The organism is Thermoplasmata archaeon (assembly GCA_035622275.1).
GTDB lineage: Archaea > Thermoplasmatota > Thermoplasmata > Lutacidiplasmatales > UBA184 > Lutacidiplasma.
In genome coordinates this window covers 1-43,141 of record DASPVQ010000023.1, presented here as the reverse complement: position 1 = coordinate 43,141, position 43,141 = coordinate 1, and the positions used below count along the sequence as shown (strand labels likewise).

General features: G+C 72.0%; 47 protein-coding genes. 25 read left to right on the top strand and 22 right to left on the bottom strand.

Annotation, left to right across the window (positions count from 1 at the left end; genetic code table 11):
* The 5 genes from VEL82_07135 to VEL82_07115 all read left to right on the top strand — a co-directional run.
* Positions 1 to 420 (top strand): 50S ribosomal protein L10 (locus VEL82_07135; GenBank protein ID HXW67629.1); only part of this gene is annotated, 420 nt, incomplete at its 5' end.
* A 37-nt stretch (positions 421 to 457) separates the two neighbouring features.
* The gene (gene rpl12p / locus VEL82_07130; protein ID HXW67628.1) at positions 458 to 772 is read left to right on the top strand and encodes a 50S ribosomal protein P1; all 315 of its coding nucleotides are present in this window, start codon (positions 458 to 460) and stop codon (positions 770 to 772) included.
* Between the two features lie 84 nt (positions 773 to 856).
* Entirely contained in the window at positions 857 to 2,263 is a 1,407-nt protein-coding gene (purF, locus tag VEL82_07125; GenBank protein ID HXW67627.1) for an amidophosphoribosyltransferase, read from the top strand.
* Complete coding sequence (locus VEL82_07120) at positions 2,263 to 3,171, top strand: hypothetical protein (GenBank protein HXW67626.1); 909 nt, start codon at positions 2,263 to 2,265, stop codon at positions 3,169 to 3,171. The genes purF and VEL82_07120 overlap by 1 nt, the downstream gene beginning before the upstream one ends.
* Complete coding sequence (locus tag VEL82_07115) at positions 3,168 to 3,938, top strand: fibrillarin-like rRNA/tRNA 2'-O-methyltransferase (protein ID HXW67625.1); 771 nt, start codon at positions 3,168 to 3,170, stop codon at positions 3,936 to 3,938. The genes VEL82_07120 and VEL82_07115 overlap by 4 nt, the downstream gene beginning before the upstream one ends.
* On the opposite strand, the gene VEL82_07110 is transcribed toward VEL82_07115, so the two are convergent.
* Complete coding sequence (locus tag VEL82_07110) at positions 3,889 to 5,016, bottom strand: GTP-binding protein (protein ID HXW67624.1); 1,128 nt, start codon at positions 5,014 to 5,016, stop codon at positions 3,889 to 3,891. The two genes, VEL82_07115 and VEL82_07110, sit on opposite strands and share 50 nt — an antisense overlap.
* Before the next feature lie 124 nt (positions 5,017 to 5,140).
* On the opposite strand from VEL82_07110, the gene VEL82_07105 reads away from it, so the two are divergent.
* The 6 genes from VEL82_07105 to VEL82_07080 all read left to right on the top strand — a co-directional run bounded on the left by VEL82_07105 (position 5,141) and on the right by VEL82_07080 (position 11,645).
* Positions 5,141 to 7,489, top strand: coding sequence for a DUF87 domain-containing protein (locus tag VEL82_07105; protein ID HXW67623.1), 2,349 nt, complete (start codon positions 5,141 to 5,143; stop codon positions 7,487 to 7,489).
* A 23-nt stretch (positions 7,490 to 7,512) separates the two neighbouring features.
* Positions 7,513 to 8,319, top strand: a complete 807-nt coding sequence (locus VEL82_07100) for an ATPase domain-containing protein (protein ID HXW67622.1) — start codon at positions 7,513 to 7,515, stop codon at positions 8,317 to 8,319.
* A gap of 4 nt (positions 8,320 to 8,323) precedes the next feature.
* On the top strand, positions 8,324 to 8,905 hold the full coding sequence (locus VEL82_07095; GenBank protein HXW67621.1) for a hypothetical protein: 582 nt from the start codon (positions 8,324 to 8,326) through the stop codon (positions 8,903 to 8,905).
* A gap of 2 nt (positions 8,906 to 8,907) precedes the next feature.
* The gene (locus tag VEL82_07090; GenBank protein ID HXW67620.1) at positions 8,908 to 9,675 is read left to right on the top strand and encodes an RAD55 family ATPase; all 768 of its coding nucleotides are present in this window, start codon (positions 8,908 to 8,910) and stop codon (positions 9,673 to 9,675) included.
* 63 nt (positions 9,676 to 9,738) lie between these two features.
* Positions 9,739 to 10,521 carry a proteasome assembly chaperone family protein gene (locus VEL82_07085; protein ID HXW67619.1) on the top strand — a complete coding sequence of 261 codons (783 nt, stop codon included), beginning with the start codon at positions 9,739 to 9,741 and terminating at the stop codon, positions 10,519 to 10,521.
* Between the two features lie 20 nt (positions 10,522 to 10,541).
* Positions 10,542 to 11,645 carry an SAM-dependent methyltransferase gene (locus tag VEL82_07080; protein ID HXW67618.1) on the top strand — a complete coding sequence of 368 codons (1,104 nt, stop codon included), beginning with the start codon at positions 10,542 to 10,544 and terminating at the stop codon, positions 11,643 to 11,645.
* Here VEL82_07080 and VEL82_07075 read toward each other — a convergent pair.
* Entirely contained in the window at positions 11,638 to 12,291 is a 654-nt protein-coding gene (locus VEL82_07075) for a hypothetical protein (protein HXW67617.1), read from the bottom strand. The two genes, VEL82_07080 and VEL82_07075, sit on opposite strands and share 8 nt — an antisense overlap.
* Before the next feature lie 103 nt (positions 12,292 to 12,394).
* Here VEL82_07075 and VEL82_07070 point away from each other — a divergent pair, with 103 nt between their 5' ends.
* Positions 12,395 to 12,862 (top strand): toprim domain-containing protein, encoded by a 468-nt coding sequence (locus tag VEL82_07070; GenBank protein HXW67616.1) that lies wholly within the window; start codon positions 12,395 to 12,397, stop codon positions 12,860 to 12,862.
* Here VEL82_07070 and VEL82_07065 read toward each other — a convergent pair.
* The 6 genes from VEL82_07065 to VEL82_07040 all read right to left on the bottom strand — a co-directional run bounded on the left by VEL82_07065 (position 12,852) and on the right by VEL82_07040 (position 17,687).
* Positions 12,852 to 13,466 (bottom strand): 50S ribosomal protein L15e, encoded by a 615-nt coding sequence (locus VEL82_07065; protein HXW67615.1) that lies wholly within the window; start codon positions 13,464 to 13,466, stop codon positions 12,852 to 12,854. The genes VEL82_07070 and VEL82_07065 overlap by 11 nt on opposite strands.
* Positions 13,467 to 13,556: 90 nt before the next feature.
* Positions 13,557 to 13,991, bottom strand: coding sequence for a hypothetical protein (locus VEL82_07060; GenBank protein HXW67614.1), 435 nt, complete (start codon positions 13,989 to 13,991; stop codon positions 13,557 to 13,559).
* 187 nt (positions 13,992 to 14,178) lie between these two features.
* Positions 14,179 to 14,940 carry a TrmH family RNA methyltransferase gene (locus tag VEL82_07055; GenBank protein ID HXW67613.1) on the bottom strand — a complete coding sequence of 254 codons (762 nt, stop codon included), beginning with the start codon at positions 14,938 to 14,940 and terminating at the stop codon, positions 14,179 to 14,181.
* Positions 14,937 to 16,097, bottom strand: a complete 1,161-nt coding sequence (gene ftsY, locus VEL82_07050; GenBank protein ID HXW67612.1) for a signal recognition particle-docking protein FtsY — start codon at positions 16,095 to 16,097, stop codon at positions 14,937 to 14,939. The genes VEL82_07055 and ftsY overlap by 4 nt, the downstream gene beginning before the upstream one ends.
* Positions 16,081 to 16,548: a prefoldin subunit alpha gene (pfdA, locus tag VEL82_07045; GenBank protein ID HXW67611.1), complete on the bottom strand. Its 468-nt coding sequence runs from the start codon at positions 16,546 to 16,548 to the stop codon at positions 16,081 to 16,083. Before pfdA ends, ftsY begins: the two co-directional genes overlap by 17 nt.
* 59 nt (positions 16,549 to 16,607) lie before the next feature.
* Entirely contained in the window at positions 16,608 to 17,687 is a 1,080-nt protein-coding gene (locus VEL82_07040; protein ID HXW67610.1) for an FUSC family protein, read from the bottom strand.
* 203 nt (positions 17,688 to 17,890) lie between these two features.
* Between VEL82_07040 and VEL82_07035 the strand changes: the two genes are divergently transcribed.
* Entirely contained in the window at positions 17,891 to 18,373 is a 483-nt protein-coding gene (locus tag VEL82_07035) for a DNA starvation/stationary phase protection protein (GenBank protein HXW67609.1), read from the top strand.
* A 12-nt stretch (positions 18,374 to 18,385) separates the two neighbouring features.
* Here VEL82_07035 and VEL82_07030 read toward each other — a convergent pair whose 3' ends face one another.
* Entirely contained in the window at positions 18,386 to 19,642 is a 1,257-nt protein-coding gene (locus tag VEL82_07030) for a hypothetical protein (protein HXW67608.1), read from the bottom strand.
* Between the two features lie 159 nt (positions 19,643 to 19,801).
* On the opposite strand from VEL82_07030, the gene VEL82_07025 reads away from it, so the two are divergent.
* Entirely contained in the window at positions 19,802 to 20,281 is a 480-nt protein-coding gene (locus tag VEL82_07025) for a hypothetical protein (protein ID HXW67607.1), read from the top strand.
* A gap of 21 nt (positions 20,282 to 20,302) precedes the next feature.
* Here the strand turns inward: VEL82_07025 and VEL82_07020 are convergent, their stop codons facing one another.
* Positions 20,303 to 20,743, bottom strand: coding sequence for a VOC family protein (locus VEL82_07020; GenBank protein HXW67606.1), 441 nt, complete (start codon positions 20,741 to 20,743; stop codon positions 20,303 to 20,305).
* Between the two features lie 106 nt (positions 20,744 to 20,849).
* Between VEL82_07020 and VEL82_07015 the strand changes: the two genes are divergently transcribed.
* Complete coding sequence (locus tag VEL82_07015; protein HXW67605.1) at positions 20,850 to 21,335, top strand: VOC family protein; 486 nt, start codon at positions 20,850 to 20,852, stop codon at positions 21,333 to 21,335.
* 27 nt (positions 21,336 to 21,362) lie between these two features.
* On the opposite strand, the gene VEL82_07010 is transcribed toward VEL82_07015, so the two are convergent.
* Complete coding sequence (locus tag VEL82_07010; GenBank protein HXW67604.1) at positions 21,363 to 21,965, bottom strand: hypothetical protein; 603 nt, start codon at positions 21,963 to 21,965, stop codon at positions 21,363 to 21,365.
* A gap of 179 nt (positions 21,966 to 22,144) precedes the next feature.
* Between VEL82_07010 and VEL82_07005 the strand changes: the two genes are divergently transcribed.
* Positions 22,145 to 22,411 (top strand): hypothetical protein, encoded by a 267-nt coding sequence (locus VEL82_07005; protein ID HXW67603.1) that lies wholly within the window; start codon positions 22,145 to 22,147, stop codon positions 22,409 to 22,411.
* 57 nt (positions 22,412 to 22,468) lie between these two features.
* On the opposite strand, the gene VEL82_07000 is transcribed toward VEL82_07005, so the two are convergent.
* From VEL82_07000 to VEL82_06985, 4 genes are all read right to left on the bottom strand, one after another.
* Positions 22,469 to 22,897: a hypothetical protein gene (locus tag VEL82_07000; protein HXW67602.1), complete on the bottom strand. Its 429-nt coding sequence runs from the start codon at positions 22,895 to 22,897 to the stop codon at positions 22,469 to 22,471.
* Complete coding sequence (locus VEL82_06995) at positions 22,894 to 23,214, bottom strand: winged helix-turn-helix domain-containing protein (protein ID HXW67601.1); 321 nt, start codon at positions 23,212 to 23,214, stop codon at positions 22,894 to 22,896. The genes VEL82_07000 and VEL82_06995 overlap by 4 nt, the downstream gene beginning before the upstream one ends.
* Before the next feature lie 247 nt (positions 23,215 to 23,461).
* On the bottom strand, positions 23,462 to 23,857 hold the full coding sequence (locus VEL82_06990) for a DUF6114 domain-containing protein (protein ID HXW67600.1): 396 nt from the start codon (positions 23,855 to 23,857) through the stop codon (positions 23,462 to 23,464).
* Between the two features lie 108 nt (positions 23,858 to 23,965).
* On the bottom strand, positions 23,966 to 25,954 hold the full coding sequence (locus VEL82_06985; protein ID HXW67599.1) for an adenylate/guanylate cyclase domain-containing protein: 1,989 nt from the start codon (positions 25,952 to 25,954) through the stop codon (positions 23,966 to 23,968).
* 91 nt (positions 25,955 to 26,045) lie between these two features.
* Here VEL82_06985 and VEL82_06980 point away from each other — a divergent pair, with 91 nt between their 5' ends.
* Together VEL82_06980 and VEL82_06975 are read left to right on the top strand one after the other, a co-directional pair.
* On the top strand, positions 26,046 to 26,435 hold the full coding sequence (locus VEL82_06980) for a VOC family protein (protein ID HXW67598.1): 390 nt from the start codon (positions 26,046 to 26,048) through the stop codon (positions 26,433 to 26,435).
* Between the two features lie 101 nt (positions 26,436 to 26,536).
* Positions 26,537 to 27,286, top strand: coding sequence for an aldolase/citrate lyase family protein (locus VEL82_06975; protein ID HXW67597.1), 750 nt, complete (start codon positions 26,537 to 26,539; stop codon positions 27,284 to 27,286).
* Between the two features lie 96 nt (positions 27,287 to 27,382).
* Here the strand turns inward: VEL82_06975 and VEL82_06970 are convergent, their stop codons facing one another.
* Positions 27,383 to 30,403 carry a thermopsin family protease gene (locus VEL82_06970; protein HXW67596.1) on the bottom strand — a complete coding sequence of 1,007 codons (3,021 nt, stop codon included), beginning with the start codon at positions 30,401 to 30,403 and terminating at the stop codon, positions 27,383 to 27,385.
* A 222-nt stretch (positions 30,404 to 30,625) separates the two neighbouring features.
* Between VEL82_06970 and VEL82_06965 the strand changes: the two genes are divergently transcribed.
* Positions 30,626 to 31,177 carry a VOC family protein gene (locus VEL82_06965; protein ID HXW67595.1) on the top strand — a complete coding sequence of 184 codons (552 nt, stop codon included), beginning with the start codon at positions 30,626 to 30,628 and terminating at the stop codon, positions 31,175 to 31,177.
* Positions 31,178 to 31,207: 30 nt separating this feature from the next.
* Positions 31,208 to 31,747, top strand: a complete 540-nt coding sequence (locus VEL82_06960) for a hypothetical protein (GenBank protein HXW67594.1) — start codon at positions 31,208 to 31,210, stop codon at positions 31,745 to 31,747.
* 14 nt (positions 31,748 to 31,761) lie between these two features.
* Here the strand turns inward: VEL82_06960 and VEL82_06955 are convergent, their stop codons facing one another.
* From VEL82_06955 to VEL82_06940, 4 genes are all read right to left on the bottom strand, one after another.
* Positions 31,762 to 32,196 (bottom strand): hypothetical protein, encoded by a 435-nt coding sequence (locus VEL82_06955; protein ID HXW67593.1) that lies wholly within the window; start codon positions 32,194 to 32,196, stop codon positions 31,762 to 31,764.
* Positions 32,197 to 32,400: 204 nt separating this feature from the next.
* On the bottom strand, positions 32,401 to 32,979 hold the full coding sequence (locus VEL82_06950) for a hypothetical protein (protein HXW67592.1): 579 nt from the start codon (positions 32,977 to 32,979) through the stop codon (positions 32,401 to 32,403).
* On the bottom strand, positions 32,976 to 33,542 hold the full coding sequence (locus VEL82_06945) for a hypothetical protein (GenBank protein ID HXW67591.1): 567 nt from the start codon (positions 33,540 to 33,542) through the stop codon (positions 32,976 to 32,978). The genes VEL82_06950 and VEL82_06945 overlap by 4 nt, the downstream gene beginning before the upstream one ends.
* Positions 33,543 to 33,603: 61 nt before the next feature.
* Positions 33,604 to 34,650 (bottom strand): glycosyltransferase family A protein, encoded by a 1,047-nt coding sequence (locus VEL82_06940; protein ID HXW67590.1) that lies wholly within the window; start codon positions 34,648 to 34,650, stop codon positions 33,604 to 33,606.
* 301 nt (positions 34,651 to 34,951) lie between these two features.
* Here VEL82_06940 and VEL82_06935 point away from each other — a divergent pair, with 301 nt between their 5' ends.
* The 5 genes from VEL82_06935 to VEL82_06915 all read left to right on the top strand — a co-directional run bounded on the left by VEL82_06935 (position 34,952) and on the right by VEL82_06915 (position 41,731).
* A complete protein-coding gene (locus VEL82_06935; GenBank protein HXW67589.1) occupies positions 34,952 to 36,181 on the top strand; it encodes a glycosyltransferase in 1,230 nt (409 codons plus the stop codon).
* Positions 36,182 to 36,369: 188 nt separating this feature from the next.
* On the top strand, positions 36,370 to 38,811 hold the full coding sequence (locus VEL82_06930; protein ID HXW67588.1) for a DUF2079 domain-containing protein: 2,442 nt from the start codon (positions 36,370 to 36,372) through the stop codon (positions 38,809 to 38,811).
* 88 nt (positions 38,812 to 38,899) lie between these two features.
* Complete coding sequence (locus tag VEL82_06925) at positions 38,900 to 40,018, top strand: glycosyltransferase (protein HXW67587.1); 1,119 nt, start codon at positions 38,900 to 38,902, stop codon at positions 40,016 to 40,018.
* A 92-nt stretch (positions 40,019 to 40,110) separates the two neighbouring features.
* The gene (locus tag VEL82_06920) at positions 40,111 to 40,392 is read left to right on the top strand and encodes a hypothetical protein (GenBank protein ID HXW67586.1); all 282 of its coding nucleotides are present in this window, start codon (positions 40,111 to 40,113) and stop codon (positions 40,390 to 40,392) included.
* Between the two features lie 244 nt (positions 40,393 to 40,636).
* A complete protein-coding gene (locus VEL82_06915; GenBank protein HXW67585.1) occupies positions 40,637 to 41,731 on the top strand; it encodes a hypothetical protein in 1,095 nt (364 codons plus the stop codon).
* Positions 41,732 to 41,758: 27 nt separating this feature from the next.
* Here VEL82_06915 and VEL82_06910 read toward each other — a convergent pair whose 3' ends face one another.
* Positions 41,759 to 42,190 carry a hypothetical protein gene (locus tag VEL82_06910; GenBank protein HXW67584.1) on the bottom strand — a complete coding sequence of 144 codons (432 nt, stop codon included), beginning with the start codon at positions 42,188 to 42,190 and terminating at the stop codon, positions 41,759 to 41,761.
* 223 nt (positions 42,191 to 42,413) lie between these two features.
* The coding region (locus tag VEL82_06905; protein HXW67583.1) for a hypothetical protein at positions 42,414 to 43,141 on the bottom strand (728 nt) is incomplete at its 5' end.

Sequence of the window (43,141 nt, the reverse complement as noted above, 5' to 3'; positions counted from 1 at the left end):
GCGGCGATCGAGAAGGGCAAGGTCGTGCTGAAGAAGGACACGACGATCGTCCACGCCGGCGAGACGATCTCGCGCGAGGTCGCCGGTCTCCTGACCCGGATGGACATCCGGCCTCTCGAGGTCGGCCTCGCGGTCAAGGGCCTGGTCGATGGGACGACGTACTACCCTCCCGAGGTCCTCGCCGTCGACCTGGACGTCCAGCGGGCCGAGCTCGGCCGGGCGGCCTGGCGCGCCGTGGCGGTCGCCGTCGAGCTCGCCTACCTCACCCCGGTCACGCTCCCGCTCCTCGTCCAGCGCGCGCACCGCCGGGCCCTCGGGCTCGCGGTCGCGGCCGGCTATCCGACGAAGGAGACGATCGAGCCGCTGTTCGTGCAGGCGATGAAGGAGGCGGCCGCGGTCGGCCGCGCCGTCTCGGGCTGAGCTCGCGGTTCGCCGAACACAGAAGGAGGAAATGACGATGGAGTATGTCTACGGAGCGCTGCTGCTGAACGCGGCCCAGAAGCCGATCGACGAGAAGGGGCTCGGGGGCGTCCTGAGCGCCGCCGGGGTCCAGCCAGACCCGGCGCGCCTCAAGGCGCTGCTCGCGTCGCTCGAGGGGGTCAACCTCGCCGAGCTGATCGCGAAGGCCGAGACGTTCGCGGCGCCGTCCGCGGCGGCCGCGCCGGCCGACAAGAAGGAAGGCAAGGCCGAGAAGAAGGAAGAGGAGAAGAAGGAGGAGAAGGGCGTCACCGAGGAGGAGGCCGCGGAGGGCCTCTCGGCGCTCTTCGGGTGACCTGCTTCCCCGCTCGCTAGGCCACCGTTAAGTTCCGGCCTCCGCTCCCTCCGGCGTGAGGCCGGCCTAGGCCCTCCTCCACGCATGCCGGCTCGGGAGCACTGCGGCGTCGTCGGGGTGTCGCTGCAGGGCAAGGGCGCGGCCCCGTACCTGTTCCGGGGCCTCCGAGCGCTGCAGCACCGCGGCCAGGAGTCCGCGGGCATCGCGACCGCGAGCCACGGGACGCTCTACCACCGCAAGGGGATGGGGCTCGTCCACGAGATCTTCGGCCAGGAACTGCTCGACACGCTCCGGGGACCGATCGGGATCGGCCACGTGCGCTACTCGACGACCGGCTCGAGCGACCTGGAGAACGCGCAGCCGATCGTCGTGAAGATCCGCGACCAGGACGGGGCGATCGCACACAACGGCGACATCGTCAACTTCGAGCGGGTGCGCCGCCGCCTGAAGGCGCAGGGCGTCGAGCTGCTGGGGAACGCCGACACCGAGACGAAGGCCCAGCTGATTGCGCTGGAGTACGGGCGCACGCGCGAGCTGGAGGGCGCGATCCGCCACGCGGCGAAGGAGATCGTGGGCGGCTACGCGGTCGTCCTCCTCGTCGGCTCCCGCGTCTACGCGTTCCGGGACCCGCTGGGGATCCGCCCGCTCGTCCTCGGGACCGTGGACGGCGGGGCGGCGGTCGCGAGCGAGTCGGTCGCGCTCGAGCTGATGGGCGGCCGCGCGGTCCGCGACCTCGAGCCGGGGGAGATCGTCGTCCTGGAGAAGGGCCAGGCGGTGCGGACGTCCTCCATGGCCGCGAACGGGGCCCGGGCCCACTGCATGTTCGAGTGGGTCTACTTCTCCCGGCCCGATTCGATCGCCGAGGGCCGGCCCGTCTACGACGTCCGCTACCGGGTCGGCGAGGCGCTCGCGAAGGAGGCGCCGACCGAGGCGGACCTGGTCGTGCCGGTGCCGGACTCGGCGCGACCCCAGGCGCTCGGCTTCTCGCGGGCCTCGGGGATCCCCTACGCGGAGGGCCTGATCAAGAACCGGTTCGTCGAGCGGACGTTCATCCTGCCCGACCAGCGTCGTCGCGAGTTCGAGGTCCGGGTGAAGCTGCATCCGGTCCCGGGCCTGCTGAAGGGCAAGCGCGTCGTGCTCATCGACGACTCGATCGTCCGCGGCACGACGCTGCGCGAGATCGTCCAGATGGTCCGCGGCGCCGGGGCGACGCGCATCGACGTGCGGGTCGGCTGCCCACCCATCCGTGCTCCCTGCTACTTCGGCGTCGACATGAAGGACCGCCGGGACCTCGTGGCGCACGGACGCGAGGAGCCGGACGTGGCGCAGGCCGTCGGTGCCGAGAGCGTCCACTATCTGTCGATCGAAGGCCTCGTCGAGGCGATCACGATCCCGGCGGACAATCTGTGCCTCGGCTGCCTGACCGGGAAGTACCCGGTCGACGTGCCGCAGGAGCACCACCGCTTCCAGCGCTCGCTCGAGGAGTTCTAGTGGTCCGCGCGGTCGTCGTCGGGCGACTCACGCAGCTCGTGCTTATCGGGCCGGGCGACGACCGCTCGCTCGCCTTCCCTCGAACGCTACCCTTCGGTCCGGACACCGAGGGCGGACCGGAGCCCCTGCCGGCCGCGCTCGAACGGTCGGTGGCCGAGCTGCCGCCCGACACCGAGCTGCGCGCGGACACCGACGCCTGGGCGGAGGCGCTCGGGGCCGCGCGCGGGGCACCGGTGCCGATCGCCTCGCTCGGCGAGCTCCGACGGGCGCGCGCGTCGGTCCCGCCGGTCGACCCGGCGCTCGAGCGGCGCGCGCTGCTCACCCTCGCGCGCGCCCGGCTCGAAGGCGTCCTCCGCTCGCCGGGGGAGGTGCTCGTCAGCCTGGCGCGCGAGGAGGAGCGCCTCGAGCGCGCGTCGGGCCGTGAGGCGCGTGCGGCCGAAGCGTTCCTCGCCCCGAGCGGCACCCCGCTGGCCGAGTACGCCGAGGCCTGGGCGGCCGTGCGGGTCGCGCTCGAGCGGCACCACGCCGCCCTGCTCGAGCGTCTGAGCGCGCAGGCGCGCGCCGTGGTCCCGAACCTCTCGGCGGTGGTCGGTGCGCGGACGGCCGCCCGGCTCGTCGCCGCGGCCGGGGGCGTCGAGGCGGCGGGCCGGCTGCGGGCGCCCCGCCTCCAGCTCCTCGGGACCCGTCGGCGTCCGTCGGCCGAGCACGGACCGCGCTACGGGATCGTCTACCGGGCCGACCGGATGGCGGACGTTCCGCCCGACCGGCGCGGGGCCTACGCGCGCAGCCTCAGCGCGCTCGCAGCGATCGCGGCCCGGGCCGACGCGACGACGCACGCCGATCTCGCGGCCGCGCTCGTGGCCCGCCGCGACCGGCGGGTCGAGCAGCTGCGGAGGCGACGGGCGTGAGGGCCGCCCGACGCTTCGATACCGATCGCACGTACCCGCGGCTCGCCCGCTCGAACGTGGCGGACCGGGTCCAGCTGTTCACGGAGGCGGTCGCGCGGCCGCCGCCGGTCTACGGAGAGCGGTGGGTCGAGCTCGGGGCCCGTGCGTTCCGCGCCTTCGAGCCGGGGCGCTCGAAGCTCGCGGCGGCGATTCTCCACCGATGGACCGGTCCCGTGCCGACCGTGGAGGAGACGTGGCTCTACCTCGGGGCGGCGAGCGGGACGACCGCGAGCCACGTCGCCGACCTCGTCGGCCCGGCGGGCCGCGTCTACGCGCTCGAACGCAGCCCGAGGTCGTTCGCCCGACTGCTGTCGCTCGCCGAGCGGTGGCCGAACCTCCTTCCGATCCTCGCGGACGCGCGCGCGCCCCGCGCGTTCGCCCACCTCGTCCCGCCGGTCCGCGGGATCTACGCGGACATCGCCCAGCCCGACCAGGTCGCGATCGCGCGCGAGAACGCCGCGCTGTTCCTCGATCGGCCCGGCGCCGCGTTCGTGATGGCCCTCAAGACCCCCAGCATGGGGCGCGACGCCGAAGCGTCCGGGCACCTCGCCGACGCGGAACGGGCCCTGCGAGGGGGCTTCGATCTCGCGCCGTCCGTCGAGCTCGAGCCGTTCCACCGCGGCCACTACCTCGTGGGCGGGCGCGCGCGGGCCGAGCTGTTCGGCGAGCGGCCGCGCCTCACCCTTGCGCGACCGCGCGCGCCGCGCCCCGGGCGACGAGCACGGTGACGATATCCTCGTCGGCGAGCACGTGATCGCGCCCGACCGTCTGACCGGGGAACCGCGCGCTCCGCCCCCAGACCTGAGCCGAGCGGAACGTCCGGTCGAGCTCTCCGGGCAGGCGGGCGAGCAGGGCCTGGACGCCGTCGCCCTCGCGCAGGATCACCGGCTCCTCGGTGTCCGCGGGCCGGCCGGGAGGCTTCACGTAGATCCGGATGAAGCGCAGCGCGTGTCCGATACGGTCGACGAGCGCGTCGAGACCCAGCCGGTCGCGGGCGGAGACGAAGATGGGGTCGAACGGTCGCTGCTCGAGCACGAGGCGCGCGCGCTCGGCCGGGGTCAGCAGGTCGCTCTTGTTGACGGCGAGCAACGCGGTGACGTAGACCCGGTTCCCCGCGAGCGCGTCGATCAGCTGGTCCGCGGTCGCGTCCTCGCGGAAGACGATCGAGCCGTTGTGCAGCCCGAACTCGCGCGCGATCTGGCCCGCGAGCCCACCGGCCAGATGGGATAGGCGCACCGTGCTCGAGATCGTCAGTCCGCCGCGGTCGGTGCGGGCGATCACGATCTTGGGCGGCCGTCCGTTGATCCGGACCCCGGCGCCCTCGAGCTCGGCGATCAACGCCCGCAGGTTCGTGTGCTCCGGATCGATCATGAACAGGATCAGGTCGACGGACCGGACCACGGAGAGCACCTCCCGTCCGCGTCCCTTCCCGCGGGCCGCGCCCGGCACGAGACCGGGCATATCGAGGATCTGGATCGACGCTCCGCCCCAGCGGAGCATGCCCGGGATGATCGAGACCGTCGTGAAGTCGTAGGCGCCCGTCTCGCTCTCGGCGGCGGTCAGCCGGTTGAGCAGCGTCGACTTGCCGACCGACGGGTAGCCGACCAGTCCCACCGTCGCATGGCCGCTCTTGCGGACCGCGTAGCCGGTTCCGCCGCCCCGGCCCTTGGCCCGTGTCTCGCGCTCGAGGCGCAGCACCGCGAGCTTCGCCTTGAGCCGCCCGATGTGCGAGCTCGTCGCCTTGTTGTACGGGGTGTCACGGATCTCCTCCTCGACCGCCGTGATCTGCTCCTCGAGCGACGACATCGGCACCGACCGGCGCCTCCGGACGCCGCCGACCACTTGAGCGTGGCGACCGCGCACCGTTCACGCACCGTCGGGGAAGGCAGCGTGACGACCTCGGACGGCCCGTGGTCTCGGGGCGGCCGGCGTGTCACTCACGGGCGAAGCGACCGTCGTCTCCCGCTGGCGGTACCAGTCCCGGGCCGCACCGGTCCCCCGGCCGGGCGACACGATCGCGTTCGCCGCGCGGCTGGCCGCGGCGCTGCGCGCGGCGCACGCGACGGGGCTCGCCTTCCGTCTGTCGATCGGCTCCGGGCATCCTCCGCTGGTCACGCTCGAGGCACCGACGCCGGCGAGTGCGCGGTGGATGAGCCGGACGCTGGTGCCGGCGTACGAGGACGATCGCTGGAGCGCGCGGCGCGACGGTGCCCCGGTCGCCCTAGCAGGCGTCCCGTGGGACGGCGTGCCGGTCCGTGCCTGGCCGGTCCGGCTCTGCGCGCGCCAGGAGACGGTCGGGCTCTTCGACGCGACGGCCACGGCGCTCGCGTCCCTTCCATCCGGGGCTTGGGCGACATGGTGGCTTCGACCGGCCCCGCTGGTTCGGGCGCGAGCACCGAGGGCGGACCCCGCACCCCGACCCCCCGTTGCGGGCCGGGGGCTTCCGCTCCCGGTCCCCTCGGCCCACCGAGCGGCGGACGATACGGCGACACCCGGTCCCCTGTGGTCCGCCTCGTGCACGGTCCGGGCGGAATCCGACGTTCCCGGACCGGTCGAGCGGGCGGCGCATGCTCTGGAGGTGGCCAGTGCCGGCGCGGAAGCGAGCGGCCTGCGGTTCCGTCCCCGCCGGTGGTGGTCCGCGAGCGGTCCGCCGTCGTTCCCGGCGACCGAGGCCGACCTGATGTCGATCCTTCCCTCGCCCACGTCCGGAACGCTGGGCGTCGGCGTGCCGCCCCCCTCGACCGCGTGGATCCTCCCCCTTGGTCGGGCGAGCTCGGGACGCGTCGTCGGACCCGCGATCGAGGTCGGGCAAGGGCGACACCTGGCGATCCTAGGCGAGACCGGGATGGGCAAGAGCTCCCTGCTGCTCGCGCTCTCCCGACGCGCGGTCGACGCGGGAGGCGTCATCCTCCTGGACCCGATCGGTGACACCGCTCGGACGCTCCGCGCCGAGCTGCCGCCCGAGGCCCGACGGCGACTTACCTGGATCGACACGGCGTCGGCCCCGGGGATCAACGCGCTCGCGTCGATGGGCACGGACTCCGCCGCGAGCCCGGCGGTGCGCGAGCGCGCCCTCAACGATCTCGTTCACGCGTTGAGGCGCGTGCGATCGGGTCGCTACGCGGACGCGGGCTTCTGGGGGCCCCGGCTCGAGGAGATGCTGACGCGGGCGCTTCGCGCGGCGGCCGCGCTGCCCGGGGGCACGCTGGTCGAGGCGCATCGCCTCTTGGAGGCGCAGGCCCGGGGCTTCCGCCTCGTACCCGTGGAGGCGATGGAGGCCGTCCGTTCGCTCGCCGACCGGATCCGGGAACGACCGGAGGACGCCGATGGCGCCCGTCGGCTGATCTACGAGGTCGTGCGCAGCCCGGTGCTCGCCCGGATGCTGTGCGCGCATCCCCCGACGCTGTCCGCCACGGACCTCGTGGCGCCGGGACGCGTGGTGCTCGTGAGCGGGGACGCCGCGATCGTCGGCGAGTCGACCGCCCGCTACCTGCTCTCGGTCTACCTGGCGCTCGTCTGGGCGGAGCTGCTCGCCCGTAGCCCGCCGGCGAAGACGTTCGTCCTGCTCGACGAGGCCCAGTGGTTCGGGCATGAGAGCCTCGCCGAGATGCTGCGCCTCGGACGGCGACGCGACGTGCACGTGGTGCTCGCCACGCAGGCCGTCGCGTCGCTGCCGGAACCGGTCGCGGAGTCGCTCTGGACGAACGTCGCCGACCTCGTCGTCTTCCGGGGCTCACCGGCCGAGGCGCGCGAGGTCGCACGCTCGGTGAACGGCGTCTCCGCCGAGGCGATTCTCGCGCTCCCGCGCGGCCGCGCGATCGCCCTCCTCGGCAAGGGAGTCACCGTGGAATGGATCCGCGCCGCCCGAATCCCGCGGGCGCACCGTCCGCTCGAAGCACCGGCCGACGACCCGGGCGCCCCTCCGCCACCGAAGGACGACCGACCGCCGGCGGCGGAGCCGGGGCCGGGCGAACTTACCCGGACCATGGCCACGGCCGTCGAGGCGATCCTCGACTCGATCCGGCAGCAGATCGGCGCGCCGGCGGACGGCCGCCCCACGACGGTATCGCTGGCGGGGCTGCGCCGCGCCGGCGACCCCGGCGGTCGGGGCCTGCGGGCGGTGGGGAGCCAGCTCGGACGCGCGGGGGCGATCCTGGCGATCGGTCGGGGACCCAACGGCCCGTGCTGGACGATCGATCCTCGCCGGATGCCGTGGCCGGTCCCGACGAGCCCGCCTCCGCTACCGAGAAACGATGCCCGCCCAGCACAACCCTCTTAGGGGCGGATTCGCTCGTTCTACCGATGGAGGTTCCTCCGGAGGCGACGCCGGCGGCGCCGTCCGCGCCGCGCGCGCTGCTGGCCCCGGCGGCCGTGTTGGAGCGCTGCGCCACCGGTATCGAGGGACTCGACAACATCCTCGCGGGCGGGATCCCCCGGGGCAACATGATCCTCGTCGCCGGCAGCGTCGGCACCGGCAAGACGACGCTCAGCCTCGAGTTCCTGGTCCGTGGGGCGGAGCGCGGCGAGCGATCGTTGTTCCTGTCGGTCACCGAGGCGTCGCAGAAGCTGATCCAGAACCTCTCGACCTTCGAGTTCTTCCGGACCGACCTCGTGCGCGACGGCTCGCTCGTGTTCGCCGACCTCCCCGCGATCTACGACCGTCTCGGGCTCGAGCACGAGGAGCTGACCCCGGACGAGATCGACATCCTGATCCGCACGATCCACGAGCTCGTCGAGTCGCTGGGGGTCAAGCGCCTCGTGCTCGACAGCCTGACCTCCGTCTGCTACCGGATCCGGCGCGACGAGCGGATCCGCGACTTCATGCTGCGGCTCGGCCAGACCCTGAGCCAGCTCGGCTGCACGTCGATCCTCGTCTCGGAGATCGGGCCGCAAGCGGGGCGCTACTCGTTGCACGGGGTCGAGGAGGCGATCGTGGACGGAGTGGTCCTGCTGTGGAACACCCGTCGCCAGGGCGACATCCTGCGCGTCCTCCAGGTCGTGAAGATGCGCGGCACCGCGCATTCGCGCGCGCAGTACGTGATCGATCTCACGCCGATCGGGCTGCTGATGGCGCCCCACCTCAAGGGCCAGAACCCGGAGGAGACGTAGGCCCGTGCCGCCGGCGGACATCGGCGACCGGCTCCGGGCGCTCCCCGGCGGCAGCGCGGTCGCGCTGAAGCTGGACCCGCGCGAGTACGCCGACCACTACTTCGCGGTGCTGAACGCGACGCTGCGCGACGTCGGGTCGGAGACGAACGCCCACACGATCTACGTGACGGTGACGAACCCCGCCGCGTTCGTCTGGTCGCTCGCCCAGGCGCTCGACGTGCCCGCCGACCGGATCTCGTTCGTCGACGCGATCAGCCATATCATGATGAACTACTCCGATCCCCTGCCGAACTCGACGTACGTCGAGACCCCGCGGGCGCTCGAGGAGATCATGCTGCGGGTCGACTACCTGCTGCGCAAGTACCCGCATGCGCGCTCGATCGTCGTCATCGACAGCGTGAACTCGCTCGCGATCCACAACCCAACGCATCTGCTCAACGAGTTCTTCCACATCTTCCTCACGAACCTGAAGAGCCGCAACGTGCTCGCGGTGATCCTCGAGACCTCGGACGAGGACCCGCACGGGCTCGAGCAGATGCTCAACCTCCTCGTCGACGAGACGATCGACGTGGGCCGGGGACGCTAGGCGTGGGCGACGACACGCGGGTCCTGGGCATCCCGGAGATCGACGACGCGCTCTGGCCGGCGCTCCCGCCGGGTTGGCTCGCGCTGCTCGCCGGCCACTCCGGCTCCGGGGCGCCGCTGCTCGCCAAGCAGTTCGCGCACGCGGGTGTCGGCAGCGTTCCGGTCCTGTTCTACACGACGTTCGAGCGGACCGAGGACGTCACGAGGGCCTTCGAGGACTTCGGCTGGGACCCGGCCGAGATCAAGGTCGTCAACCTCGCCGACGAATACTACGAGCGCGTGCTGGTCCACGGGCTCGACATCGCCCGCGCCCGCGAGAAGGGGCTCAGCGTCGAGCAGCTGATCGCGAGCCGCAGCGGAGCCGCGGAGAGCCCGAAGCCGTTCAGCCTCACGAGCCGGATGCTCAGCGACCTCGCCGAGTTCGACCACCCGTTCCGGCTCGTCCTCGACTCGGTCGACTTCTTCCTCGAGGTCCTCGAGCCGCACGACGTGACGACCGTGGCCCGCCAGATCCGCCACCGCTGCCGCACCGTCGGCGGCCAGGCGCTCCTCACCGCCCACTCCCTCGCCCACGACCGGGCGGTCTACGGATTGCTCCACGATCTCTCCGACCTCGTCTTCGAGCTCAAGAGCGAGCCGCGCGCGGAGCGCTTCGGCCATTCGATCGTGGTCGAGAAGGTCGGGAACCGGCCCGATCTGACGCGGATCGCGCCGGTGCACGTGAGCCCGACCGGCTGGGCGGTCGGGCCGGCGGAGCGCGCGGCGGGATAGCGGCCTACATCGCCGTAAGCGAGGCTTTATCCTCGCCCTCCCGCTGCCACGCGCGGAGGGACCGTGGAGGACGTCGTCATCCGCTCGCTCGAGAAGGTCGCGCTGCACGACCCGATCCTGATCGAGGGCCTGCCCGGCGTCGGCAACGTCGGGAAGCTCGCGGCGGATTACCTGCGCGACCAATTGCCCGCCAAGCCCCTCGCGACGATCTACGCCAAGTTCTTCCCGCCACAGGTGTACGTCAGCGAGACCGGCCTCATCCGCCTCGTCTCCAACGACCTCGCCTACTGGAAGGCGCCGGCGAGCGCCGAGCACGACCTCCTGGTCCTCGGCGGCGACTACCAGGGGATCAGCCCCGAGGGCCAGTACGAGATCACGCACCGCGTCCTCGACTACTGCAGCGGCCTCGGGGTCCGCGAGGTCTTCACGCTCGCGGGTTTCGCGCAGGGGCGCATCGTCGACCAGCCCCGGGTGCTCGGGGCGGCGACCAGTCCGGCCCAGGTCGAGGCGATGAAGAAGTTCAACGTCGTCTTCTCGCGCAACGACCCCGGCGGCGGACTCATCGGCGCGAGCGGACTGTTCCTCGGGCTCGGCCGGCTCTTCGGCATGGAGGGGGTCTGCCTGATGGGGGAGACGAGCGGCTACTTCGTCGATCCCCGGGCCGCCGAGGCGGTGCTCAAGGTGCTCGCCAAGGTCGTGAAGATCGACCTCGATCTCGCGGCGCTCCAGGCCAAGGCCCAGGAGATCGACCGGATCGCCCAGAAGATCCACGACGCCGAGCAGCACCCCGAGGCGTCCGCGCCGGGCGCGCCCGCCCCGCGCGAGGACCTCGGCTACATCGGCTGAGCGGCCCGCGCTCCGAGGCGATGGCCGCGGGGGAACGGGTCGCCGAGCGGCGCGAAGGGCTGCGAACGCGCCTTCGGGAGGCCGCCGAGGCCGACGGTTTCCTCCCCTTCGACCGGTTCATGGAGATCGCGCTCTACGACCCGGACGTCGGCTACTACGCCGCGGCGTCGTCCCCCTTCGGGCGCGGCGGCGACTTCTACACCGCCGCCAGCGTGAGCCCGCTCTTCGGAGCTACCCTCGCCGATCGTATCCGCGCGCTGCGGGCGCAGGCGCCCCCGGATCGGCCGTTCCAGCTCGTCGAGCTCGGGCCCGGGGATGGAGCGCTCGCCGCCGATCTCCTCGCGTCGCTGCGGGACGAGCGCTTCGGGCTGGAGTACCGGTTCGTCGAGCGTTCGGACGCTCGAGCCGCCGAGGTGGAGTCCCGGGCCCGAGAGGCCGCCCCAGGGATCCCCGTGCGACGCTCGGAGAGCATCGGGTCGGAGGGGCCGTTCGTGGGCGCGCTCGTTGCGAACGAGTTCCTGGACGCACAGCCCGCCCGCCGGCTGCGCTGGAGCGGGACGGAGTGGCGCGAGCTCGGCCTCCGCCTCGCGGGCGAGCGGTGCGTGGCCGCCGAGCAGGCGCTCGGGCGAGCGGTGCCTCCGCCCGAGCTGCCCCGCCCCGACGAGCCCGGCACGGTGATCGAGATCGCCCCCGCGGCCGAGGCAACGGTGCGGGAGATCGCCGACCACCTGGTGGCGGGGGCCGCGATCGTGATCGACTATGGCATGGAGGAGTCGGAGCTCCTGCGCGGGCACCCCTCGGGGACGCTGGCGGCCGTGCGCGGCCATCGGGTCATCGCGGACCCGCTCGAAGCGCCGGGCGAGACCGATCTGTCCACGTTCGTCAACTTCACCCGGCTGAGGGCGGCCGCGCGGGCCGTCGGTCTAGAGGAGGTCGCGTTCCGCACGCAGGCCGAGGCCCTGGGAGCCTGGGGCTTCGAGGCGCGGCAGGCGGCCGCGCTCGGCCAGGCGAAGACGCCGGCGGACGAGGTCCGCGTGCGGCTCGCCGCCAAGAACCTGCTGTTCGGCTTCGAGCGCTTCCGTGTGCTCGAGCTGGCCCCGCCGGGGGCGGCCCGGGCTAGGTGACCGGGAGCTCGGGTCCCGCGTCGATACGCTCGGCGACCTTCGTCTCGACGAGCAGCCGGGCCTGCTCGGCGGGCAGCGACAGCACGTCGTCGGTCCGCAGCTCGAGGTTCTCCGCGCCCAGGGCGACCTGCCGCCCGCCTTCGAGGATCCGCACGTACGTGAGGGGCCCCGGCGCGCGCGCCGCCCGGGCCGCTGGCGGCGCCTCGGAGGCGTGCACCGGCTCGGGCGGGCGTGTCGCGGGCGCCGGCGGGACCCGGGCCGAGTCGGCCTCCAGGTACGGCGCGGAGTCGCGCCGGTGCTGCGTCAGCGCCGCGAGGACGCTGTCGAAGACCACGCGCTCCTCGGCGAGGGCGTTCGGCAGATCGCGCGTGCCGCCGATCGACGCCTGGAACGCGGCGGTCAGCACCTTCTGCGACCGGGCTTCGATGATGTCGCGCGCGATCTGGCTCGCCCGTTGGTACGTCTGGCGGGACATCTCGCCCTTGCGCCCGGACGGATTCTCTCGGAGCTCGCCCTCGTAGGCGGCGCGCACCTCGGCGAGGTAGGCGCTCGTCGTCCGGTAGAAGTCGTGCGGGAGCTTGGCGAGACCGCGCACCGCCGCCTCGGTGCGGCGCCACTCGAGCAGCTGGGTGTAGTGGTCGGGCATGGAGGGCGCGGTGGGAATCGGGGAAGACGCGAAGGACTATAGGAGCCCTGCGGTCTTGGACCGCGGCGCTCGTTCCCGGTGGGCCGTTCGAGCGACCGGGACGATGCGGAACGAGCGCGATCCGGCCGCGATGCTCGAGGCGTTCGTCGCGCTCTGGCAGGAGCTGAGGACGGAGAGCGCGCGCGCGGGGACCGTGCTGGTCGTCGAAGGCGACCGGGATCGGAGCTCGCTGCGGCGGCTCGGGATCCCGGGGACGATCGTGAAGGTCCACCGTGGTCGCCCGCTCGCCGGCACCGCCCACGATCTCGTGGGGGCGGCCCGCCGGGTGATCGTGCTCACCGACTGGGACACCGAGGGCGGGCACCTCGCCCAGCGCCTGCGCGAGTTCCTCGAGGCGGATGCCGCGGCGCTCGATCTCGAGTACCGGCGCCGGCTCGCGCGGATCGTCCGGGGCGAGCTCGTCCACGTAGAGGGGCTCCACGGTTGGGCCCGGCGGCTCGCGGAGCGCTCCGGCCTCTCGCTCGACGAGCTGTTGGGCCCGGTCGGGCCGAGCGGACCGCCTACGGGATGACCTTGGTCTGCGTGCGGCGGGTGTCGCGCCGGTTGCGCGCGTAGGAGGGGCGGAAGCGCTCGGTGCCCTTGCCCTTCCAGCGCAGCCCGCGACCCTCCTTCCCGGCACTCGTCAGGCCCCGGTGCACCCGGCCTCTCTGGCTCGGTGCGGCGATCCAGGCGACGGTCGGGTCGCTGCGCACCTGGGGGTGGGATGGATCGAGGAGCAGCACCTCGTAGAACTTCTGCTTCCCGTCCTCGCCGACCCAGTAGGAGTTGAGGACCTCGAGGTTCGGGAAGTGCTTCTGCGCGCGCTCCTCGGCGATGCGGCGCAGGCTCTTCTTCAGCGTCATCCGCAGAACGCCCTTGTGCTTCGGGCGTCGGCCCGCGATGATCGCGCGCTTGCGCTGGCCACCGCGTCGGACGCGGACGCGCACGACGATCCAGCCGCCCTTCGCCTTGAAGCCGAGCGCCCGCGCGCGGTCGAGGCGCGTCGGGTGCTCGAGCCGGGTGACCGTGTGCTGGTTCCGCCAGGTGAGCAGCCGCTCGTGCCGCAGCCCGGCCCCTTCCTCGCCGAGCGTCTGGCGGAAGGAACGGCCCATGTAGCGATAGGCGGACGACCCCATGGAACGCGGGGCCCCGACCCAGGTCCGGATTATAACGCTGAGGGTACGCGCGGTCGCCCACACGCGGCCGGCGCTCGCCCGGCGGCCGCGCTAGGCCGACGGGCGCTCGGGCGTCGCGCTGCCATTGCCCTGCCAGGGGAGGCGCGAGTCCGCGGGGGCGCTCACCTTCGCGGTCGCGTGGCTCTCGGTGGCGACCGTTCGCACGAGATGGCTGGAGATCTCCGCGACCAGCCGGTCCATTCGCGCCCGCTGCTCGCCCGGGATCTCCGTCGGGGTCTCCCAGACGAGCGCCGCGCCGCCGCTCGTCGGGTAGAGGCGAAAGGCCAGCTCGGACGCGACCGGCGGCACGGCCGGATTCATCCGTTCGAGCCGTCCTTTGACCCGGCTCAGGGACGGCTCGGTCGTGTCGCTGCGCTCGACGCTGTAGCCGATGGTGCCGAGGTAGTCGGCGAGAACGCCCGCCAGACGCTCGCGGCCGATCCCCCGGGCCCGCAGCCAGTCTCCGTTGCCGTTACCGTTGCCCATTGAGTCCCCCGATCGTGTGGGACCCCCCGGGCCCCACGATCTCACGGCGCACCGTCCTCGAGGGCGATCGCCGACAGAGGAACCCACGAAACACGAGGATTAAAGACCGTCGTTCCTCCCGCCGGCCATCCGGGCAGGGTCCCCAGCGCGCCCTGCCCGTACCCCGGGCGCCACGGAGGCCGGCCGCTCACGATCGGCGGCGTCGCGCGGACGGGGACGCCGGCCATCGCGCCATCGTGCGGTCGAGATGGTGGAACAGTCCCAGCATCATCCGGTACTCGGCCTCCGTGGGAGTGGAGCGGCCGAGGACCCGTCGGAAGAGCAGGATCAGTCCCTTGCGCTTGTGCGCGGGGTAGCCGATGCGCGCGAGGAGCTCCCCGACCCGGGCGAGGAACAGCTCCTTTTCCCGCCCATCGAGACCGAGGAGGAGCGGCGCGGGCGTGGTCTCGGGGTCGGCGGTCCCCTTCGCGCGATGGATCGCGTACAGGACGATCGCGGCGGCGTGCGATACGTTCAGGGTCGGGAACTCCCGCCGGGCCGGCACGTGCACGAGCACGTCGCACCGCCCGAGCTCCTCCCGGGAGAGACCGTTGTCCTCGGGTCCGAGGAGGAGGGCGACCCGACCCTCCACGGGCACGAGCATCTCTCCGAGCCGCTCGGGGCTCACCGAGCGCCGCAGGTAGGCGGTCGAGCGACCCGTCGACAGGTCGGTCGTGCCGACCACGAGGTCGATCCCGTCCAGCGCCTCGGCGACGGTCCGGAACCGACGCGCCGCCCGCAGCAACGGCAGGCCCGCCATCGAACGCCTCCTCGCCTCGGCCCCGAGCGGGGCACGCGGCGCCACCAGCGCGAGCCGCTCGGCGCCGAAGTTCTTGGCGACGCGCGCCGTCGCCCCGACGTTCCCGTCCTCTTTGGTCCGGACGAGGACGAGCTCGATCCGCGCCGTCACCCGGCGCTCCCCTCCGCGAAGAGGCGCCCGACCATCCAGTCCGGATCGAACGGCCGCAGATCGCCGTAGCCCTGTCCGACGCCGACGAAGAGGATCGGCTTCTTCGTCACGTACGTCGCGCTCAGGGCGGCCCCACCCTTGGTGTCGGCATCGAGCTTCGTGAGCACGAGGCCGTCGATCGACAGGGCCTTGTCGAACAGGCGGGCCTGCTCGAGCACGTCGTTACCGCTCAGCGCGTCCCCGACGAACAGCGTGAGGGACGGCGAGACGACGCGGCGGATCTTTCGCGCCTCGTCGATCAGGTTCTCGTTCGTGTGCTGGCGACCCGCGGTGTCGACCAGCACGACGTCGACCTTCTTCGCCCGGGCGTGCTCCACCGCGTCGAAGGCGACCGCGGCGGGGTCGCTCCCCTCCTGCTGGCGGACCACCCGGATGCCGAGGCGCTCGCCGTGGACGAGGAGCTGCTCGATGGCGCCCGCGCGGAACGTGTCGCCCGCGGCGATCACGCTCGAGAGCCCGTGCGCCCGGAGCCAACCGGCGAACTTGGCGACCGTGGTCGTCTTGCCGGTGCCGTTGACCCCGACGAACAGGATCACGTACGGCTTCGGAGAATGGGACCGGATGATCGCCGGGAGATCGAGGGGTGGGCGCGCCAGCATCGCCCGCGTCGAGCGCTCGAGGCAGCGACGGATCGCCTCCTCGGCCTCGACGCCCATACGGAGCTTTCGACCGGCGAGCTCCTTGCGGAGATCCCGCCGCAGGCGCTCGACGACGGGCAGCGCCACATCGGATTCGAGCAGCGCGACCTCGAGGTCGTCGAGGACCTCGTCGATCGTGGCCTCCGTCAGGCGCCGGCCGAGGAAACCCTCCGTGAACAGGGAGGCATCCGCGGCGGCGTCCCGGACGGCCTCGCGCGTCGTGGCCGCCTTCGCGGGCCCCGCGCTCGGCGCGGGGGCCGACACGACGGGGCTCGGGGAACGCGGGGAGGTCGAGCGGGCGGGCACGGGTCCGGTCGTCCCCGTGGACTTCGCGGGAGGCGGCCCCGAAGCGTCCGTCGGAGTGGTGGACTTGGCGGTCGCGGTCGTCGCGGAGCCGACGGCCGGAGTCTCCTCGTCGGCCTCCCGGCGGCGCAGCCGCGACTTAATTGCGGCCCACATGCGAGCCCGCCGCGTCCGCTCGGGCGATCTGGTCGAGCCGGCGCGACAGGGCCTGGATCCGGTCGTCGAGCGCCGCCATCTGGCCTTCCGTCTCGCGGATCGCCTGGTCGATGCGGACCAGGCGCTGCGCGAGCAGCTCGGAGGCCTTCGGCCGCTCCATCTCGACCACGATCCCCGAGCCGATCCCGATGAGCACCGCCGCCTCGCGATCGACCGAGCCCCGGACGTACGTCTCGCCGCCGAGGGGAAGGAGCATCTCGGCCCCGCCCGACGTCCGCTCGACCCCTTCGAGGCTCTCGCGGGCCCGAAGGTGTTCGGTGCGCGACGCGCTCAGGATCTGGAACTGCTGGAGCATCGAGTTGAGCTGGTTGCGGTACGCATCGAGCCGCATCAGGTCCTCCTGGACCTCGCTCTCGAGCTGGGCGTCGCCAGCGGCGGGAGGGGTTGCCATGGGCCTCGGGCGAGACGGGGCGGGGCACTTAACGCTACGCGCAGCCGGGACCGTCCGCGCTAGCGGGTCGCTTCCCCGGCACCGGATCGGGCGCCCGCGCGTCGGCCGAGACGCAGGTACGTCCAGAGCAGCAGGGAGGCGAGCAGCGCGAGACCGCCACCGATCACGGTGTCGACCACCCGGGTCACCGCGAGCGCGGGCCCCCCGGAATAGACGAGGTTCAGCAGGACGATCACGACCGGAGTGATCCAGAAAGCGAAGAACGTGTAGTTCACGCTCCGACCTCCGTAGGCGAAGACGGTCGCGACCGCGAGAACGCCCAGCAACGCCGCCGGGTCGACGATCGTCTCCGTGACGACGAACGCGAGACCCGCGCCCGCGATCGTGCCCGCGATGCGGGCAACGGCGTAGGCAAGGGTGGAGCGCAGGTCGAGCCGCAGGGCGACGATCACGGTCAGCATGATCCACGGGTCCCGTTCCAAATGGAGGCCCAACCCGATCACGAGGCCCGCGGCGACGGTCGCGCCCACCAGCAGCGCGTGCCGGACGACCTCCCGCCACAGAAGCGGTGCGGTCGTCGCGGGCCGGGGGAATCGCGCCCAGCGGGCGGCCTCGTATCGCCGGCCGAGCGGTGCCAGCAGGACGAGGCCCGCGACGCCCCACAGCCCGCCGGCGAGCAAGAATCCGCCGCGGTACGGGACCACGGCGAGACCGCTGACCGGAAGACCGATGGCGACCACGAACATCACCGCGGCCGTCAGTCCGACGAGGTCCCAGCGGGGATCCCGCAGCAGGAGGAGCGCGACCAGCACCCCGGCCCCGGCGAGCGGCACTTGGAGGACGGTCGGCAGGAGCACGAGGGCGGCGCCAGCCCCGAAGGCGAGCGCGTTCGTGACTGCGGCGACGGCCAGACGGTGGATCGGCGTCGCCGCGGGGGGTGGGGACATCACGAGGACGACGTTCAGCGTCCCGAGGGTGGCGACGACGCCGGCCAATCCCCAGCCGAAAGCGATCCCGATCGCGAAGGGGACCAGCACGAGCACGGCCGTGCGCAGCCCTCCGAGCAGGTCGAATCGGCCGAGCTCGACCCGGGCCAGCTGCCGGAGGAAACCGGCTGACTCCGCAGCGAGCTCGCTCACGTCCGTCCGGCCCGGCCAAGCTCCGGGGGGATTTCCCGAGGCAGGTGCGCCCGATGCGCGGCACCGCGAGCCGGCAGCGGCGTCGGTCGATCGGAGCCGGCCGAACCTCAGGGGTTATCGCGCCGTTAGCCTTGCCGCGAGAGGAGCAACACCCCATGGCGAAGACCGCATCTCCGACGCTGAGAGAGGGCCACGCCGCCGCGATGGCGGTCCCGACTGACCTCGACCGGGCCGGGGTGGAGGAGATCGCACGGTCTCTCCGCGCGCTGCTCGCGGACGTCTTCGCGCTCTACGTGAAGACGAAGAACTTCCACTGGCACCTCACCGGACGTCACTTCCGCGACTACCATCTGCTGCTGGACGAGCAGGGCGACCAGATCTTCGCGATGGCCGACCCGATCGCGGAGCGGGCCCGCAAGATCGGAACTCCGACGATCCACTCGATCGGCGAGATCGCCCGCCACCAGCGCCTCAAGGACGACGATCGCGAGGCCGTGCCGCCGGCCGCGATGATCGCGGCGCTGTGCGACGACAATCGGGCGTTCACGCGTTCGCTGCGATCCACCCACGAGATCTGCGAGCGCGTGGGCGACGTGGCGACGGCGAGCCTGATCGAGGCCTGGATCGACGAGACCGAGCGGCGGACCTGGTTCCTGAGCGAGATCGCCCGCGACCCGGCCGCCTAGGCGGGCGCACCCTCAGCCGGCCGCCGGCGTGGGCCCGGGCCGGCACGTCGAGCAGAGGCCGTCGTACCCCGAGAGCAGCGAGATCGACAGGCAGAGCCGGCACACCGGACGATAGCACTTCGCGCACTCTGCCCAGGACCGGAAGTCCGAGAGGCCGCGATCGCACACGGCGCAGGAGCGCAGCGTGTCGGGGCTCCGAAACGGCGGCGCGGGACGCTCGCCCGGGGATCGTCGCTCGCTTTCGCGGCGGTGCGGCGGGATCGGATTGATCGCCTCGAGGTAGATGGCGTGCCGCACGGGGGCCGCGGCAGCCGAGGCCTCGGCCGTCGCGGAGGGGCGTGTCGACCCGGGTCGTGGGCCGGGGATCGACGGCGGGCCTCCGGGCGATCGTGCGGGAGCGGGCGAAAGGCGTCTTGGCCCCGCGGCCCCGATCATCGGTGGGGTCCGAAGCGCGAGGGCACACGAGGGCCCGGGCCCCGTCATCGAGGGGATCGCCGGTGCGATCGCGCCCGCTGCTCCGCCCTCCGGTCGCGGCGGCCCCGGTGGGAAAAGCTCATCGAGCTCTCGGTCCGAGAATGGCTCGGTCCGGCCCCCACGGGCGCTGCGGGCTCGACCGCCGCTGTGACCGCGCACGGCGCCGGAGCGGTGGGGATCGGATGGGAACCGGTCCAGGGCCCAGGGGCTTGCGACCGGGAGCGGGCGAAGCACGGCCCCCGGAACGTAGACGATGTCCTGCTCCGTGGAGGGGAACGGGACGAACGCGCCGGGCGCATGGGGCACGTATGCCGTCTCGGGCACCGGCCCGATGAGGGGGGAGCCGAGCGTCTTGGACCACGGTGTCGGGGCGTCCCACTGCTGCCAGATCCGGGGGCCGCCTTCCGCGGCCCCCTGGACGGTCGCCTGCCCGATCCCGCTCTGGGGCGTCGTGGGATCCGGACGGCCGACGGTCCCGGCCGCGGCGACGGCGGGAGGCGACGTCCGCGCGCCGGCGGCGAAGATCCGGGGCGGCTCCTGCGGGGCGTCAGCGGCCCGGGCCCTCGAGGCCCAGGCATGGTAGCCCACCCCGGCCGCCAGCGCGGCGACCCCCGCACCGAGCGAGAGCTCGAGATAGTAGCGGTCCTGGGTCCAGAGACCGATGGCAAGCAGGTACGACATCACCACGGCCGCCGCCCCGCTGGCGCTGACGGCGAGACGATGCCCCCGGCGCGCCCGCGGATCGACCGCGTCGGCGGGCGCGATCGCAGGAGTCAGGGACACGTCGGCAGCCACAGAAACGGTGTGAGCGTCGCGGGGACCGGGGGATTAACCTATCGAGCGACGCGAAGCGAACGCGCGGCACGCGCGACCGCGCCTCCGCGGAAGGCCGCCCCATTGTCCGCAGAAGCTTTTCTGGGAGGTCGCCCTCCGGGCATGCCGAGGTCGACGGCGATGGCAACGATTCCCGTGCGCTACGAGTTCCGACAGTCGTTCCGGGTGCCGGCGAGAACGGCGTACGCGTGGCTCACGGACTACCGGCCGTCCGACGGGAAGCTGTTCGGCCAGCGGATGCGACGTGCCATCCGACCGCTGGCCCCCGGCACGCTCCTGCTCTCCGACACGACCTGGGCGAACGGCCGTCCCCTCACGATCCGACGGTTGGTCCAGCTCGACCCGGATCGGCTGGCCTGGACCAATACGCACGTGAACGGGCCGTACCGGTACTCGCAACACCTCTACCGGATCGTCCCCGACGGCCCGCGGCGGTGCCATCTCGAGTTCCGCGCGTTCCGGCTGGAGCGGATCCGGGGCCGGGCGTCCCCGCGCACGATTGCCGAGCGCGTCCGGGCGAATCGGACGGCCGACGCGAGCGTCTGGCGCACGCGCTTCGCCCCGGCGCTCGAGAGCTCCGTCCGCCGGCGGCGCGCGTAAGGCCTGCGTCCCGGCCTTCGGTCACGCCGCGGCGTCTGCGATCGCGCGGCGCTCCGCGCGAGTGGGGCGCCGCCCGATCGTGATCCAGATCCCGTCGGGGTCGCGGACGCTCGCCATCCAGCCACTCGTCGTCGTCGTCGTGAAGCGCGTCGGTCGGCCACCGTGTCGCAGCAGCCTCCGCACGATCCGGTCGATCTCCGCGCGAGGCCGCACCCCGACCGTGAAGTCGATGTGGTCGAGGGCCTCCCCGGTCGTGTACCGGGAGTAGAACATCGAGGTGGGCGGATACCAGTTGAGCTCGAGGTAGCGGCCCGAGCGAGGGTCTCGCAGCAGCACCCAGAGGCCGCCTCCCCACCCTCGCGTGTCCCCCCGCCGGACCACGCGCAGACCGAGCCCCTTCGTGTAGAAGCGCAGCGAGCGCCCGAGATGGGTCACGCGAAGGCCGGGCTGTTGGAGGCGCATGCGCACCGAACCCGATCGGCGTACTTAGGTGCCATCGCCCGCGCGGCACCGAGCCACGACCCGTAGCGGTTTATGCGCCGTGCCCTGTCCCCGGGACGATGTGACCATGCCGTCCCGAACGATCGTGCATTTCGAGATTCCGGCGACCGACACCGAGCGACTCAGCCGATTCTACACCGAGGTCTTCGGCTGGAAGTTCACGAAGGCCCCGGTGCCCGAGATGGACTACTGGCTGATCTCGACCGGCCCCCAGGGCGAGAGCGTCGGGGGCGGCATGTACCGGAAGATGGGGGCGGACGACCGGCCGCGGAACTTCGTCGCCGTCGAGAAGATCGATGACGCGATCCGGACCTTCCAGGTCGCTGGCGGACGCCAGGTCGTTCCGAAGATGCAGGTCCCCGGCATGGGCTGGAGCTTCATCGGCGCGGACCCCGAGGGGAACCTGATCGCGCTCTGGGAGCCCCTCACCCCGATGCCGGAGCGCCGCCCGGCAACGCGGCGCACGGGCCCGGCGCGCCGCGCGCGTCCGCGCCGTGCCACCGGCTCCCGCCCAGGGCCCAAGGCGGCGAACGCCCGCCGTCGGCGACGGTAGCGCGCCGGCGACGGCCCGCCGTCCGGGTCAGCGGAAGACGAGGTTGAGGTAGCCGGACCAGGCCGAGCCGGGCAGGCTGATGCTCGCGTACAGCGTACCGTTTCCTCCACCGGGAAGCGTGAGCGGGACGCCGACGTTCGACAGTCCGAAGCCGGAGGTATTCGTCGTGACGCCCGTGATCGTGCAGTTCGTGGCGTTGAAGTTCGGCAGCGGGAACGCAAAGGAGTCGGTCACGCCCGGCGAGTCGTTGAACCCGTAGTAGCCGATCGAGTTCGCGTTGTAGCCGCAGACGTTGTCGGGCGCCCAGACGTTGATCCCCGTGACGGAGACGACCGGGGCCAGGCTCTCGTAGATCACGAACCCGACGATCGCCACCACGATCACGACCACCACCACTACCACGATCCAGCGACGCGAGCGGCGGGAGGCGCGGGGGGGTCTCCCGTAGGGAGCGTACGGGGGTGGGGCGGCCGGCGGAGGCGGCGACGCGAGCGCGCTGGGCAGCGGGGCCGAATTGGCGGCCGTCGGCACGGCCTTGCCGCAGAACGCGCAGAAGGCGGCATCGGCGGGGAGCGGCGCGCCGCACCCCGTGCAGGTCGCAGCGGACAGGCCCGACCGAAACCCCAGCACCTTTTGGACGTTGCGGCCGAGGGCGGGACGGCCCGCTCTCGGAGCGCTCCCGTGTGCGACCGAGCCGCTGTCCCGACACGGGATACTGTCGATCCCGGGGGCTTTCGGGAGAGATTCCGGCGCGTTCTCGGAAAACGGGCTTGGGTCCCCCCCCCTCTCCGGGATACCGGAGGTGAACCATGCGCGCACGCAAGGCCCTCGCGCTCGGGGTGGTCGGAGCGACCGCTGCCGTCGTGATCGCGGTCGTCCTCGTCGGCCTGCTCGGCTCGCCCGCGGCCGCGGCGACGACGTCCGACGTGCGGGACGCAACGTCCCACACGTCGAACAACACGACCGGGCTACCCCCGCCGGGTAACGGTCCGATCGGCCCCCCGTTCGGCCCGCCACCCGGCGGCTCCGGCAACTGCACGAACATGACGGCGCCGTCGAACGAGTCCTCGGCCTGAGCGTCCGAGGCCGGTTCGCGCTGGGCCCCGGCTAACCCCTTCCCTTCGCCCCCGAGGTCACTCGAGGCTCAGCCCGAGGAACACCGTGAGGGCGATGGCCTCGAAGAGCGAGCTCAGCAGGAGCCAGTTGACCAGCCCGCCGGGACCGAGGCCGAAGGCCCCGAAGACGGCCGGCGAGCTCGCGAGGATCTGCACCAGCAGCGTCACCAGCACGAGCACGAGGCCGAAGGCGAAGCGCGCGCGCGTTTCGAGGAACGTGCGAAGGTAGACGAAGATCAGCGCGGCGAGCAGTGCGAGATCGAGCCCCGACAGCACGATCGCGGCCAAGGCGGCGGGATCGGCGATCGGTCGCGGCCCCGGCCCGCCCGGCCCGTGGGGCGCCGGTGTGGCCAGCGCGAGGAGCAGGCCCAGTCCGAGCCCGATCGCGACGACCCCGACCACCCACAGGACGCTCGAGCGGCGCGGGGTGAGCCGGGGCCCGCTCATCGGACCCCGCGGCGGCCGGGACGATGGCGCGCGACGATCGCCTCGAACTCGGTCCACCGCGCCTCCAGCTCGGGCGCGATCGAGTAGACCTGGCCGTAGTGGTCGCCGGTCGAGTCGATCAGGTGGTTCTGCCGGAGCACGCGCAGGTGGTGTCGGACGGTGGTGTAGTCGACGCCCAGCTCGTTCGCGAGCTGCTGCGCGTTCTTCGGCTCCCGACGGATCGCCATCAACACCCTCGCCCGCGTCGTGGCGCCCGCGCTGCTCGCGAGCAACCACCACAGCACGCGCGCGTAGCTGTCCACGTCGGACGTGGCCATCGACCCCCGCGCTTTAGGCTTCGCCGACGCGCGGAGGGCGCCGGAGCGTTCGGGGGTCGCGCGCACCATGGTCTCGGCGGGCCGGCGGCCGGAACTCGCACCGATCGCCGACCCCCGCGCCGTCGGAGGCGCGCGGTGCCTCATAGGCGTCTTCCGAGATTCTTCCCAGATCGGCCCCGTCGGACCCCTCGGTCCGACCCAGTCCGGCGGGCGGAGTCGAAGCCCCGCCCCGGCGGTGCGAAACGCGTCAGCCGGTAGGAGGCGGTGGCATCGGCGCGGGCGGCTGCGCCTGGCCCATGTAGACCGGCGGCGCCATCGGGGGCTTCCAGACGATGGCCAGGATGCCGCCGACGAGCGCCAGGATGAAGCCGATGAAGAAGCCGCCGAGCGCGAAGGGGATGCTCACGATCGCGAACACGATCGCGAGCACGCCCCAGATCACGTGGCCCCCAGGGTTGACGAGCATCATGATGCCCAGGATCAGCGTGATGAGGCCGACGATGAGCCCGACGAAGAGCAGGCTGGCGAAGACGCCGATGAACGACAGGAAGAACGCACCGATCGCGGCGAGGGCCGCTCCGGCGATGAGGATGAAGATTGCTCCGACGATTGTCAGGACTCCGGCTGCAACGGGACGCGCCACGGATGCAGGGTAGACACCGGGGGAGAAAAAGCCGATTGTCGGCGCGCCCCCGGCCCTCGGACCGCCGCGCGGCTTCGGCGCGCGTTCCGGCCTCCGGAGCCGGTCGCGTCAGTGGCTACGCCCGCTCGAGGTGACTTGGGACGCCGCCCGCTCCTGGAGGAACTTGATCATGCGCGGGTGGCGGCGCACGTCCTTGAACAGCGGTGAGTGCATCAGCTCGACCACGGGCTCGGTCCCTTCCCGCCGACTCCATTCCATCGCGTCGAGGAAGCCGTCGATGTCCCCGAGGGCGTACCGGACGAATCCGGCGGCCCAGACCGTGACCTCCCGGACGTCGGGCCGCTCCTCGAGGGCCCGGATCGCGCGCTGGGCCTGCGCCGCATCGCCCCGCTTCGCCGCGAGGATGCCGCCCCACATCACGTTCCAGATGCTCGAGGGCCGCAGGCGCTCCATCTCGTGCAGCGTCCGTTCCGCCCGGTCGAGCTGGTCGTGCACGACGTAGTACTCGGTGCGGTGGGCGTTGATCCGGAACGGGACCAGCGGCTCGAACCGGTCCCAGTGCGCGACCGCCTCGCGCTCGCGGCCCGAATAGAAGTACAGCCGCCCGAGGAACACGATCACGTTGACGTCAAGCGGGTCGATCTCGAGCGCCGTCTCCAAGAGGCGGACCGCCTCGTCGAGCTCGCCGCGACCCGCCGCGATCTGGGCGAGCCAGCGGTACGGCTCCGAGAGGCTCGGATTCAGGGTCATGGCGCGGCGGGCCTCGCGCTCGGATCCGGCGAAATCCTCGGTCGTCAGGAGGATCGACGACATCACCGAGTGGGCTTCCGCGATCTGGTCGTCGAGCTCGAGCGCCCGGGTGGTCTCGCGCTGCGCCGTCGCGATCGCCTCGCTCCACGCCTCCGCGCCCTCGCCGCCGAGGTAGAGCGCCGCCTCGCCGATGCCCACGTGCGCGCGGGCGAAATGGGGGTCCCGGGCGACCGCCTGTTCGAAGTAGGCCCGGCTCTGGCGGATCGACTCTTCGGATCGCCGCTCGGTCATGAGCTTCCGGCCGTGCAAGAACAGCGCGTAGGCCTCCATGTCGCGGGTGTCGGGAGCGCCCCGGCGGAACTCGATCTTCGGCGCCCCGACCCGCTGCGCCACGTGCCGCGAGACGGAGGCGGCGACCTGGCCCGCGATGTCGTCCTGGATCGCGAAGATGTCGCCGAGCGGTCGATCGTAGCGCGACGACCAGAGCTGGTCCTCCGAACGCGGATCGACCAGGGTCACCGTGATGCGCAGGCGGTCGCCGGATTTGCGGACGCTGCCCTCGAGAGCGAGGCGCACGCCGAGGTCCTGCGCCACCTCCCGCAGCGACTTCGTCGATCCCTTGTAGCGCAGCACGCTCGTCCGCGGGATGACGCGCACGCTCGGGATCTTGGCCGTCTGCGTGATCAGCTCGTCCGTAAGGCCGTCCGCGAGGTACCCGTCGCGCTCGTCCGGGCTCATGCTCGCGAACGGCAGCACGACGAGCCGGACGTTCTCCGCCACCTCGGGGTCCGTCGCGCGGCGCGCCGCCGTCCCGACCGAGAGCACCACGCGGTAGACGTCGACCGGCTGGTCGACGTGTCGCAGGGGTTGGGGGCCGAGCTTCTCGAGCGGCAGGGGGACCTTGTTGCGGACCTGGTCGACGACCGGGCCGGTGACGCAGATCCCGCCCGGCTCGGCCAGGGGCTCGATGCGCGAGGCGATGTTCACGGCGTCCCCGAGGATATCGTCGCCCTCGCCGATCACATCGCCGAGATGGATGCCGACCCGCATCTCGAGCGGGGGATCCCCGGTCGTCTCTGCGTTGCGGTGCGCGAGCGCCCCCTGGAGCGCGACCGCGCAGCGGACCGACTCCACCGCGCTGGGGAACTCCACCAGGAGCCCGTCGCCCATCGACTTCACCTCACGGCCGCCGTGGGCGGCGATGATCGGGTGGACGAGCGCCTGATGCTCGGCGCGCAGGCGCAGTGCGAGCTCCTCGTCGTGCTGCGCGAGACGGGTGAACCCGACGAGGTCCGTGAACATGATCGCGGCGAGGCGCCGCGGGCCCGCGGACACGTCGTAGGTCACGGGCGTGCGCTCAGTTAAGGGCTGCGCGGGCCGAGATCCTTCCGGCGGTCGGCCGCCGCAATCTTAACGCGCCGGCGCCCGGTGCCCCGCCATGGACGCGGTGATCTCCGGCCTCCACGCGGTGACCGTACACATTCGAGACCCCGAGCGGGCGCGGCCGTTCTACCGGGACGTGCTGGGGCTCCCGGAGATGCTCGTCGATGCGAAGGCCGGCCGCCTCGTGTTCGGCATTCCGGGGACGACCACGCTACTCACGATGCACGTCCAGGGCCCGAGCGAGGGCGGTCGGGAGCCGGGCACCGTCTCGGGCGTCGTGTTCCGCTCGCCGGATCCCGCGGCCACCTGCCGGGAGATCGCCCGGCGGGGTGGAACCGTCACGATGGAGCCGCAATCGTTCGACTCGGTGGTCGGCAGCTTCGTGCGAGCGGCGTTCGCCGACCCGGACGGCAACGAGTTCCTCATCTCGAACCGGACCGACTGAACGGGCGTCACCCGGACCGCGAGCGCTCGCGCCGCCGCCCAGGCACTAGGTTAGAAGCCACGCAGGGCATCGCCGGAGCCCGACGGCGGTGGGCTCGAGCGATGCCGAACTCCTGGAAGGAGCGTCTCGCCGCGTCGGGCCACCCGTCGTTCGGCACCTGGATCTCGTCCTCCTCGGTCGTGGTCGTCGATGCGCTGCGCGGGCTCGGCTTCGATTGGTTCGTGATCGACACCGAGCACGCCCAACTGAACCCCGAGACGCTCGCCGCGATGGTCGCGCTCCTGCGGGAACCGGGCCCGAGCCCGCTCGTGCGGGTCGGCAATCTGGACCCGTACTGGATCAAGCAGGCACTGGACGCGGGGGCGCGCGGGATCCTCGTGCCGCTCGTAGGTACGGTCGAGCAGGCCCGCCGCGCCGTCGAGTACGCGAAGTACCCACCGGACGGCTCCCGAGGTGCCGCCGCGGCCGCTGCCTCCCGCTACGGGCAGGAGCTGGGCGCCTACCTGCGCCGCGCGAACGCCGAGACGCTCGTCGGCGTCCAGATCGAGACGCGCGAGGGGCTCGAGAATGTCGAGGAGATCGCGCGCGTCCCGGGCCTCGACCTCCTCTTCGTCGGACCTCAGGACCTGACCCTCAGTCTCGGGCTGCTCGACGAGCGAACCCACCCCCGGGTGCGAGAAGCGATGGCCCGGGTGGTGGCGGCCTGCCGCAGCGCGGGCAAGGTTCCCGGCACGCTCGTGGTCTCCTCCGAGGAGCGTCGGGCGGCGATCGAGCTCGGCTTCCGCTTCATCTCGCTGGCGGCCGACCTCCGTTTCCTCCTCCAGGGCGCCAGCGAGTTCCTTCGCGGCTGACCTCGCCCTGGGCCGTCGCGGCGCGGGCGTGGCCGCCGCACCCACCGGGGCGGCCTCGCGAACTCGCGCGGCGGCGGCCGCGCGCCGCTCGCCCCGCTAGCGCCGCTCGTCCCCGCGCCGCGCCAGCATCGGGTACGAGGTGGTGCTCGGCACGGGCGGGAACGGCCCGGTGCCCCCGGATCGCTCGAACGACAGCGAGATCACCGACGCGCCGCTCGCGAACGCGGTGCCGAAGAACGGCATCGCGTGCCAGCCGTAGGCCATCGCGAACCACCCGTAGAGCCCGTACGGCTCGGGGACGGCGAGCGTGCTCTGGGTCGAGGCGTAGCGCGTACCGTTGATCGTGACGAACCATTCGGTCCCGAGCGACAGTCCGGTCTCCCGGAAGATCAGCGTGGGCCCGTACGGCGCGTCGTCGCCCCCCGCCGTGATGCCGTTCTCGTAGGCGCCGACGATCGGCGGCGGCGTTCCGCACGGCGCGCCGGGCGCCTCGATGGAGCCGCAACCGAGCGGGAAGATCTCCGACCACATGCTGTAGTAGAACCGCGACACGTACGGGCGGGTCGAATAGTTGTTCGGGCTCGTCCCGTAGTTCCAGTAGTAGTTGCCGCCCTGCGTCGTCACCGCGGGACCCAGGACGTTGCCCGCGAGCCGATAGCCGTCGACCGTGTGGACCGCGACCGACGACGACTGCAGCGGGACGTTCCACGTGCTCCCGACGACGTTCGCGGCCACGTTGAAGTACCAGCCGTTGTCGTTCGCGTTGTCGGTGCAGGCGCCGAGCGACTGCGGCAGGCAATCGGCGACGTTCGGCCAGTTGTACGGAAGGTAGACGACCGGGTTGTCCACGCTGAAGTTGTTGTTGTAGATCAGGTCGCCCGACTCGCCCAGTCCGATCCCGGCGAACCCCCCCGCCGTGCTGGGAGTGGTGCCCGGGGCGTCCGTGAACGTGTTGCCCCACACGACGTTGTCCGATCCTCCGTACAGCACGAGCCCATCCGGCGGCGTGCCGAAGGAGTTCGTGCCCACGAAGTCGTTCCCGTCGATCAGATCGCTCGAGGAGTTCCACACGAACACCTCCGCCTGGGGCGCGGGGTTCTGCGAGGCCGGCACGTCGTAGTAGAACGCGATCTCGCTCCAGGCGGGCCAGCCCTCGAGGTTGGGGTCGTTCAGGAGGGTGACGTGGGACGTGTCGAAGAACTCGAGACCGAGGTAGAAGTCGAAGCCGTCCGAGGACCCGACGCAGAAGGAGGGCATCGAGTCTAGCGTGCCATAGGCGCTGGTGGCGTCCAGGAGCACGCCCGGGAACGATGGGTAGAGGTAGTCGTTGGCGCTGAAGAAGAACGCGCTCAGGTTGTCGGTGGCGATCCCGTCGGCGCCGGTCGTCGGATTGTTGAACAGCTGGAACTGGTCGTGGAGCGAACCGGTCCCCGAGAACGAGATGCCGGAGAGCTGGCCGTTGCCGAACGCCCAGAGCGGAGTGTACACACCGAGAGCCGGATCGTACGGCAATGTCGCCGACAGGGTCGTCGGCGTCGTGCCCACGTGCAGCGTCCCGGTCCGGATCGCGTAGTCCGCGAGCATGACCTCGTAGCGGTAGGTGCCGGGGGCCAGGAACCAGGCACTCGTGTCCGGCGCCCACTGGTAGCCCTGGTACGCGTCGGCGTGGTTTTCGAGGAACACGAAGACGTACGGTTGGCTGGCGAGCGGACCCTCGGGATCGCCCGAGACCTGGACCGCGTTCGTCACCTTGGTGTTCCCCGGGACGACGCCGGGAGCCCCGGTGAAGTTCCACAGTCCGTGCAGGATCAGCGGCCCAGCCGACAGGTAAGCCGTCGTGCCGACGTAGTTGACGGCGACCCCGATCGCCTCCTCGCCGGTCTGGCTCCCGTAGTTGACCGCCGCCGGCACGTTGGCGTAGGCGAAGTGCGTCGGAGAGCAATCCGGCTTCGCGACGCAGTACTCGAGCTTCATCGTCGCATTGGCCGCGAAGATCAGCTGGTTCGCCCCGTCGTCCGCGCCGATGAGCGCGTCGAACTCGTACCCATCGTTGACGACGTGGTAGCTGACCGCGCTCGCTTCGAAGTCCGGTGGCCGGAGCGTGAGGTGCGGACCGCCGGCCGGCTGGGAATCGAACACGAGGTAGTCGTAGTTGCCGTTCCCGATGAACGCGCTCGGGGTCCGCACGCTGTAGTTGTACCAGAGAACCTGGTCGTCCGCCGCGTCCACGGAGGTGTTGGTGTAGACGGTCACCGTGAACGGCGTCGGGACGTGGTAGGTCTGGGAGAAGGCGACCCAGGTGCCGGTGTAGTTGCCGCCGTTGGGCGACCAGTCCACCAGAGAGGAGTTGAGCATCTCGGACGTGTAGCTCGTGAAGTTCCAGGTGTCGTCGACGAACGAGAGCGACTGGCTGTTCGAATCGTAGGAGACGACGTTCTGCACCCAGAAGGCGTAGTTCCCGCTGCCGTTCGCGGCGCAGGGCTCGCTGGGGCATTGTTGACCGAGGAGGGTCACGTTCGGTAGCACGACGTTCTCCTGGGCCCCCCAGACCGTCGGGGTCCCGCTACCCGGATAGAAGTTGGAAGTCGGGGAGTTGACCGTGAGTACGCCGGCCACGCTGTTCGATTCGAGCGTCACGTCCCGGACGCCCGAGGTGTCGGTCTGCCCGTCGTACGCCACGCCGGTCGGCGCGGTCTGCGAGGTCGTGGGCTGCCCGCGCTCGCACTCCTGGGTCAGCTCGCTCCCAGGTGTCACCACGCCGTTCACGTCCTGGTCCGCGAACGCTCCGGCGTAGGGAAGGGGCAGATCGGCGGCCGGGACCCCGGCGGCGCGCGCCCCCAGCGCGGGCGAGTGGACGCGGTGCACGAACGCCGCGTAGCCGGGATCGTTGTCGATGCTCGTCAGCGAAGCGCAGAAGGACGGCGGATCACCCGCGGGGCTTGTCTCGCCAGGGCTCCGGCTCGCGGGCGCCCCGCCGGAGGCGGGCACCGCCTCGCCGCCTGCGGGAGGGGATGCCGTGTGGCTCGAGGTCCCGACCGCCACGACCCCGACCACCGTCAAGGTGCTGATCAGGAACAGTGCCGTCACCACGAACGCCGACAGCGCGCGTCGCCGCATGCTCGGCTCGGACCCCCGAGCCCTACTTCACGCTGGCGAATTCAGGGGGACCGCCCCGGGCTCCTCCCCTCGAGACGGCGCCTCAGAACGCGTGCGGCGCGCGGTATCCGGACGAGTTCCACCGTCCCCGGGCACCGGCGCCGGGGCGGACGGAGGCTCGTCCGAGGCGCCCGCCCCGCGGCGGCTTATGTACGCGCGCTCGATGCTCGCCCGGCAGCTTCCATGACGCCCACCTCCCGTTCGCGCGCGCGCCGACGCACTCCGAAGCCCGCGAAGACGCGGATCCCCCGCGGATTCCACACGGTCACTCCGTCGCTTGCCGTCGTGAACGGCATCGCCGCGCTCGAGTTCTACCGCCGAGCGTTCGGCGCCAAGGAGCTGTTCCGGCAGACGACCCCGGGCGGCAAGCTGATCCACGGGCGCCTGCGGATCGGCGATTCGATCGTGATGCTCTCGGACGTCTTCGAGGGTTCGGAGCGGGCGGCCCCGTCGACGGTCGGAACCACGACCGTGATCCTGCACATCTACTCGACGAACGTGGAGGCCCTCTGGAACCGGGCCGTGGCGGCCGGCGCGAAGGTCACGATGCCGCTCGAGGACCAGTACTGGGGCGAGCGCTACGGGCACCTGGTCGACCCGTTCGGCCACCGCTGGTCGCTCTCGATGCCGGTGCGGATCCGGCCGTCGGTCCGAGACGCCAAGCGACGCGAAGCGCTCGCCGCTTTCTCGGCGGGCGAGCACCCGTCTCGCGTACCGCCGGACACCGACATCTAGGTCGCCGGACCGGCGGGGGACTCGGAGCCGATGCCGGCGCCCGTCCGCCGCGGGATCTCCCGTTTCATCGTCATGGCGATCCTCCAGGCCGCCCGCGCCGAGCGGCTCGGTCTTCCCCGTGACTCGGCCTACTCCTGGGGCCTCAACCGGGCGATCTTCTACGCGGCCGCCAAGCAGGGCTTCCGGCACGGCGGCGCGAGCGCGCCGGGAGAACCGAGCGTCGGGGGCGCCGAGCGCGAGCACCCGGAACGCGCGCCGTACTCGCTCGGCGACGACCTCGCCTTTCGCGACACGCGGACGGCCAAGCTGTACTTCACGATCGGAGAGGAGACCCAGACTGAGAAGGAGTTCGAGCGCCAGATCATCGCCCGGTTCGGCGAACGATCGCATTTCACCCGGGCCTGGTCGGAGGCGCGGTCGATCATCGGTCAGTCCGACGAGTCGACGCTGCGCTCGGGACCGGGGTTCTACGAGCGCGTCTACAAGCCGCGGCGCGACGCGCTGCGCGAGGCCTGGACCGGGATGAGCGGCACCGGACCCGTCGCGCCGGCACGCCGGGCCGGTCGGTAGCCCCCGGAGGCGCCCTACCCCACGCTGAGCGTGATCGCGAGCGGCCCGGAGAACGCGCTCGCGGGAGCGCGGACGGTCACGTTCACGTACTGGATCGGCTGCTCGGTGATCGAGGAGCTGACGAGAGAGAACGGGGCGCTCACCGAGACGCCGTCGAACCGGTAGCAGATCAGATCGCAGGACAGGCTCAGGGCGACCGCCGAGGAGCCGTGGGTCGAGAACCCCGGCTCGGTCGTCAGGAGCTCGGTGTCGGCGTACCAGCTCACCGAGCTGACCTCGACGCTGGCCGTGCGTCCGTCGATCGCGCCCACGTCCGCCGCGATCAACACGACCAGCACGACCACCGCCACGCCCACGGCGAGCGCGACGCGGGGCACGCGGAGGCGGGGCAGTCGCCCCAGCCCCAGCTGGTCGTAGCCGCCGTAGAACGTCGCAACGGAATCGTGCATCGGGACCCGCTACTCGTAGTTCCCGGCGGCGCCGTCGGCTCGCCTACCCGCTGGCGCTCGCCCCCGAGTGCGGGGGAACTGGCTGGCCGGACGCATCCCGCCTATGTACGATAGGGTGCGCTCGGCTACTTGAGGCCGCTCTCCGTAACTCCGCCCCGTACTTCGTAGTCGCCACTGGTCCGTCGCCGGCGCAACGTCGCCGCGCTATCCGCGCCGGACCAGGGCGGCCACGTCGGGACGGGCGAGTTCCTCCCGCACGTGGGCGACCCGCTCCGCGAGGAGGGCGTCGGTGCCGAAGCGACGGGCGATCCGCTCCACCGCGTCGAGCCGATCGGGGGGCACGCCGTCGATCACGTTCGTCACAATCTTCTCCGCGTACGACCGCCAGCGCTTGGTCAAGAGTCGGGTATACCAGACGACCTCGGGCGTGCCGTAGGCGATCCCATCGGCCGGCGCGGACCCGTCGTGCTGCAGGTAGTCGAAGAACTCGGCCGGGGCCCGGCGGCCGGCGAAGATCGCCGAGTTGATCACATCCAGCGGAACGCCGCCGAGGTCGAGGAGGCGAAAGCGGCAGAGGTTGCCGTCGTCCCAGTCGAACGCGAGGCGGGACTCGGCGCGCAGCCGTCCGACCGTCGTCGCGTAGTCGCGCGTCGCGACCATCACGTCGACGTCGCGCGTGACCGTGGCCGCACGACGTGCGATCGCCTGACCCCCCACCACGACGTACGGGATGCCCAGGCGTCGGAGGATCGTGTCGACCGCGGCCACCTCCGGGTCGGTCACGCGGCCTCGCCCAGGCTCGGATTGTTCCGCTCGAGCCAGCGCAGCTCTTCCCGCGGCAGCGGGCGGCCCACCGTCGGCAGGCCGGGGGCGAACTCCTGCAGCCGGACCTTCGTCGCCGCCCGCTCGAGCCCTTCGTTGCGGACGCGGCGGTAGAGCTCGTGGGGATCGATCGTCCGACGGTTCTTCCGGGCGACGACCCGCGCGGCGAGCGGGTCGAACCGCAGGAGGAGGGCGATGAGCTCGACGAGGCCCGGCTCGCGCAGCCCATCGCCGTCCTTGACCGGCAACACGCGAAAGTCGGAGGAGACCTTGTCCGCGATCGCTTCGGGGAGGGCCAGCCAGGGCCGAAAGCGCACCGGGTAGCCGCTCTCGCTCACCCATTCCGGCGTCACCAGGAGTGCCGGAACCCGATGGCGCCGTAGGACGTCGACGTCGGCGGCGGAGCGCACGCGCGCTCGGTACTCGGCCCTCGGGCGGCCCCGCCCCCGGCGTACCGGGACCCGCATCGAAGCGGGCAGGGGGCGCTCGCCGGTCTCGCGGAGCAGGCTCGCCTCGACCTTCATGCCCGCCCATCTAGCTTGTTAATATATATATTAAATTTCGCTCCGGGGCCGTGGGGTCGGCTCACCGGACCGCGCTTTGCCGCTCGTAGGCCGAGCGGGCCAGTCGGGGTGTCAGCACGAAGAGCGCGGCGCCGGCCATGCTGGGAACGTTCTCGCGGACGGCGAACGTGTCGCGGAGCTCGATCCCGTTCAGCAGCGAGCGGAGCGCTTCGACCCGGCCGCCGGACCGGTCGCGGAAGAGTATGGACAGCCGGTCGATCAGGCTGCGGGCCTCGATCTCCCGCAGGAGCGCGGAGCGTCCCGAGCGCGCCACCATCTCTAGGGTCACGCGGTTGACCCGGTCCTGACGGAGGGCGGCCTCCAGCAGGCGGCGGCGTCGGGCGTCGGGATCCGGGCCCGAAGCAAGCGACGCGTTGTCCTCGTGGAGGCGGTAGCGCGCCAGAGGGCGTTCGTCGAGCAGCAGCGAACAGGGAGCGATCAGCGCGGCGAAGAAGAAGAACGTGTCCACGCCCCCGTCCACCCGCGCCAGGTAGGGCGCCGCCCCGAGCGCGATGTCCCGTCGGATCGCGAGCGAGCTGCAGTTGAAGTCGGGGTAGCTGTAGGCGAGCCGCGCAAGACCGAGGGATTTGTCGCGCTCGGCGAGCAGGATCCGGCGGGCACGCCCCGGCCGACGGCCTAGGAACCGGCCGCCGCTCCCGGGGAGTGGCCGGTTGTCGGGGCCGATGTAGCGCACCTGGTGATGGACGAACCCCAGGCGAGGGTCGGCCGCGAACTCCTCTAGGACGACGCGGAGCTTGTCGGGTTCGAAGCGGTCGTCGTCGTCGAGGAGGAAAACGACCCGGCCACGGCTCACCCGCAATCCCTCCAGCACCTTGCGGCTCACGGGGGCCTCGGCGCAGCGGAGTCGGCGCGCGCCCGCCCCATCGAGCCGCGCGTCGACCTCGGGATCGTCGAAGTTCTTCACGACGACCAGCTCGAAGCGCGAGCGATCGATGTCCTGGGCGAGCACGCTGTCGATGGCCTCGCGCAGGTAGGCGCGCCGGTCGTGGGCCGTGACGATCACGGTCGCCGGAAGCGGCGGCCCGCTGGACGTTGTGCTGGACGGCATGGGCTCGCGCCGGGCCGGGCGTCACGCGGCCCGCTCGCCTCTCCGCCCGCTAGTGGGCGCGCCCGTGCCTTAGACCCTTCGACGCCCATCGCGCCCGAGCCGTATTTGAGGTCCACCCGGTCGGACCGGCACGGGCGCCGTCGATAGGTTTTAGGGCCTTGCCCCGCCTTGTTTTGGCGCATGCCGAACGGGGCGCTTCCGTAGCACGAGTCCGAACGGGTCCCCGGGAGATCCGCTCGTCCGCTGTGAGGACGAGTCCCCGGGGGAGATCGCAGGCACTCGGAGGAGGCGAAAGGCCCGCATGGAGTCGGTCACGTTTGTCACGGAACCGCTGGCGCACCCGGACTTCGTCCAGTACCAGGTCGTCGCGCCGCTGCTCGCCCGACTGCGCGGTCGCTGGGACACCGCGCTGGCGGCCCCCTGGATCTCCGACGAGGTCGCGTCCGCCCTTGAACAGAAGGGGATCCGCGCGATCCGGGGGTCGGCGCGATTCCCGCGCTGGCTTCGCCGCACGGGCGGGGAGGTCCCGACGTACATCTGGTCGTGGACCCGCGACTCGGTCTTCGGATGGAACCAGAAGTCGCTCGAGCGGGCGATCGGGCCCGGCGACTCGATCCGCATCAACTTCTCGATGACCTCGGCCTTCGCCTCCGACTGCTGGTTCGTGCAGTCCCGTCCGCTCGGGCCGGGGCTCGAGGCGATGCGCTCCGGCGGGCTCGACGTGCCGATGTGGCTTGCGCTGAACGCGGTCGGGCCGGTCGTCGACCGCATGGACTGGCGGCACCTGGTCAAGATGAGCGCGCTCTCCGACCGGCTCTACACGAGCACCGGCCACGTCGCGCGCTGGTTCGGCCAGCGTGGCGTGCGGGTCGATGGGGTGTTCCCGATCTACTACGCTCCGGAGTTCCAGCCCTCGACCCGCTCGCCCAGCCGCGACTACATCCTCGGCTACCTCGGCAAGGAGACGGACGCGACCGCGATGCGGATGCTGCTCGACACGGGTCTCCCCGTCCGCCTCTTCGGGTCGAAGAGCGCCGGCTGGGTCAGCAGCCTCACGCGCGGCCGCTCCGCGGAGAACGTCCGGGTGATGGGCCATGTCTCCCGGGAGGAGTTGCGCGACCTCTACTCCAACGCCCTCGTAACGGCGTTCCCGTTCACCGAGGAGTCGTTCGGGCTCGTGCCGGTCGAGTCGATGGCCTGCGGCACGCCGGTGCTCACCTACGGCGCGCAGGGACCGGGCGAGTCGGTGCTGCACGAGAAGACGGGCTGGACCGTCGACTCGGCGGCCGAGCTCGTGGATCGTGCGGCCCAGCTATACCGCGACGGCTATCCGCTGAGCGTCTCGCGCGCCTGCCTGGCGCGCGCTCGGGACTTCAGCCTCGACCGTGCCTGGTCGAACTGGGAGAAGTTGCTCACGTCGATCGCGACGAACCGATCGCCGCCGGAGCCGGGCGAAGAGCCGAAGGACGGAACAGCGCCGGCCGAACGGGCTCCCCGCCGCCGCGTCCGGTTCCGGCGGAGGCGCGACTAGGTGACGGCCATCACGCGGCGCGACCGGGGCGAGCGGCTTCTCGATCGCCTTCGAACGGACGGGGCCGACCGGCGCTCGCCTCGACGGTCCGCCGGGAGCCTGAGGTGAGCCCGGTGACCGCCTCGAACGCCGCGTCGGAACGCCCCCCATGGTCGGAGGACGGCCTCGGAACGCCTCGGGCACGGAAGGTGGATCCTTCTCCCGACCGTTCCCCGTCCGCGGACACCGCTGCGGCCCCCGCGAGCCCGGGAACGGCCTCCCGTCGCTCGGGTCGCTGGGCCGCGGTCGGACTCACGGCCGTCGTCGTCGCGGCCGCGGTCGGATACTTCGTCGCCAGCTGGTGGCGGTTCCAGGGTTTCTACGGCACCAACTGGGACCTCGGCATCGGCATGCAGTCGCTCTGGTCGACCTCCCACGGCTACCTGCTCTACGAGGCCGGGGACTTCGAAACGTCGGGCCTCAAATCGTTCCTCTCGCTTCACTCGACGTACGTGGCGATCCCGCTCGCGTACGTCTACGCCCTGGCGCCGGGCCCCGACTTTCTGTTCGCGCTGCAGGCGGGCGCGGTCGCCGTCTCCGCCGTCCCGCTGTACCTGATCGGTCGGCGCGCGGGACTGCCGGGCGGCTGGCTGGTCCCGGCGCTCGCCGTCTACCTGGTCACCTTCACCGTCGCCTCCGCGGTCCTCTACGACTTTCACTGGGAGTCGCTGCTGCCTGCGGAGTTCGCGTGGACCTACTATCTCTGGAGCGAACGGCGATACCTCGCCGCGCTCGTCCCGGCAACACTCGGCGTGCTGACGCTCGAGGTGTTCCCGTTCCTGCTCGTCGGACTGGTCCTCGCCTTCGCCTACGAGCCGTTCCGCCGGTTCGTCGCGGAGCCCGGAGCGTCCCTCCGTGCCGTCGCGTCGCGGTTCCGTGCGTACCTGCGCCGAGCGGCACCCCTCCTTGGCCTCCTTCTCTTCGCGATCGCGAGCTACGTCGCGCTGCGGGTCCTCCAGCACGACCTCATCCCCGGCGTCGTCGGCACCTCGTCCAGCAGCCTCGGGGCCCAGGTCTCGCTCGGGATCCGGCAGCTCTTCGGCATCACCGCGACCTCCGCCACGATCCTCCCGTCGCTGACCTACTGGTTCCTGGTGTTCGCGGCCTTCGGTTTCCTCCCGCTCCTCGCCCGGCAGCGCGCCCTCCTGTTGAGCGTGCCGTGGTTCTACGCGAGCGTCTTCGTCGATCCGAGGTACTCCTCGGCGTTCGGTAACCAGTACGCGTTCGTCGCGCTCGCGTGCGTGTCGATCGCGTTCGTGGAAGCGCTCGCCGCGGTGCACCGCGGCGCGAGCTCCACCGAGGCGACCGCGGTACGGCCGCTCGAGTGGCTCGTGGCGGCGCTCCCGTTCCTCGTCCTTGCCGTGTTCTTCTCGACCGACCTGTTGCGACCGACCCCGACCGGCGAGGATCTCCTCCTGATCGCGGCGGCGGTGCTGGTCGCGGTGCTCCTGCTCGTCGCGATGTCGCGGGATCGCCCCGCCGGATGGTCGCGTGCCGTCTGGCGCCGCAGCTACTCCTTCCGCCTCCCGGAGGAGCACGTTGCCTACCACGAAGCGAGCCGCTTCGAGACGCGCGTGGCGAGCGCGGCGCGGCCCGCGAGGATCCGGGGGCTCACCGGCGCTCGGGCGCGCTCCGGCTCGGTCGTCGCCGCCGTGCTGCTGGTCGTGGTCGTCGCGAACCTCGCCATGTCGCCGTTCAGCCCGGTGAACTTCAACGCGACCGTGTACCCCGGCTACCGCTTTTCCTTCGACAGCAACCCCGCGTACGCGTACATGGACGACGTGCTGTCCGCCCTGCCGCCCAACGCCATCGTGCTCGCCTCCGACAACCTGTTCCCGTTCGTCGCGAACGACGTCAACGCCTACTCGCTGCTCCCCGGTAGTCCGCACGGGCTGCCCTATCTGCCGTTCAGCGCGTCGCACCTGCCGCCGTACGTTCTCCTGAGCACGAGCGAGTGGACCCCGGTCCCGACCTGGCTGAAGAACGTCGCGTTCAACGGCTCGGTCTACGGGATCCGGGCGATGGTCTACGCCCCGGCGTATCCGGACACCGTCTACCTCCTCGAGACCGGCTACGCCGGTCCGGCGCAGGTCTACCAGGCGGTCCCCTTCCCCACGACCCAGATGCTCTGCCCGTCGGCGTTCGCACTCGGCGCCTCGGGCCGGCTGGTCGCGGCGAGCGGGACCGCCTGCGGTTCCGAGATCGAGAGCGACCCCGCGTCGAACCTCTCGGGCAACGGCCACTCGGTGTGGTTCGGGCCGTACGTCTCGCTGCTGCCGGGCCGCTACAACGTGACGATGTCGCTCAGGGGGGGGGTCGCGACCGACAAGTCGGCGAGGGCCGCGATCGTGCTGCTGAACGGCGGCTACTACGGCGACACCGGACCCTGGTACTCGTTCAACCTGAACGCCACCACGCTGTCAACGAGCGCGTGGACCCTCGTGTCGGTGACGATCGACGTGCCGGTGCCGGTCTCGGGCGCCGAGTTCCGGGGGTACATCGAGTACAGCGGCGGCAATACGGCGGCGGACGTGAACGGCTTCGTGGACCTCAACTACGTCGAGCTTGCCTACTCGCCCGCCGCCTCCTAGCCCGGGATTCCCCCACCGTTCGGTAAGGATCGCGCTCGCTCGAGCGCCGACGAGACTTTAGGAGGGGATGCCGAGAGTATCGGCGAGCATGCCGTCGCTCGCGATCGTGAATGCCTCGGACCGTACCGACGGGATCACGCAGTCGGTCGAGCCGTTCGCCGACGCGCTCGCCCACCGCGGGTTCGCGGTCCGCTGGTACCAGTGCCTGGACCACGGGGCCGAGCCGCGCGTGCCGCCGGGGGGCGTGCGGGTGGCCGGCCTCGGCGTCCCGTGGCGGACGCTCGACATGGGCGTCAACCGGCTCTGGACGTTCCCCCGGGCGCTGGCGGACCTGCGGGCGGACTACGTGCTCCTCGCCGACCCGACGCTGACCCGGATCGCTCCGGCCGGCGCGCGCGTCGCCGTTTACGTCCACGACCTGCGGCCCCTCAGCCCGTTCTCCGACCGCTACGCGACCCGGCTCATGTACCGTCACGCGGTGGCCCGGCTGCACGGCGCCTGGCGGCTGCTGGTCTCGACGAGGGTGGTCGCCGAGCAGCTCGCGCGACTCGGGCTCGATCCCGAACGCGTGCGGGTCGTGCCCGAGACCCACGGGTTGGGCCTGCATCCCGAACATCCCGGACGTTCGGCCGCTCGGATCGCGGAGGAAGAGGAGATCCGCGTCCTGTACGTCGGCACCGATCGGCCGTACAAGAACCTCGGCCTCGTGCTCGAGCTCGCGGCCCGGCTCGCCCGCGCCACCCGTCCGCGCTTCTCGTTCACGCTGCTCTCCCGACTGCGGCCCGCGAGCCTTCGACGCATCGCCGCGCAGCGGCTGACCGGTGTTCGCGTGATCTCGGAAGTGGAGTCGGTCGGAGCCGTATACGACGCGCACGACGTCGTTGTCTTTCCTAGTCGCTACGAGGGCTTCGGCCGGCCGCTGATCGAGGCGATGGCCTACGGCCTGCCGATCCTCGCGAGCCGGATCTCCACCACGGAGGAGGTCGCCGGCGATGCTGCCATCCTCCTCGATCCCGACCGGCCCGACGAGTGGCAGCGGGCCCTCCTCGCTCTGGGCGAGCCCGCCTCGCTCGCCACCGCGGCGCAGCGCTCGCTCGCCCGGGGCCCGGCCTATCTGCCGGAGCCGTTCGACCGGGCCGTGGAGCGGGCCTTCGCGGAAACACCGGTCCCCGCCGATGGACCCGGTTCCGCCGCGCCGTTTCGCTAGAGTTTATCGGCCCTTCGAGGCCCGTCGCGAACAGTCCGTATCAACGCTTCGGGGCCTCCTTCCTTCGCCGTCCTAACGGAGGCGTCGAGAACATGAGCGAACAGTCAGAGTCGGGGGAGATTCATCGACCGACGGAACTACCGCGACGGCGAGCAGGATCGATCTGGGGCATCGTCGTCCTGCTCGCGGTCATCGTGGTCGCCGTCGTAGCGTGCTTCGTGGTGCTCAACGCGCTGAGCACCAACACCTACCAGAGCTCGAGCAGCAGCGCCCACAGCTGCCAGCCGCCGGATTCGCCGATGTGTCCCAGCCAGGCGGTTCCGGCCGCCGTCGGCCCCGCGCGAGCGGCGGCCGGCGGTCTGGCCGGCCGTTGAGTCTCTTGGACCTTCTCCCGGACCAGACCGCTCGCCCGGATCGGGCCCGCCCCGCCCCGGTTCGGACGAGCGCCAACCCCTTCCGCCGCCGGCCCCGCCGTGCCCGGAGCGCGGAGGCTCGAGCCGCGATGCAAGCGCGTCACCGCCGCGCTGAGGCCGCCGGCCCGGCCCGCCTCGCGCTGCCCGCGGCGTTGGCCATACTCTTAACCCCCATGCCTTCCTCACCGGCCTCGGGAGGCCGCCGGTGGCGGAGGACTGGGCCGCGCGGGTCGCGCGGCGGATCGCGCCCCTAGCGCTGCGACGCTCGCTCGGACTCCGACGCGGCTCCAGCGTGGTCATCGAGGCCTGGTCGACCGGCCTCCCCATCGCCGAGGCGATCTGGCTCGCCGCCCGCCGGCTCGGCATCCGGCCCACCCTGATCGTCGAGCCGGAGGAGAGTTCGTTCTCGGCCCACCGGCTCACGAGCGCCGGCAACGCGACCGCGATCGGACGGGCCGACTTCGCCGCCGTCTCGGCCGGCGATGCCTATGTCTCGGTGCTGGGACCGAGCGACTTCCGCCGACTCGACGCGCTGCCGCGGGCGGCCCGCCGCGCGCTGGACGAGCGGAGCCGGGAGTGGCTGCGGCGCCTGCACGGCCTGCGGATCCCCAAGCTCGTCTTCTTCGCGCCGAGCGCTCTCGGCGCGGACCGGCGCCCGGCGGCCGTCGAGCTCGGGGTCTGGCGCCGGGAGTGGGAGCGGGCCTCGCGCGTCCCGCCCGCTGTGCTCCGCCGGGCGGCCCGCCCGTGGATCCGGGCGCTCCGCAACGCGCGCCGGCTCTCGATCCGGCATCGCAACGGCACGCGGCTCGACCTCGGGCTCGACGGCGCGACCCCGGTCCTCCAGGACGGCGTCGTCGACGCTCGGGACCTCGCGGGCGGATGGATGTGGACCGCGCTTCCCTCCGGTCTCCTCACGGTCGCGGTCGACGGTCGTAGAGGGGACGGGACGTTCGTCTCCAACCGCCCCGCGCGGCTCCGGGCCGGTTCGGTGGAGGCGATCCGCTGGACGTTCCGGTCGGGCCGCCTGGTGCGGCACCGGGCCGGCCGTGGCGCCGCCCTCTTCGAGGAGCGCTTCCGGCGGGCGGGGCGGGAGCGCACCCGGCCGGCCCTGATCTCGATCGGACTCAACCCGGCGATCCACGATCTACCGCTGATGGAAGACCAGGAGCGGGACGTCCTGACCCTTTACCTCGGCCACAACGACGATTTCGGGGGGCGCACGCGGGGGACGTTCCGGATGCACGCTTCCCTGCTCGGGGCCCAGATCGAGGTCGACGGGACGCCCCTCGTCCGGGCCTGAGACCCCACCTCGCTCGCTGTCCTCCGTTCAGTGCACCGCGCGTGCGATCCGCTGCGGATCCGCGCCCTGCGCCGCCACGGCGTAGACATCGTGGCACTCGTCGGCGATGCGGTTCCAGAGCGAGGCGAGCTCGTCCGGGCGCGGCGCTTCGCCGCGCATCTGGCAGGCCCGCAGATACCCCTGGAGACGCCGCAGCGCTCGGCCGAGCGAGTGCCGGCGCACGATTGCCCGCTGGTGGAGCGTCCAGTCGGCGGCGTCCGGCCACGGCGCGGTCCTCGCCGGGGGCGCGGCCGTCAGCGCGCCCGGCGCGGACGCCGGGACGAGCTCTCGCTCCCGCGGAGCGAGCGCAGCGCTCGGCGCGGTGGCCGCATCGGTGCCGGCGATGCCGGGGTCCGTGCCCGGGAGGCGGCTCGGCCCGCTCGAGCTCGACCCGTCGGTGGCCACTCGTCCCGTGAACACCCGGGGTCGCCCCGACCCGGCGGCGGTTGCGTGGTCGCCGCGCGACGGATCGCCGGTCCCCGTCCGGGACACGGGGACCTCGGCGCGGCGACCACGGGGGACGACGGGGCGTCCCCGCCGCGCGGACGGGGGCGAAGCCCCTCGCGCGGCCGGTGCGTGGAGCGACGTGGACTCGCCTCTCGTGGCCGTCACGATGCCCTCCTGCGCGGGACCGAGCGTGCCACTAGGTCGGCAGGATGCCGTTGCCCTGGATCAGGTAGAAGACCTGGTCGAGGCCGGCCGAGGCCGACACCTGCTGCGTGCCGAGGCTCGAGATGTCGATCCACGGTGCGGTGACCCAACCGCCGACCTCCTCGTACTGGTAGGTGTACAGCCCGAGGGCGCGACCGATCTGCGAGATCTCGGCGTAGAGGACCGCGAGCTGCGCGCCGTTGCTGGTGTGCAACGCGACGTTGTAGGCGTCGTTGAGCGCGAGGTACGCGGTCCCCTGGCAGTCCTGCGGGATCCCCGGGTTGTTCTGCGAGTAGTTCGCCCACAGCCAGTACTGCGACGCGAGGTAGGACGGGCAGCCGTTGGCGCCGCTCTGCGTGTAGAGGATCGCCTGCTCCTCGACCGCGTCCGCGAACGTGTAGGTGGAATTGGGCTTCCACAGGGGGTTGATGTAGTCCGACGGCGCGGGGTAGTCGGGCGACCAGCCGAGCGTGTAGACGGGTAGCGGGCTCTCGCCCGGGGCGCTGTACAGCGACCCGAGCACGAGCGTCAGGAACGTCACGTCCACGAGCACCGGGTTGATCGCCCCATCGGTGACCCTCAGGATCGAGGCGACCCACAGCCCGTTCTGGATGTCGCCCTGCGGGAAGCCGGTCTCGCCGAACAGCGGGATCGTGCACGGGTGGCTGGTCGTGCAGTCGCTGGCGATCTCCGCGTCGTAGTACGGGCTCCCGGGGGTCG

Excerpts from the sequence above, each read along its gene's own strand:
- purF (HXW67627.1), top strand. The coding sequence starts at position 857 with ATGCCGGCTCGGGAGCACTGCGGCGTCGTCGGGGTGTCGCTGCAGGGC.
- VEL82_07080 (HXW67618.1), top strand. The coding sequence starts at position 10,542 with ATGGCCGCGGGGGAACGGGTCGCCGAGCGGCGCGAAGGGCTGCGAACG.
- VEL82_06960 (HXW67594.1), top strand. The coding sequence starts at position 31,208 with ATGCCGGCGCCCGTCCGCCGCGGGATCTCCCGTTTCATCGTCATGGCG.
- pfdA (HXW67611.1), bottom strand. The coding sequence starts at position 16,548 with ATGGCAACCCCTCCCGCCGCTGGCGACGCCCAGCTCGAGAGCGAGGTC.
- VEL82_06945 (HXW67591.1), bottom strand. The coding sequence starts at position 33,542 with ATGAAGGTCGAGGCGAGCCTGCTCCGCGAGACCGGCGAGCGCCCCCTG.
- VEL82_07070 (HXW67616.1), top strand. The coding sequence starts at position 12,395 with ATGCGGAACGAGCGCGATCCGGCCGCGATGCTCGAGGCGTTCGTCGCG.
- VEL82_07025 (HXW67607.1), top strand. The coding sequence starts at position 19,802 with ATGGCAACGATTCCCGTGCGCTACGAGTTCCGACAGTCGTTCCGGGTG.
- VEL82_07015 (HXW67605.1), top strand. The coding sequence starts at position 20,850 with ATGCCGTCCCGAACGATCGTGCATTTCGAGATTCCGGCGACCGACACC.
- VEL82_06975 (HXW67597.1), top strand. The coding sequence starts at position 26,537 with ATGCCGAACTCCTGGAAGGAGCGTCTCGCCGCGTCGGGCCACCCGTCG.
- VEL82_07005 (HXW67603.1), top strand. The coding sequence starts at position 22,145 with ATGCGCGCACGCAAGGCCCTCGCGCTCGGGGTGGTCGGAGCGACCGCT.
- VEL82_07035 (HXW67609.1), top strand. The coding sequence starts at position 17,891 with ATGGCGGTCCCGACTGACCTCGACCGGGCCGGGGTGGAGGAGATCGCA.
- VEL82_06955 (HXW67593.1), bottom strand. The coding sequence starts at position 32,196 with ATGCACGATTCCGTTGCGACGTTCTACGGCGGCTACGACCAGCTGGGG.
- VEL82_06965 (HXW67595.1), top strand. The coding sequence starts at position 30,626 with ATGACGCCCACCTCCCGTTCGCGCGCGCGCCGACGCACTCCGAAGCCC.
- VEL82_07110 (HXW67624.1), bottom strand. The coding sequence starts at position 5,016 with ATGTCGTCGCTCGAGGAGCAGATCACGGCGGTCGAGGAGGAGATCCGT.
- VEL82_06995 (HXW67601.1), bottom strand. The coding sequence starts at position 23,214 with ATGGCCACGTCCGACGTGGACAGCTACGCGCGCGTGCTGTGGTGGTTG.
- VEL82_07075 (HXW67617.1), bottom strand. The coding sequence starts at position 12,291 with ATGCCCGACCACTACACCCAGCTGCTCGAGTGGCGCCGCACCGAGGCG.
- VEL82_06970 (HXW67596.1), bottom strand. The coding sequence starts at position 30,403 with ATGCGGCGACGCGCGCTGTCGGCGTTCGTGGTGACGGCACTGTTCCTG.
- VEL82_06920 (HXW67586.1), top strand. The coding sequence starts at position 40,111 with ATGAGCGAACAGTCAGAGTCGGGGGAGATTCATCGACCGACGGAACTA.
- VEL82_07000 (HXW67602.1), bottom strand. The coding sequence starts at position 22,897 with ATGAGCGGGCCCCGGCTCACCCCGCGCCGCTCGAGCGTCCTGTGGGTG.
- rpl12p (HXW67628.1), top strand. The coding sequence starts at position 458 with ATGGAGTATGTCTACGGAGCGCTGCTGCTGAACGCGGCCCAGAAGCCG.
- VEL82_07060 (HXW67614.1), bottom strand. The coding sequence starts at position 13,991 with ATGGGCAACGGTAACGGCAACGGAGACTGGCTGCGGGCCCGGGGGATC.
- VEL82_06935 (HXW67589.1), top strand. The coding sequence starts at position 34,952 with ATGGAGTCGGTCACGTTTGTCACGGAACCGCTGGCGCACCCGGACTTC.
- ftsY (HXW67612.1), bottom strand. The coding sequence starts at position 16,097 with ATGTGGGCCGCAATTAAGTCGCGGCTGCGCCGCCGGGAGGCCGACGAG.
- VEL82_06940 (HXW67590.1), bottom strand. The coding sequence starts at position 34,650 with ATGCCGTCCAGCACAACGTCCAGCGGGCCGCCGCTTCCGGCGACCGTG.
- VEL82_07100 (HXW67622.1), top strand. The coding sequence starts at position 7,513 with ATGGAGGTTCCTCCGGAGGCGACGCCGGCGGCGCCGTCCGCGCCGCGC.
- VEL82_07065 (HXW67615.1), bottom strand. The coding sequence starts at position 13,466 with ATGGGGTCGTCCGCCTATCGCTACATGGGCCGTTCCTTCCGCCAGACG.
- VEL82_06980 (HXW67598.1), top strand. The coding sequence starts at position 26,046 with ATGGACGCGGTGATCTCCGGCCTCCACGCGGTGACCGTACACATTCGA.
- VEL82_07020 (HXW67606.1), bottom strand. The coding sequence starts at position 20,743 with ATGCGCCTCCAACAGCCCGGCCTTCGCGTGACCCATCTCGGGCGCTCG.
- VEL82_06925 (HXW67587.1), top strand. The coding sequence starts at position 38,900 with ATGCCGTCGCTCGCGATCGTGAATGCCTCGGACCGTACCGACGGGATC.